This is a genomic window from Arundinibacter roseus (genome assembly GCF_004348825.1).
GTDB classification, from domain to species: Bacteria; Bacteroidota; Bacteroidia; order Cytophagales; family Spirosomataceae; genus Arundinibacter; species Arundinibacter roseus.
Genome location: NZ_SMJU01000008.1, coordinates 288,357 through 346,027, shown reverse-complemented (window position 1 = coordinate 346,027; position 57,671 = coordinate 288,357). Strand labels below are relative to the sequence as shown.

Here is a 57,671-nt window from a genome sequence, read left to right as displayed (position 1 = left end):
GCTCGGCTAACCCTCAAACCGGCTTCGATTGCTCCGGGTACATTCACTATGTTTATACGCACTTTGGAATTGAGGTTCCGCGCTCCTCGGTAGATTTTACGGAGGTTGGTACAGACGTGGAAGTAGAAGAGGCACAGCCCGGAGATTTGGTTTTATTTACGGGTACAAATCCTAAAAACAGAACCGTTGGCCATATCGGAATCGTAGTCAAAAACGATTTGGAAGGCCTGGACTTTATTCATGCAACTTCCGGAAAACAACATGCCGTGACAGTAACTCCCCTGGAAGGCTATTACGAAAACCGATTTGTGAAAGTAATCCGGTTGATTTAACCCACTGATTTAACACAAATAAAAACCCCTGTCGATGGTTTGCATCGACAGGGGTTTTTTAGGTAAAAAAGCGTTTCTTTCAATACAAAATCCGCACCGGTCCCAGCAATCCGGACGGCATCGGCGGCCACTTCGTAGCGTCAAATTTCCCGTAGGTAATGTCTACGATATTTATGTCATAAAATTTCTTCCAGTCAGGGGCCTGCTGATCGCGCAGGCGCATGTAGTTGGCTGATAAATTGGTTACTTCAATTTCCAGAATATTCTCTCCTGTTTTGATTAGTTCAGGGTTTATTTTTAGTCTGAATGGAATACTCCATGCCGTTCCAACGGCTTGTCCGTTTAGTTTTGCTTCGGCCACTTCGCAGACATTTCCCAAATCAAGCCATACCGTATTTGACGTAGCTAACTCCACATTGCCCATGAATTTCAGCGTATAGCGGGCCGTTCCAGAAAAGTAGCGGGCGGTGTCAGAAAGCGTTGTCCAGGATTGCAGCGTTGCCATCGTAGCCGCCTCGGGCAGGGAAGGTTTTCCGGCAAGAAACGTAAGGTCCCAGGTTCCGTTCAGCGCTAACTCGCGGGGAGGTTTATTCGTAAAAGGTTCATTAGCCGTTTCTTTGCTGAATTTCATAAAACAGGATTGTCCCGGTAGCAAGCGGAGAAATACCTGGGTTTTATTGGAAAGTTTTCGGGTTGGTAGCACGGTTTCCTCTTCCGTCAGCGGGTCATACTGCCGGAGTTGTATTCCTGGTCCGACAGTCAGCCAATCGGCTGTGAACGTATTGCTAAGATTCGCCACAAAATACAGCGGATTTCCGTCCTGAGTTTTTCGGATAAACGTCAATCCTTTGGCAGCCATCTCTTCGATCACGACGCCGTTTTTACGTAAAGCATCATCCAGATTTGCAGCCACAGAAACCGTTTTCAGGCTGACTAACTGACGCATATTTTTTTGGAAATCGGTCTGTCTTGTTGCGTGGTTGGCATGACCCGACACCAGTTGAGGAACTTTTCCATCAAAAATCAGCCGTGCGCCAGCCTGCGCCAGCCGCTGTAATTCGAGAAGAGTAGTTTGGGGTAAATAGGTTGTGGACGGAATCAAAATGGTTTTGTAGCGTGCACCTTCCGACAGTATCACACCGTCCTTAGTGACCCGCAGTCGTTCCAACTGACGGTCCGACACAAAATCAAACGCATAGCCTTTGCTGAGCAATTGTTCACCCAAACGCCCAAACGGGAGTTTGAGTAGCCAATTGTCCACGTGGTGTACTTCCAGCAAATGAATGCCCCCTGACGACCGTGGCGGAGTGGCCCACAAATCGTGAATCGGAAAATAGACAAGCACATCCTGATCGGGTTGGCTGTTTTGCAGCAGGTTCTGACAATTTTCTACGTAGCGGTTCAACAAGCCAAAATGACCGGCAAAGTGCGCCTGCGGACCAAAGTTAGTGGAGGCATAAAAAAGCCAGCCGGGAAAGCCCTCCGCCGGAGGAGAGTAGGTGGTGCCGTGGTAAAAAATATGGTTGATGCCGGAAGCAAACAGCTCATCAATTTGCGGTTTTACCTGCGAAAGTGACACTTTAAAATGATTTGCCAGCCAGGTACCGGTTTCGGAACTTACCAGTTTTTTTCCTGAAAAATGCGCTGCCGAAGAGGCAAATTTCATGGCCAGTGGATGCGGTGTCCCAAACTGTTTGACCGAATAGTCAGGATCTACCCGCAGGCCCGGAATGGCGAAGCGGCTTGTACCAAACGACTCCGTTTCGGGAATGTCGGAAGCTTCATACAAATCCAGTAGATTTCCCGGTGAGCCATGCGCCTGATAGCGGGTTACGAAACCATTTTTTCGGCTCCACTGCGTCCACGGAAACGTGTGCCGTTCCAGGAGGAGTTCGGCCAGCGTTTGGTGGTAATCTATACGGACGAGTTCCGAAGCGGTTGTCGTGTCAGCGAGTTGGTTGAGGATTGGGAGCAAATCATACCCCCGTCGCTGTTGAAACTGCTCCGCAAAATCGACGGTCCAGTTGGCACCGTAGGCTTCGTACGAATCCATGTACATCGCTCTTGGCTGCTGCTCAGCCTGCACGAGTGTGGAGTCAAAGCGCGTTAAATAATTTGTCATCGCTTCCGCATGAAAAGGATCGAGCACCCAACCTTCTCCCCCCGGCGCGGCACGTTTTACCTTTTGTTTGGTAGGCTGCACGGCCAGCGTATTTTGTTTGAACGTCATCGTGCGGGCAGCGTGGGTTTCGGCTACATTAGGGCCGCCAAACGGCCAGCCCGTTCCGGTGGTCATGTCTACGCCCAGCCCCAACCGCTTGCCTTCCTGAACGGTGTGCTCCATTGCCGCCAGCCACGGGTCGGACAAAAACGGCAAAAAATCTTTTTCAAAACCTTTTACTCCATAAATCGGAATGATGTGAACGCCCCCCAAACCTGCTTTTCGAAAACCTTCCAACTGCGTAGTGATATCTTCCTGAGACACCGCACTGCCCATCCACCACCAGTACGTCCAGGGCTTGGCCGTAGAAATGGTTTGTGAAAAAGTAGTCGAGCAAAAGAAGAAAAGAGCGGAGAGGGTGAGTAAGAAGGATTTCATTCCGGTATATTAAGTAGCTATTGGTTTTACAGTTGACGTGGTTTCAGCATCATTGCCCTGAACGAAGAAGAGTCAAAGGAGTCTATGGATTGCTCCTTATTTTTGAAATCACTTTAAAATCAATAACCTAAAACACCACCACCAACCCCAAGCCGACATTAAGCACCGTTACAAAGCGTTTGGAATCGATGAAGCCTTCAAATGGGGGGCGGTCGCCTAGTTTTACGTAGGTAGGTACATCTTTTAGTTCGGTGTTTGCGCCAATCCAGTCGCCGGTGATTTGAAACCGCAGGTGCTCCGAAAGACGAAACCGCAACGCCCCGCCCGCCCCATAGCCAAAGGCTTGCGTAGAAGCGCCGGGAAGGCCGGCATCCACCGAGTTCAGGCCCGTAGTAGAGGTGCCCATAAGTGTAACTCCGGGCGATTTGGCAAATACATATCCTGCCTGTACATGGCCTTTCAGCTCTATATTTCCCAACGAAACGTAGGCCATCGGACCCGCAAGAATGGCTCCCAGTCTCCATTGAGTGACGGTACTTTCCCAGGAGTAGGTTTCGGGATCGGGAAGTAAAATGCTGTATTGCTCTATCAGTGGATCTGGGTTGGTTTGGTTTATGTTCAGGTTGCCGCTGAGTCGCAACCCCCACCAACGACCAATTTTGTGCTCGTAGCGAAGCTGTGCAAAAATGCCTGAACCCGCAAGACCAGCCTCCGGATCGCTGAATTGTTCGCTAGCAAACTTACCGAGAGGCAGGCTGTATCCGCCCGAAAATGAAACTGCATTTTTTTCCTGCGCCTGCGTTAGCAGCGGTAGACAAAGAGTCAGACAAAGGGCTTTTAAACAAAAATTAAGGCGCATAAGTAGCTGTTAGCTTTTAGGTTATTAGTAATTAGCTTTTTTATTATTCTGATAATCAGATATTTGTACCATTGTTTGATTATCCATTTATTGAAAACTAAATATATTCAAGTACTTAAAAAAAGCAGGACAAGGTTGATGATCAAAAAACTTCCAGTTGGTTTTCCAGTATTCATTGAAAATTAGACTGAACAATACTACCGTTTTTCACATACAAAAAAAAGAAATCTACTTAAACAAACGAGTTGAATTCGGGAGCTTCGTCGGGGCATGAACAGAATGCAGTATACAAAAATGGACCGAAGGATTTTAAAAAAACGGCATGCGTATATAGGTGCAAAAAAGGGGTTTAATTTCTACACACCCGGCTTAAATTGCCTGTCTGAGTGCATTGGTACAAATTTGGTGCTGAATAGCCTACAATCAATAGCAATCAAAAGTTATGGACAGACAGGAATTGAATGAAGAAACGCGGGCTACCAAAAAAGTCAATAAAACCTGGATATGGATTATTGCCGTAGGTCTGCTACTGATGGTCATCGCTTTTGTCGGTGGCGTGTTTAATCACGATGGAAACGTAGCACCCGGCAGTACGCCAACACCAGGAGCTATGAGCTCCGATACAGTTAATGGCGACGCCTATGCCGATACCCTGGCTACGGATAGCCGAAATTAGAACGCATAGGATCAGGTAATTTTACATCAGCGCTTCCCACAAAATTTCCGCCGGGTGCAGGGCTTTTTTGCCGGTTCCGTCCTTTATTTGATGGCGGCAGCTTGTACCCGGCGCTGCAATTAATACTTCATCGGGTTGCTGGCGAATGGTCGGAAAAAGAACGAGTTCGCCAATCTGCATGGAAACATCGTAATGCTCGGTTTCGTAGCCAAAGCTTCCGGCCATGCCGCAGCATCCACTCGGAATCAAACTTACAGTATAGTTTGCCGGAATTGACAGCGCTTTTTTGACGTAAGTCAGAGACGACAGCGCCTTTTGGTGGCAGTGGCCATGCAGTTTGATTTGTTTTTTTTCGGTAGTAAAAGAAGCCGCCTGAATGCGTTTGGCTTCGATTTCACGGGCTATAAATTCTTCAAACAAAAAGGTGTGTAAAGCTAGTTGACGAGCATTTGTTTGCAATTCAGCCGATACCAGGTCGGGGTATTCGTCCCTAAACGTAAGTATGGCCGAAGGTTCCAGGCCAATCAGCGGGGCCTGCGCATGCACCCGATCTTTCAGCAAACCGACATTTGTAGTGGCAATTGCCTGAGCTTCACGCACCAATCCTTTGGACAGGTACGTTCGGCCCGATTCAAGATGCGCCGGAATCACTACCTGATAACCCAGCTTTTCGAGAAGTAAAATGGCTTTTTGACCAATTTCAACATCATTATAATTGGTAAATTCATCGCAGAAAAAGTATACAAAGGGCGCATCCGCCGGAAGCGTTGGTTTGCTTCTTTTCTCGAACCAGGCATTGAGCGTGGTTTTATGCAGAAGCGGCATGCTGCGATCAGGATGAAAACCTACCAGACGGTTGGCGATTTTGCGAACCGCAGGTGTGCCAAAAACTGCATTATAGGCCCAGGGCGCCCAGGCTGCCAGTTTCATTTGTTTGGTAAAATTGGCTACCAAACGCGACCGAAAGGGTACTCCGTGCGTATCGTAATACTGCTGAGTAAATTCGGCTTTCATTTTACCAACATCCACACTTGATGGACATTCAGCCTTGCAGCCTTTGCAGGAAAGACACAAATCAAGCACTTCTTTGACCATTTCGGGACTGGTTTGAAGTGCAGCTGGAACGCTTTCGGCGGTGTAGAATTGGCGCAGAATATTGGCCCGGGCGCGTGTCGTGTCGCGCTCCCGACGGGTGGCCATGTAGCTGGGGCACATGGTGCCGCCTGTCAGTTCGGTTTTTCGGCAATCGCCTGAGCCACTGCATTTTTCGGTCAGTCGTAAAATTCCTTCATCTTTTGAAAAATCAAACAGCGTAGAAATCACAGGCTTCGGTGCGTCTGGAATGTAGCGCAGCGACTCGTTCATGGGCGGCGTGTCCACAATTTTATTGGCATTGAAAATCCCGTTCGGGTCCCAGATATGCTTCACTTGTCTGAAAAGCTCGTACACTTCCTGCCCCATCATAAACGGAATAAACTCACCCCGAAGCCGACCGTCGCCGTGCTCGCCCGACAGTGCACCCCTGTACTTTTTGACCAGTACGGCCGTGTCAGCCAATACATCCCTAAACTGCTGTTTGCCCGCACTCGTTTTGAGATTAATCATGGGCTCTACGTGCAACTCCCCTGCGCCTGCGTGGGCATAGTACGAAGCATGCAGGCCGTGGCGGGTCAGTAGTTTTTCCAGTTCTTCGATATACTCAGGCAAATCTTCTACGGCTACAGCACAGTCTTCAATCAAATTAACTGGTTGAGTATCTCCCGGTAGATTGCGGATTAACCCGAGCCCGGCCTTACGAATATCCCAGGCTTTATTGGCATCTTCGCCAAACAAAAGTGGCCATGCATAGCCAAGATTTTCCTTCTGCAAATCCAGAATCAGGTTTTGCGCCAATACTTCTACCTCTGCCGGGGTGTGTCCCCAAAACTCAACCAAAAGTAACGCAGCGGGATCGCCTTCCAGAAAAAACCTGTTTTTTGAATATTCGTGATGCAGTTTGGTGAAATCCATGATGTATTTATCCACAAGCTCCGACGCTTTGGGCACGTGGGTCATGGCTGCGCGGTTGACGTGGAGCGCTTCGGCAAGTGTGGATGTATGCACACACACCACCCCAACGGCGGCGGGGGGGACGTCCACAAGATTTAGCTTTGCTTCCGTAATGAAGCAGAGCGTTCCTTCCGAACCCGCAATGAGGCGGGCCAGCGAAAGACTGGTGTCAGGATCAGAAATGTCTTTATTTACAGAATTCTGAGTTGCCGTATCCAGAAGACTGTCGAGCGCATAGCCGGAGTTTCGTCGGGTTACAGATTTCTTTGCAAAGTTTTTTTCGATTAATTCCTGATCCACAGGATTGGAAATAATTCCCCACATGCCCGCATAAATTGCTTGCTCGCGTTTGCCGTTTACTAAATTTCCAGAAACTTTTTCCAAAAACTCTGAGGTTTTCATTTCTGCAAATACCGCCTCTGATCCATCCGAAAGTAAAGTTTTTACTTCCAGCAAATGGTCACGGGTAGTGCCCCAGGTAATGGAATGCAGTCCACAGGAGTTATTTCCAATCATTCCGCCAATCATGGCACGGCTCGCCGTGGAAGTTTCGGGACCGAAAAGTAGTCCGTAAGGAGCAAGGTGTTTGTTAAGATCATCGCGGATTACGCCCGGTTGAACGCGTACCCACTTCTCTTCGGCATTGATTTCCAGGATTTTATTAAAATGTTTGGAGATATCTACCACCAACCCATTTCCAACGACCTGCCCGGCGAGGGAAGTTCCGGCTGCTCTTGGAATAAGCGTAATCCGATGCTTTTCTGCAAATGCAATCAATTTCTTCAAATCGTCGTTGTTTCTGGGTAGAGCAACCGCCACGGGAAGTTCCTGATAGACCGATGCGTCCGTTGCATACAGCCGCCGAATGGCCTGATCACGAGCAGAATCATCGTAGAAAAGTTCGCCTTCAAGGCTTGTGCGTAACGAATTGAATTGGAAAAAGGTAGGTTGGTGCATGATAAGAGTTGGAAAATAGAGTGCTAAATTAGTGGATCAAAGCGGGATGCTAAATTCCTGAGGGGTAATTCACAGGTTAGTCCCAATATTTTTTTGCTTTGAAAGCATAGGAAGCAAGAATCGGTTACTTTTAACAAAATAAAACTATCGGAATCGTATGGTGCTGGTGCGGTTTTGGAGAGTATGCCCACTACCAGGCAATGGTAAAAACAGTGCATTGAAACATTACGTTATGAAAAAAATCCTCTTTTACGTATTAATTTTTGCTTCGGCGATTACCTTCGGACTGACTCCCGGCAAGGCTCAAAATTCTGCGCAAATCACCATTAATTCGGCCACTGAAATAGATTATGTGTATTCACTCATGCTGGAACGGGTGCGCTTTCACGAAACGTTGGGCATTGGTCTCGCCGAAACCGAGTACGAAACAATTGACGTGTTTGACCTGAGTTTTCAAAAAGATGGTTCAACGACTTTTGAGGTAGATAAGCCTTTGCTGGTACGGCTGACTATTGCCTCAAAAAAACCAACCAATAATTTGTCGCCCGGCGAGATGATGCATGAAAGCCGTACGCAGTTGCTGTACATTGTCCCTCAGGAGAGTTTGACAATTACCGTGCAGCCGGGAAATAACCTTACGTTTGAGGGTAAAAATATAGCTCATCAGGAGTTTTTGCAGGAGTATTTTTTAGAAAATCACTATCAATATCTTCCCGCTTTTCGGTTTGATCCCCGGAAAATCGATAATAAAGCAATTATCCAGCAAAGTGACAGTTTAGCGGAAGTCCGGTTAAAAAGCTATGAAGAATTTAAGGCCAAACATTCTCCGGACGCCATTTTTGATACGTACGTACGAGCGACTACTCACGTAGAACCGTACCTCATGGAAATAGTAGTAAAAGACCGTGAGATGCGTCAGAATACACCTGTGAAGCTGACGCCTGAACAGCGTAAAGAACTGAATGCCATATCGTTGACGAAGTTTAAGCTCTTTCCCGACGAGGCTCTTTTTAGCCTTGCCTACCGAAACGAACTGCGCAACTGGATCCTGATTCCGTCCACTGAAAAATTTCCGCAATTGCTATCAAATCAGTACGCTCTTGATCAGGAAGCCTTGTTGGATGTTTATGCACGAAGTGCCGACAAACTCAGCGAATATCCTAAACAGCAGGAATACCTGCTCACGTATTGGCTCAACTATGCGGTCACGGCGATGCAGTCTATGGAGGCTGCCCGAACGATTTTTTCAGATTTTGAAAAGCGCTTTCCGGCATCGGAAGTAAATAAATATTTTTCCACCCTGATTGCCACCAAAGAAAAACTTAACAGCGGAAACCCGGCTCCTGATTTTACGTTACTCAACAAGGATAGCACCGCCGTGTCGCTCAGCAGTTTGAAAGGAAAAAACCTCTGCGTGGCGTTTGCATTTAGTTTGAAACAGCACGAGCCTACGCTAAAACTGCTGGAAGATATTAAAGGTGATAGCGTAACCTTCGTTTATATAAGTGTGGCGTCCGGCATTCCGTTTGGAACCTGGAAAGACTACCTCGAACCTCGTCCTCAGGCCTTGCATTTATGGGCTTCTGACGAAGACATAGACATGTTTAAGGCTTTATATGCCATTGAGCCCCGCTTTCCTTTTATGGTTATAGATGCCGAAGGCCGGATCGTCAATCGGTGGATTCCCCAGGAATTTCCGCATAATAAATCGCTGCAAAGTAGTCTGCGGGTAGCGGCGAGTAAATAGAGAAAGACTTTTGATTAAATAAAGATAAGTGTAATAAAAGTCACTGAACAACAGGAAGATACGGTTTATCTTCGGGCTATAAATAATTAGTTCATCACCCGTATCTATTCAGAAAATTATGAAAACCAACATGGGCGGCACCGACCGCATGATTCGCGTAATTTTGGCGATTGCCGCCGTTACACTTTACTTTTCAAATCTTGTTTCTCCCACGCTCAGCATCATTGCTCTGGTCGTGGCCGGTGTATTTTTACTCACGAGTTTTTTGAGTTTTTGCCCGTTGTACACACTTTTTGGAGTCTCCACCTGCAAAACCAGGAGTTAAATTTCTCTCCGGTATCAAACGAGTAGCATTTATAAGTCTTTCTTTAGTTTTTTGGGGAATTGGCATAAAACATAAACTCCTGCAAATCATTGATTTGCAGGAGTTTAATGTGTAAAAAAGTGACCCCGACGGGAATCGAACCCATATCTAAAGTTTAGGAAACTTCTATTCTATCCGTTGAACTACGGGGTCATGCCTTTTGGGCCTGCGAATTTCGACAATTTTCATTTGCTGAACAAACCTCTACTCGTCAAAATCCGTGTCGTAATAGCCCACGTCCAGCCAATTCGGATAAATCAAAAAATGCTTGTCTTTGACCAACTCGCCCATATGATGCCGCAGTTCGTCCATGTTTTCATTGAACTCGGCCGAGATAAAGACCACATGCTCGGCTTTACGAGCGTGGTAGCTCTTGCTTAGCTGATCAATCAAGGTTTCAATAGGAACCTGCTTAGGGGTTTCTCCGTAACCTACTTCTGAGTCGAAATCTTCTTCTCCCGCGTCCGGATTGTACAAGTCAATCTTATTAAAAACCACAATCGTAGGTTTGTCACCCGCGCCAATGTCGGCCAACGTGCTGCTCACCACTTCCATGTGTTCTTCAAACGACGGGTGCGAAATATCTACAACATGCACCAACAAATCCGCTTCCCGCACTTCATCCAGGGTAGATTTGAACGACTCAATAAGCATCGTGGGCAACTTGCGAATAAACCCAACGGTGTCGGTAAGTAAATACGGGATATTTCCCACAGATACTTTCCGGACGGTAGAATCTACGGTAGCAAACAGCTTATTTTCGGCAAAAACATCGGCTTTGGCCAGGCGGCGCATCAACGTCGATTTTCCTACGTTTGTGTATCCCACCAATGCCACGCGTACGAGACGATTGCGTTCTTTGCGACGAGTCACACTTTGGCGGTCGATTTTGTCGAGTTTTTCTTTCAGAAACGTGATCCGGTCTTTAATAATCCGTCGGTCCGTTTCGAGCTCTTTTTCTCCGGGTCCACGCATCCCGACGCCCCCTTTTTGCTTGCTAAGGTGCGTCCACATGCGTGTCAGTCGCGGGTACATGTACTGATACTGCGCAAGCTCAACCTGGGTTTTGGCCTGAGCCGTTTGGGCGCGCATGGCAAAAATATCCAGAATCAACAAACTGCGATCCAGTACTTTGATGTCCTCAAAAGTAGCTTCCAGGTTACGAACCTGCGATGGGCTCAGGTCGTCATCGAAGATAATCATGTCTACGGGTTCGGCCTGAATAAATGTTTCTATCTCCTGCAATTTGCCGCTTCCTACATAGGTCCGGGAGTCGGGTTTTTCAAGATTTTGGGTAAATGTATGCAGTGTTTTTACCCCGAGGGTAGTGACCAGAAAAGCCAGCTCGTCCAGGTATTCCCGGGTTTTGCCGGGGCTTTGGCGCTGCGGACTGACGGCCACCAACACGGCTGTTTCCTGCTTTTTGGCAGTCGAATTCAGTTCTCTTTTATCAATCATTCAATCGTAAAACTAGGCTTGATTTGAAATTTGAAGAAACGGCTTGTTCCTTCATGTGGTCATTTGTCCGACTTTTTAAGGATAAGTCAGGTCGTGTAAAACGGTAATTTTCACTTAAAAGTTCTGGTTACCGTTTACTAAATGTACGATTAACTTTCTATTAATTCTATTCCACTACTTGCGGGCTATTTTGTCTTTTATGTAGCTTTGTGAAAATTCATACGCCTATGAAGCTCCCCGTTAGGGTTTAGTACAACCCGCCCGCCGTTTACTTTTCGGCTTTCCGATGTTTTCTTTTGTGCTCGTTTCTGAGTACAATCTCTTTCCAATTAGTTTTTTATAACTGCGGTTTTTTTCGATAAAAATATAAGTACCACCTTTGCGGATTTGGGAACGAATCTATTTATCAGGAAAATAACCCAAACTTTCTCTTTTTATCCATGAAAAAGTGGATTACCCTGTTTCGGCTGGCTTTGGATGGCTCCGAACAAAGTTACACGAGTGGCAGCATCAATCGCGCCATTTTCCTGCTTTCTGTTCCCATGATTCTGGAAATGATCATGGAATCACTCTTTGCGGTGGTCGACGTTTTTTTTGTATCAAAAGTAAGTATTGATGCCGTCGCCACGGTGGGCCTCACCGAGTCGGTCATAACCTTAATTTACTCCATCGCCATTGGGCTCAGCACGGCGGCTACGGCCCTTGTTGCCCGCCGGGTAGGAGAGGGCAATGCCGATCAGGCCGGACGGGCAATTGGTCAGATTATCCTCATTTCGCTCGTGATTTCGGTCGTTATGGCGGGATTTGGATTCGTCTATGCAGGCGATATTTTGCAACTCATGGGCGCTGATAGTCAGGTAATTGAATCGGGTACGATGTATGCCCGTATTACTTTTTTAAGTAGCCCGGCCATCGTGTTGCTCTATTCGTTGAGCGGGGCGCTGCGCGGCGCCGGGGCGGCGTCGGCAGCGATGCGCTCACTTTGGGTTGCCAACGGACTAAATATGATTCTGGACCCGTTATTTATTTTCGGAATTGCCTTTTTTCCCGAAATGGGTGTTACAGGCGCAGCCGTTGCTACTACCATCGGGCGGGTCATTGGGGTTGGGTATCAGCTCTATTTTCTATATAATTCCCGGAATGGCGTGTCCATCGAATGGGCTGATTTTGTGCCTGATTTCCAGCTCATCAAAAGTATCCTCAGCCTGGCAGCCGGTGGCACAAGTCAATTTCTGATTTCTTCGGCCAGCTGGATTTTCCTGGCTCGTATGCTGGCAGAATTCGGAACAGATGTAGTGGCGGGCTACACCATTGCCATTCGCGTGATAATTTTTACGTTGCTGCCCGCCTGGGGCATGGCCAATGCAGCGGCAACCCTCGTGGGGCAAAACCTGGGAGCGGGGCATCCCGACCGGGCCGAAACGTCCGTTTGGCGTACAGCCTACTATAACATGTGGTTTTTGTTATCGCTGGCCGTTCTGTTTTTTCTGGCGGCCGAGCCGATTATCAGCTTGTTCAATACCAGCGCGGCGGTGGTGCAAACGGGCGTAACGGCCCTGCGCGTACTGTGCCTGGGCTACGGCTTTTATGCCTACGGCATGGTCATCATCCAGGCAATCAACGGCGCAGGCGACACCCGAACGCCTATTTACCTGAACATCATTTGCTTTTGGCTGATCGAAATTCCGGTCGCATACATTCTTGCGCTGCTGCTGAACTGGGGCCCCATTGGTGTGTTTGCCGCTGTGCCTATTGGCGAGTCAATACTGGCCATTATGGGGATTCTGGTCTTTCGGCGCGGGCGCTGGAAACTTACGCAGGTGTAGTGTGAATCCGATACGTCATTCTCCACGGGAGGTTGACGTATCGCTTTTTAACTTGTCTTTGTAGCCAAGAGATATGCCTGCTCGTCGCCCAGGGCAAAGGGCTCGCCATCGAGGCTGCCAAAGACTTCGGTCAGATGCAGCCCGGCCTGTTGAAATAGTGCGTGTACTTCCGACAACGAATAGACATACTGCTCTACCTGTCGGGTCATCTGCTCACGGCCTTTTACATACGTAAGTTCGGACAAAATCACGCCCTTCATAGCATCGTACTGATTGCTCGTAAGGTACAAAATGTCCTGTCCGACAGGCATCCAGCTGCGTTCCTGAAAATTAGGAAGAATACTTTCCGCCAATAGCTGGGTGTGGGCTACAAAACGACCGCCGGGCTTGATATGCTCTGAAATTTTTTGCAGAAAGTCAATCATAATTTCCCGCGGAAAAAAGCTGAAACTGTTGCCCAGGCAATAGGCAGCATCAAAAGGTGTGTGTGGCAAATCAATTGCCAGAAAATCACTCTGAACAACCGTTACCGGTAAGATTTCAACCTGTGCAACCTGCTCAAATTCTTCACAATATTCCGCCGAAATATCCACACCAGTCATCACAAACCCCCTCCGCGCCAGGGGAAGTGCGTGGCGTCCGTAGCCCGCCATGACGTCAAGTACCTGCTCGCCGGGAGAGATTTCGAGCACATCCTGCAAAAAATCGACTTCCCATTCGGTTTGATCCTCTTCCTGATTTTGCTTCCAGGCAATTTGAGGCAATCCTTCAAAAAATGTATGATACCAGGCCACTACGCAACGATGTTTTTATGAGTTAAAATTTACCTGCGAAGGTAACCAATTTCTTACGGACTGAATGGAAAATTGTCGAGCGAAAGCGAGTTTGACGTTTCTTGATAGATAGAAAAGCAGGAGATTGGTGCTAGTAGATTTGTTAGATTTTTAAATTTGGGCTGTTGCATTCCAGCGAAAGGGATACACATTGTTTTAGAAATCCTCATGCATTTTCTTTAATAAGCGGAACTTTCACCTCAAACATTCCGCCGGTTTCGGTAATTTCCAGCGGTCTTTTTTCCAGAAAATTATACAAAGAAGACAGGTTACTCAGCCCTTGACCATTGGAGGTTTCTACCTGAGCTTTGCGCTGAATAGTGTTAATAACTGAAAGCCAGTTGGTGGTGCTGCTAATGGTAATGAATAGTGGATTTTGGGCGTTAATCTGATTGTGCTTGATGGCATTTTCAAGTAAAATCTGAATCGTCATCGGCACAATTTGAGTGTCCAGCGAATCAGGATCCAGCTTGATAGAAACTACAAGTGAGTCAGAAAACCGGGTGGATAGTAGTGAAATATAATTTTTCACAAAATCAACTTCTGTTTCAAGGCTCACCAGACCTTTTTCCTGACTTTTGAGCACATAACGATAGACCTTGGACAACTGCTGCAAAAATTGCCGGGCAAGTGCGGGGTTTTCGTGAATCAGACTATCGAGGGACGCCAGACTATTGAATAAAAAGTGCGGATTGAGCTGATTTTTCAGATTTTCAAATTGTACCTGAGTTTTTTCTTTTTCAAGATTTACGGCCCGAACCGCATTCTGTCGCCATTGGGTAAAAAAATGGTTGGCAATAAATCCCAGGTTCATGACCGAGCTGCCAAAAAAGGCGGTAAGGCCAATGAATACAAGGTGCAGTTTGTCGAACTGAGTTTGACGCAGCGGCAGAAAACGCTCGACTCCGTACATGCCGAGCGGTATTATGAGACCTTCCACAAGCACCCAGCCCAGAATCAATTGTACAGCAATGCGGAGCGATAGCTTTTTTTCAAACGGCAGATAAATATTCAACTGATCATTCAGCAGATAATAGGCCGTCCAGATCAGATTCAGGATAAGCAATTGTAAAAAAAAGAACGTTATGTGCTGCGTGAGCGTCAGCTCGGGCAGCGCCCAGAAACGCCCGGCAAACCCCAAAGCTGCAAACCCCAAAATCGCCAGTTCGACGTATTTATTGAACCGTTTTTTCATGTCCGTGAGAAATGATGTGGCCGTCCGACATTTCGATGATCCGGTCGCCTCCTTCGGCAAAGTCAGGGTCGTGAGTGACGGTGATGATCGTTTGACCGTTGTTGTGTGAAATATCCCGAAAAATAGAGTACACCATATCCGAATTTGCCTTGTCGAGATTACCCGTAGGTTCATCGCCCATCACAATCGTGGGGTCGTTGATCAGCGCCCGTGCAATCGCCACCCGCTGCTGTTGTCCACCCGAAAGTTTGGACGACGGTTTGAGAGCGTGCTCGTGCATATCCACCAGTTTTAGTTTCTGATAGGCGCGTTCTTCAATTTCCTTAGACGAGAATTTCCCCAGTTTCAAGCCGGGCAGCATGACGTTTTGCAGGGCCGTAAATTCCGGCAATAAAAAGTGAAACTGAAAGACAAATCCAAGATGCTCGTTGCGGAAGGCGGCGAGTTGATTTTGCGTCAATCCGGTAAGACTTTTGCCATTCATTTCCAGTAAGCCATCGTAGGCGGTATCCATCGTGGAAAGAATATAAAGCAAAGTAGATTTTCCGCAGCCGGATTTACCTACAATTGACAGAAATTCTCCTTTTTTTACTTCAAATGAAATATCTTTTAGTACCTGAAATTTTACAGGATCTAAAAAAAACTTGTTTACATTCGTCGCTTTTAATATCGTAGCCCGTTCGGAATAGGGAATATTTTTCATTTTTATTTTAGATTTAAAGGAATCAAAAATAGATACATTTTTTAGTTCCAAAAGTTACCCTCTTAAAATAGCAACGGGATCAATTTTTGCTGCTTTTCTGGAAGGGAAATAACCCGCCAGTAACGTAGTAATAACTCCGAAAATAACACCTAATAAATAGAATTTTGGATCAAATTTGACGGGAAATGTATCAATAGAAAGAAAATCTCCGGCTGCAAAAGGTGTAATTGATAATAAATAACTCAGCGAGAAACCAATAATAACTCCCAGCAAAGCACCCATTAATCCAATAATTACCGATTGAATCATGAAGACTGCTACAACATCCTGCCCATCAAAACCCGTGGCTTTCAAAATGGCGATGTCCTTAATTTTATTCATGACATTCATATTCATAATATTATAAATACCAAAACCCGCCACGACCAGCAACGTAAACGAAACCACGAAGGTCATTACGTTTCGGATTTGCTCTCCGGCCAAAATCGCTGCGTTAGCCATTGCCCAATCTTCCACGCGGTAGTCGTACTGCCGGGCAAGTTCTTTTCCAAAGGCAATTGCTTTCAGCGGGTCCTTCATTTTGATGTGTAAATCGGTGATGTAGTTGGCGTCTTTTTGGATTAATTCCTGCACTTTTGGTGTATTTACATAGCCACGCGCATCGTCGACGGTTTGGATGCCGAAGCTAAAAATGCCTACTACCCGAAGCAAAGAAGTCCCTCCCGTCGAGGAAGTTACGTTTACTTTGTCACCTACGCCCAGGTTTAGCTTTCGGGCCAAAAGTCGACCTAAAATCACGCCATTGGCATTTGCCATCAGGTCTTCGATTTTTCCCGCTTTCATGCGCTGACTGAGGCGATACAATTTTTCTTCGCGCTGCACATCCACGCCTGCCAATGTAGCCGGAATTGGTACGGAACCGGTGTTGAAAAATACCTGCGTGCTTACCTGCGGCGAAACTCCCAGTACTTCGGGCTGCTGCTCAATATGTCGTGCAATGACCAAACCATTTTTAATTTTGGCTAATTCCTGTCGCGGTTTTTGGTGGTAAATCACGTTAAAACCATCCGGATTTTGCTGCTGAATCAGGCTTGGACGATCCGAAGTAATTTGTTTATAAATCCGAACGTGCGGCGACGCATCAAGTGCCGAATCTTCCAAAAACTGATTGACACCCTGCATAAAACTAATCATGACAATAAACATCGCAATGCCGAAGGTAACGCCCATCATCGCCACGAGTGTTTGTTTCTTTTTGGTTAGCAAATGCGTTTTTGCAATATCAAAAGCTATTTTTAATTTCATAAGTAGCAACTGGCAATTAGTTGGTTTGTGTTTTTTGTTCTTCTGATGAAAATATTTTTGGTTCACCTTGGGCTGTGTCTCATAGCCCCTTTTTGTTGTGCTTTTCGGGATATTTTTATTTTTGGAAATGCATATTGATGACATTTTGGTGATGATGAAAAGCGGCATTGGTTTTCAGGGCTGTGAGACACAGCCCACGGAGCTGGTAATTAGTTTGTTTGTATTTTTTATTTTTCTGATAAAACAGCTTCGGAGAAGAGCAATATTACACTTTGGCAATAGCGTCCGAGTTTGAACTAGCTGCAAACATTACGCTTCTCCGAATCTTGTTAACTAACTGATTATGAGATACTACAAATATTCCGCTTCCGCACTGACGGCCCGGTCCGAGGCCGTTAACATGACGGCTATGGTGAGACACAGCCCACGGAGCTTGATCTACGGAATTTAGGGTTTAAAAATGATTGATTTATCAGTCAATCCGCCTTTAACTTCTACTAAATCCAGATTTTCGGCGCCTTTTTGTATTTTAATTTTTTTCTTTTCTCCATTTTCTTCTTTTACCCACACACTATCTGCTCCGTAGAGATATGTTTTCGGAATTGTCAAGGCTTTTGGATTTTGGGAAATAAGTACGTTTGCTTCTACTGTCAGGCCATAATATCCATCGGGCGCATCGCCGGTAAAGTCGGCATCGACCCGAAACGTTTGGTCGAGTTTATTGAGTTTTGGGTATATTTTACTAACCACCGCTTCGTACATTTTCTGGTCAAATGCATCAACTTTAATCATCACTTTTTGTCCTAATTTCATTTTAGTAAAATCGCTTTCATCCACTGCCATCTGCACATATGCTTTGGTGGGACTTCCCACGAGCGCAACGGCTTCGGCGCGCCGTACGAGCTCGCCGGGCTGCTTATAAATCTCATAAATTTTGCCTTCTTCGTAGCTGCGCAGACGGTAATTTTTGGCATCATCCGTGGACGAAGCGTATTGGCTGCGTGCATTTTGCAGCTCCACATACAGCTGATTTTTGGTGCGTATCAGCGCTTGTTGCCGGGCGGCTACGTCGTTGCGGCTACTGCGGTAGGCGAGTTCAGTGCGCTCAAAGTCGGCTTTGGAAGCGGCATTTTTCTCATATAACCCTTTAATTCTGAAAAAATTAACAGAGTCGTTTTCCTGTCGGGTGCGGGCGTTGCGCAACTGCACTTCGAGTTCTTTCAGCACGGGGGAGCTGGCGGCGAGATTCGCCTCCGACTGCCGGTAAATGTTGGTAGCGGCCTGCGAGCGGGCATCGGGCACGTTGCTTTCGAGCTCAAACAACAGCTGACCTTTGGCCACAGTTTCGCCTTCGGTTACCAATTGCCGGATCAGCACGCCGTCGCCCTGTGCAAAAAGCTTGTATTCGTTGCGGGGATACACGTTGCCGGAAGCATACACGGCCTCCGTCAGTTCCATGTAAGTGGGCGAAGTGCCTTCGTTTTCTGACGAACAAGAGACAGAGAAAATGAGGGTTGCCAGGTATAAAGTATTGGTTTTCATTGAATTGAATTTTAACAAATAAAAAGAAAATAGGATACAAAAGCCCTGAAAATCAGGGTCGTGTTTGGAGTAGTCCGCCATAGATCAGGCTGTCGGCCAGTGCTTTCAGGTAGCGGTTTTGGATTTGTAACGACTCATTAAACAGCGTAATGTACTGATCGTAGGTATATAGCCCGGCGCTGTATTTGAGTTGTGCCAGTTCAAGATTCCGTTGGGCAAGCGTCATACTTTGTTTGTTCACGGCCAGCGATTTTTGAGCGTGTGCATAGGAGGCAGTCCACTCGGCGTCCTGCGCCAGCTGACGGTTCTTTTCAGCCACGAATTCTGTATCCGCAATATCGGCTCTGATTTTTGCCCGATCAATAGTCTTCAACCGTTGTCCGCCATTAAAAATGGGTACATCCAATCGGATGCCCACCACACCAATACTAAACCACGGCTGATCAAAATCCAGGAAGTTGAAGGTTTGGCGCTGCGCCTGCGCCGTGTAACGTCCATACAGCGAAAGCTGAGGCAGACGCGTTGCTTTTTCGCGGTCGATTGAGGCCTGATAAAAGGCCTGCTGACTGGCTTTCAGGCGCAGTTGCGGGTAATTTTCTACATCCCCCGAAAGATTTTCGGCTACCACCGGCAATTGTTTTTCTGCAATAGCTTCATCAAGCGTCACTTCCTGACCAACCAGAAGTTGCAGTTGCCGGAGATTATTGGCGTAGGCCAGGCGGTTTTGTTCCAGCTGATCGGCGAGTGTGAGGCGGGTATGTGTGGTTCGGTTCAAATCCAGTTCTTCAATCGTTCCGGCTTCGAGACGTTGCCGGGTCAGGATGAGGAGGGAGTCGGTGCTTACCAGATTTTTGAGTGTCAGTTCTATTGCTTCCTGACTGAGTGCTGTGAGGTAGTAGGCTTTTACTACCTGTGTTTCGAGCGAGTTTTGTTGAGCAGCCAACTGAATATCAGCAGTTTGTCTATTGAGGTCGGCCAGTAGAATATCCTGTTTAAGCGTAGGATTGTACAAGGCGTAGTTGGCTTCAAGACCTGCCGAAAGATTGAACGGAACGCCAAATTGCAATTTCCGGAATTCGCCGGGCTGTCCGCCCAAAAACTCAGCGGGCACGAGCTGTACCGGAAGTGCATAGTTGTATTCGAGGGCCGAGGTCGCTTTGAGCGTAGGCATACGTCCGGCCCGGGCTACCTCCACCCCGGCTGCCTGCCACTGAGCCGTTTGGCGAGTGGCCTTCAAATCGGGGTTGTGCTGACGAGCCAGTTCGATAGCCTCCGTCACATTTTTCAGTGGGGTTTGTGCCTGAACGGATATACCCGAAAAGAAAAGCGTATAGAAGAGAATTTTTTTCATTGGAACATTTAACCTTGATTAGGAGGTCAAATGTCCGTACAATCGGATCTTTTTTCAAATGATCCTGTACGAAACGGAAGGAATCCGTCCCGAAACCGACCAGAAGAATTATTAAAAGCGTGCCATCAATTTTCTTCCTGAAAAATCTATGAATCTGATGGCTGATAATAAAAGAGCCTCCTGATAGCAGGAGGCTCTTTCACTAAGGCGTGAGTATGTATCAATTATTTATGTACTACTTAACGTCCCAGAATAGCTTTTTGGCAAGCTGATCGTTGGCACGAACGGCCTCGTAGTTTTGCAAATTAAACGTAACCTCCGAGTTAGGATACAAGAACCGCGCCGGGGGCAGTTTTTGATTGTTTGATTGGTCTTCCCAGAACGTTAAATTCATATTCTTCAAACGTCGCATATCCGCCCAGTTTTCGTAAGGTTGTACGACATTAAAGTGCAACCAACGCTGCGAAGCAATACGATGCAGCTTTTGTGCCGGAGTGGTTGCTGTGTCCCAGCTGATGTCAGCAGCAGCCAGGTAGCTTTCGATTTCGGCAGCAGTGGCTGCGGCGGGTGCTGCTACGGTATTGTCGTCGCTGATTGAACGCACGTTGTAGTAGAACTCGGTAGAATGTTTGATCGCTGTTTCGTAATGCGTTTTGGCTACGGCATCATTTCCGTTGGTCAGTTGATATTCTGCAAGCATCAAATGTACTTCTGCCGAGTTGATCAACATTCCGGGGAAAAATCTGTTGCGGCTCAACGTAGAGCGATTATACAAACTTACGGTTTGGGCGGCGATAGTTGCATCCTGTACTGCCGCAGTGGCCAATGGATCAAGACCCGAATAAGCGCCGTTTGCATTGAGCCCCGGCTCAAACAGTACCCGCAGGCGAGGATCAGCGTTGGTTTTCATGTGGTCAATCATAGCCTTACCAGCTACATTTCCATTCCAGTCTTCGAGACCTGTTCTGAAACCGCTGGAATTAATATCCGTGCTTACGTTAAAGATAGAAATCTGAATATTGTCTGCATTTGTAGTCACGAGCGGGTACTTGCCTGGATTGGCCAGAATTTCGGCTATTTCAGATTTGGCCCGTGCTGAGAAAGCACTGCTACCGCTCACACGCGTCAACATTCGTACACGCAGGGAGTTAATGTATTTGCGCCATAGCATCAAATCACCTTTATTGACCAGATCCTGCGTACGAAAGCCCGCCAAAACGGCCGCCTTTACGTTGATCGTACTCATTTCATCCGCATAGCTTTTCAGATCATTCAACATTTTTGTGTAGATGTCCTCAGCCTTGTCATACTTAGGATACGATTTGGTGTAGTCACCGCCATTGGTGCTCAGCATGCCAGCTTCACTAAACGGAATGTCGCCGTGCAGGTCTACTACTTTCTGCGTATGATCGTAGAGGTAAACCGTAGAAGCGATGGTATAGATACGGTAGTCCGTTTTGGTGGCTTCTGTCTGACTATTAAATACCTTCTCTAACTCGCGATACTGCGCTAGAAAGTTGTAATAGTTAGCCCAGCGGTCGCCAGTCAGGGATCCACCCGGTACGTACTGATTTTCAGTAGTAACCCAACCTACGGATTGTGTAAAGCGGTTGATGGTTGGGCGTAGCACCACAAAATAATGCCAATAACTTGGAATGACATACTCGCGGTTGGCGTGCATAAATCCGGTAAACTGCTTTTCAACGGACGTTTGGGCAATTTTCGACGGATCGGTATAGGCCTTTTCAAAATCGGATTCCTGGCAGCCTGCGGTGGTCAGCAAAAGTGCCAGAGCTATAAGTGTTAGTTTATTCTTCATCTCTTTTCTTGATTAATTTTAACAATTAGAAGCTTGCACGTAGCATAAAACCAACCGAACGGGTGGCAGGGTTTGTTCCGGCATTGTTGATCGTTTGTGACCAGCGCGAGCCAGCTGTCAGCACTTCCGGATCCATGTCCTTGATAGTACGATAGATGAAGAACAAGTTACGGCCATAGACCGATAAACTCATGCGTGAAGCACCCAGCTTGTTTGCAATGCGGCTCGGAACTGCGTAGGCAAGTGACAATTCGCGCATTTTTACGTACGTGGCATCGTCAATGTATAGGCTATACCGCGAAGAGCTGTATTGTGGACCTCCCCAGTTGTAGGTATTCCAGTAGTAGTAGGCCTGTGAAATAACATTTGTATTGGGCTCGCCATTGGCAAGAACTCCTTCGGTAAGCATCCCGTCATGGAAAACTGTCTCGCCGTTGGGGCCCTGAGCGGCCGTAGTTTGAATCCCTTTTCCGTTAGCCACATAGTACGACAAGCCACCGCTTTCTTTATCCATGTACTTTGTACTTTCCTCTGTAAGACCACGGCTTGTCATCCAGTTGATACCGGTTGGCATAACGCTTCCGCCAACGCGGTAGTCTACAAGCATGTCCAGGGTAAAGTTTTTATAGGAAATGGTATTGGTAATCCCGCCTACTCCTTTTGGCATGGCATTTCCGGCGAACTCAAAGTTATTGGGATCGAGCTTATACAAGCCATTGGGCTGTACAATTGGCTGTCCGTTGGGATGCTTCTCAATTGGGGGGGTGTACAAGTCGCCCATCGGACGGCCCACCACTGACTTCAATATGGCAGCACCGCCATCGTAGTTGTTATGTTGTAGTTCTGTGGCGTTGTTGGCAAGTTTTTCTACTACGTTCTTATTCCAGGCATAGTTGAAAGACACATCCCAGTTCAAATCGTTGGACTTCACAATGCTACCTCTCAGCAATAGTTCAACGCCTTGATTACGAAGCGTTCCGATATTGGTTAATACTTCGGTGGCACCACTGGATTGTGGCAATGTAAGGGGCAAAATCTGATCTCTGATTTGATCGTTGTAGTAGGTTACTTCAAAGCCTACGCGGTCGTTGAACAGACGGTTTTCAAAACCAAACTCCATCCCGTATTTCATTTCCGGGCGAATACCGTCGTTGCCGAAGCTGCTCGAAATATTGGTGAATATAACCGGCTGTCCGCCCTGCGTCTGCACGCCCAGTGTATTTTGGTTGTAGGCGATGTTGGCTCTATAAATATCCGGATAGTTACCTACTATTCCCCATGAACCTCTAATCTTGCTATACGAGACAAAGCGAGGCATATCAAACGCCTGCGAAAGAATAAAGCTGCTGTTTACAGAAGGGTAGGTGAAGGCGTTATTGTTGGGGTTCATCGTTGAAGTTCTGTCACGACGAATGGTACCTTCGACAAACCAAACGTTTTTATAATCGAAGTTTACCGTTCCCAGCATCGCATCAATTACGCGTTCTCTTCTTCTAAGCGTGGCATTGGGCTGATTGAACGAAGCTGATAGGTCAAACATGTTTTCTGTGCTCAGGCCATCTCTTGTACTTAGGCCTGTCAATGAATACATATCCTTATTGGCAGTGTAGCCTGCCATCACCTGCATATTCAGATCGTTGGTGAGTTTTTTGGAGTAGGTCAATAGCAGATCTCCATACAAAATAGTACTCAGTTCATTCTGTGCTGAAAAGCCACCTGAAGGCCTAAAAGCCAGTGGGACCTCGGTAGCCTGACGTTCTTCAAGGCGAGCCGAAGTAAAGTCAGTAGAGATACGGGCACGCAGGCGGAGGTCGTCGGTGATCTGCAAATGATTGGTCAGGTTACCAATGACACGATTGCTGATTTCGCTGGATTGGTGCTTGTTTACACGCCACATATAATCCAGAATATCGCCTCTTACGCCATTCCGAACGAGATTCTCTTCGGGAGTTAGGCTTTGGCCGTTACCGGTTACGAATCGATAGCCCCGGCTTGTTTGGTAGCGGTCTTTATACCATGCGCCATTATCAAATGCTCCCATCATACCCGTAAAGTTATTGATCATACGATCAATAGAATACGGGCGGTTATTGGTGGTTTGATTGACGTAATTTACGATCAAATCGGTTTTCCAGCGCTTCGAGAAATTATACGAAGAATTCAGGTTGGCAATGTTCCGGGCATTTTTTGCATTGAGTGATAGCGCACCATTATCCTGCCGGGTCAACGAGAAACGAACATTTCCTTTTTCGGTCGACTGGGCAATTGCCAGGTTCACCTGTGAACTATGTGCATCCTGAAACAGCGCTCCGTAACGATCTTCCTGCGCTTCATAGGGACGCATCACACCGTCCCATGCCATGATGGGCTGTCCGTCAAACTTAGCTCCAAAGTTAATGGTAGTATTTGGCAGACCGCGCGTTTCGCCTACTCCGTCTCCGTTTGTGTCGTAGAATATAAATCCATCGGCATTTTGTCCGCCATTCCATACGTGCGTGGGTGCACCGGCACCTCTCACAGTTTGAAAGCGAGGCAAATAGGCGATTCTGTCAACGGTATAGTTTGTATTGAAATCCAGTGAAAAGCCCTTCTTTCCTTTTGATCCAGATTTTGTAGTAATAAGTAGAACGCCGTTTACCGCTTCCGAACCATAAAGAGCGGCAGCCGAAGCACCTTTCAAAACCGACATGCTTTCAATATCCTCCGGGTTGATGTCGTTTAGACCATTGCCCCGCATCCGTTGATTGCTCCAATAGTCATTATTGGAAACTTCCTCACTACGAATAGGCACACCATCCAGAATAATCAGGGGTTGGTTACGGCCCGTAATAGAGTTTACACCACGCACCTGAATATTAATCGGACTCGTAGCGCCACCGGGTGTAGCGGCAATACGAACACCGGGCGCGCGACCATACAGGGCGTTCACTACGTTGGTAGCACCTACCTTCGTAATGTCAACTGCTTTTACGGTAGTCGTAGCATATCCTAGTGCCTTTTGATCGCGGGCTACGCCAAGGGCCGTTACAACGACCTCGTTCAGGAGTGAAGCATCTTCTTCCATGGCAATGTCGATCACGCTTCTGGAATTTACAGGAACCTCAACGCCCTTATAACCAATAGATGAGAGTACAAGCGTGCTGCTCGTTCCGGCATTGATCCGAAAATTCCCTTCTGCGTCGGTGCTTGTGCCGGTAGTACTTCCTTTGATCAGGATCGAAACGCCTGGTAATCCCTCATTTGTCACTGCTGAGGTTACCCGTCCGGTGATTGATTGGGCCCTTGCTGTACTGCAAATAAGTAGCAACAGCAGCCATACGTAATTTTTTCTCATACTTTTTGCATGTTTAAGATTAAAAAGGGTGTTTTTAAAAAAAATTATTAAATCAAAGATAACAAGTATTTATTTTAAAAAGTATACCCTATTCTTAATATTTAATTAATATAAAAAATTATTATGGTTGTACACACCGTCAACTTTGAGGGAGGATAATCGGTAGAAAGATGTGAAGATAAGGCAAATACCAGGAGTAGGCGTACTAAAAGTAGCCGGCAGAAACAGAATAAACCTGTATGCAATTTATAGACTACTGCAAATTTTTCAGATCAGTCGTTTTATCGTTTTGAGATACACTGTTTCACGCCCGGCCAGCCAGTTGCGGTCAATACCGGTGGTTTCAAAAACAAGGTCCCAGGTACGTTCGAAGCAATGGGCGGCAAGAGGAAAAGTAGAAGCTGCTTCCAGAGCTTTTTGATAGAATGACTGCGGGCGCTGGTGAACCTGCTCCCGACTTACCACAAACTGCGCACCCAGCACAAAAGGATAAGAATCGGGACCAGCCGCATTAAAAAGTTGTTGATGGAACCGTTCCAGATCAAGGCCTTCGCCCGTCTCATTTTTTGACCATTGTTTGTACAAATCACCATCGGGCGTATCGGTATCAATAATATGTCCTAACCATTGAAACGGCTTTTTATCGGCCTCTGCGTCAATAAGTTGACGCAGGGTTGCGTGAAAATCGTAGGCATGATCGAACGGTTTTCCCTGACAGAAAACTGTATAGTCAGATAAATTGTGGTACTGTGCAACGAGATGCTGCAAATACGTGTGAGCTTCGCGGCCTATATTTGGTAGCTGAATATGCGAGCTAAGCGGAGGAGTTTCGGCTTTGGAATAAATGAATTTTTGATAAACAGCAGGAACACGCCGAAGCCAGTTGAGATTTTCGTGGTAGTGCGCCACGACGAGCGCAAAGGAGGGCTCAGACATACTAAATGCTACACGTCTAGTAGACAATTTTCATCACAAGCCCTGGCAGAACATCCTCTCCGGAAAGTTCGGCAGGCTCGCCTTTCCGGATTTCAGGGGCGCCTTCGGTACGGTAAATATGGACGGCTTTTTCCTGACGGTCGATGAGCCAGCCAAGCCGGCATCCGTTGGCACGGTATTCTTCCATTTTGGCTTTCAGTTCGGGCAAACGATCTGTTTTTGAGCGAACTTCTACCACAAAATCCGGGCAAAGCGGGGCGAATTTATCGCGCTCAGTTTCTGAAATTCTTTCCCAGCGTTCTTTTGCCACCCACGACAAGTCAGGTGAGCGCACTGCACTGTTGGGAAGGGTAAAGCCCGCGGAAGAATCAAACGTATAGCCAAGCTGCGACTCCTCGTTCCATAACCAGATTTTAGCGCTGATTCCTAAATTATAATTTCCTGTATTTGCTCCTGTGGGTGACATAACAATAATGGTTCCGTGTTGATCGCGCTCCATGCGCAGTTCCGAATTAGCCTGGCACAGGTCGAAAAACAGTTCGTCGGTTAATCCTTCTACGGTTTTTATTTTGAATACATTTTCCATACGATTTTCCTGAAAGTCTTTACCAAGATAACGAAAAACACTGAAATCTATTGATGTTCCGTTTGCCGGATCGGTGCGTGCCGGGCCAGTCTCTATTTTTTTTCAATACCAGCCAAAATCCGGCCAATATCGTTGGCTTCCGTCATCAGGCTCAGGCTTTGTTCCAAATCCTGCGTATCAATCGCCTGCTTGAAACGTTTGAGAAGCTCAATGTAGTCGCCCAGCGCACGGGAAACGTTTTGTTTATTTTGGTCAAAAATAGGTGCCCACATGTTTGGAGAGCTTTTGGCCAATCGCACGGTAGACGAAAATCCGGTACTTGCCATATCAAATATAGCTTTCTCATCTTTCTCCTTCACGAGCACCGTCAGGCCCAGTGCAAACGAGCTAATGTGGCTCAGGTGAGAGACATAGGCCAGATGCAGATCGTGTTCGGCGGGAGTCATGTAGTGGATTTTCATGCCAATATCCCGTAAAAAAGCTTCCACGAGCGCTAACGAGTCGGGATGACTTTTTTTGCTATCGCAAATGATGACGTTTTTGCCGGGAAGCAATTCCTGAAAAGCGGCACCGGGGCCGGAGTTTTCGGTACCTGCCATCGGGTGCACTGCCACATACTGCGCGCGATTGGGGTGGTTGTCGGCTATGGCACAGATACTCTCTTTGGTAGAGCCAAGATCCATGAGCGTGCGCCCCGCCGGAATTTGATTGAGCAATACCGGGAGCAGCGTCTGAATACTATCCACGGGCGTAGCCAACACGTTGAGTTCTGCCTTTTGCAGGGCTTCTTCCAGGGGCATCACCTCGTCCACTATACCTTTGGCGAGGGCAATTTTTAAATTTACAGCGGATTGATCTACACCAATAAACTGCAAATGCGGGTATTTTTCGCGGAGGGCCAACGCAAAAGATCCCCCCAGTAATCCAACACCTATGATGCTGATTATCATATTTTTAATAGGCTAAATATTGAAAATAATGACCGGTTTCAGGTCTAAAAATACAGGCAGCCTGGACTCAGGCCATAATTTCGCCCTCGCGATCATAAATAAGTTTTCTGGTTCGGCTTATGACTTCTTTATAAAAGGGATTGCGGATGGATTCCTTCGTCAGAAGATCTATTTTACGACCAAAAAAAGCTTCCAGATCATTCCATAAACTTTCCATCGCTGCTTCCTTTTTGGCGGGGTCTTCCTCCAAAAGTGAAACCAATAAGTCTATATCGCTATATTCCTGATTAAAGCGATTTGTAATAGACGAGCCGAAGGCATAGATGGTGTCTACGCGATGAGCCTCACAAATGCTTTCGAAGGCCTTCCGATTTGAACGGATAAATTTTTCCAGAAACATACTTAGCTCAGTTACGATTTACTTCTAATCCTTTCTACTGCCTCCCAAATCCGCTCTTTTGGCGTGCAGAGCGACACCCGTACATACCGTTGTCCTTTGGGGCCGAAAATAAATCCGGGCGCAATAAATACGTGTTGTTGCACAAGCAGCGTATTTACCAGCTCTTCTGCTGATTGAGTTGATTCAGGCAATTTTCCCCATAAAAACATCCCTTCCTGCGTAGAATCCCACGTACAGCCAAGCGTTTTCAGCAGCGTTTCGGCAGCTTCCAAACGACCTTCGTATACGGCATTCCGTTCTGCGTGCCATTGTTCATTGTTTTGTAATGCAGCTACGGCAGCCTCCTGTAAGCCCAGAAACATGCCGGAGTCAACGTTGCTTTTTATTTTCAAAACGGCCTCCACGTAGGGTTGTGCCGCGGCCATCCATCCCAGCCGCCAGCCCGCCATGTTGTGCGATTTGCTCATAGAATTGAGCTCAATTGCCACGTCTTTGGCACCTGATACAGAAAGAATACTGATCGGCGGTTTTTTATTCAGCACGAGGCTGTATGGGTTATCGTGGCAAAGAAGTACACGGTGCTTAAGAGCAAAAGCGACGGCTTGTTCAAACAATTCTACGGTAGCGGGTGCGCCCGTGGGCATATGCGGGTAGTTGAGCCACAGCAATTTGGTGCGGGGTGTTACCAGCCCGGCAAGGGCTTCCCAATCGGGTTGCCAGCCCTGAGTTTCGAGCAGCGGATATTCTTTCACTACCCCGCCGACCATCTGACTTACGGCCCGGTAGGCCGGGTAGCCAAGTTCGGGTACAAGCACTTCGTCGCCCGGATCAAGAAAGGTGAGCGAAATATGCGTGATGCCTTCTTTGGAACCAATAAGTGGTAAAATTTCTTTGGCGGGATCAAGCGTAACGTTGTAGGTTTTTTGGTAGTAATCCGCAATGCCCTGACGAAAAGCAGGCGTTCCAATATAGGATTGATAGCCGTGGGCCTGAGGCTGTTGTGCGCTGCTTTGCAGGGCATTCAGGGTAGGGGCAGAAGGCATCATGTCGGGATTGCCGATGCCCAGGTTAATCACGTCATGGCCCTGAGCCAGGAGTGCTCGCACTTCGGCCAGCTTCACGGAAAAGTAGTATTCCGAAGTTTGGCGGGTTCGCTGCGCGGGTTCTACAATCATTACGAAGATTTGGGGGTTCCTGTGAAAGAAAAAAGTTAGAAGCCTGGTAATTAACCAGCCTTTTTACTTAAAAAGCTGCAAGTTAATATATTTTAAGTTTTCGGACGGGTTCACTGCCCCAATGCTTTTTAAAGTATCTTTTTTAACCTGATCCCAGGTATTCAGCGATGCTATTTGTGAGTAGCTGCACAGCTACATGCGTATCTGTTTTTTGAAAGAAAAATACATCTTTGGAATGATTTTTTGCGTTAGTATGATGTAAGTTGTTTTACTAACTATTTGAAAAAAAGCTATGAAATACGTAATAAAAAGTGTGTTAATTCTAGTGTCAGGCGTGATTTTCTTCTCCTGTTCACAGGCGTTTCAAGTTCAAAATGATTATGACCGCAGCGTCAACCTGAAACAGTTTAAGACCTTTCGGGTGGAGATGGAAAAAGAGATGACCAACGACCCTATTATTGGAAGTGAGCTCAATAGCCGTCGGATTTTGGGTGCAGTTGCTGAGGTAATGGAACAGAAAGGGTATCGTCAGGTAGAAAATAATCCTGAACTTGTGGTGCGTTATCTGACCGATGTGAAGGACCGTCAGCAGGTGCGTTCCAACGGCGCTATGTCGCCCTATTGGTGGTGGTATGGTCCGCAGAATAACAATATTTCTACCTACAATTACCAGGAAGGCCGTTTGATTGTGAATATTTATCAAAACGGAACGAATAGTCTGATTTGGCAGGGGTGGGCTTCGGGCCGTTTAAAAGCTCCGTCGAAACGTGAAGATCGGGATGCGATGATTAAGGGGGTTATCGGGGATATTCTGCGTACGTTCCCGCAGGCCACGGCCGATACGTATTCCAACGAAATCGGTGAACGGTAATTTGGGTTTCATTTTCAACCCTTTTGGATGGGCTGCACTCTTTTCAATGGGCTGCACCCATTGCTTTTGGACTGCGCCCTTTCAGGGCTCAGAGTGGATTTAAAAAAAACAGCCGTGGGATATGTAACTCAGGAAAAGTATTCCTTTGTTACTCCCACGGATGTTTGCTCACTTCTCACCCTTTATTTATTAGCAATGGTCTTATGTTACAGCAATGTGCTTGGGCACACGTAGTCGGTCAGGGATAATGTTCCGTCCGCTTTGATAGCGGCAAAACCTCCCGCAATATCTACCAGATTTTCAAAACCACGGGCTTTCAAAATCGATATGGCGATCATCGACCGGTATCCTCCGGCACAGTGCAGGTAGTTTATTTTGTCTTTTTTGACCAGTGCCATGTGGTCGTTCAGGAAGTCAAGCGGCATGTTTTCTACGCCTACCACATGCTCCGACACATACTCGCTTTTCTTGCGAACATCCAGCACATGAAGTTCAGGATTAGTACTGAATAGCTCGGCAAATTCCGCTGCCGACAATGACAGTACCGAGTCCATTTCTTTGCCACTTTCTTTCCAGGTTTTTATGCCGCCGCTGAGATAGCCGACGCAGTTGTCATACCCTACACGTGCCAGACGAGTGATCGTTTCTTCTTCGCTGCCGGCCTCTGTTACAAGCAAAATCGGCTGCTTTACATCGGGGATCAGCGTCCCAACCCAGGAAGCGAACTGTCCGTCAAGACCAATGTTGATGGCATTTGGGATAAATCCTTTGGCAAACGTCTGTGCATCACGTACGTCGAGTATCACCGCTTCGGTTTCATTGGCGGCTGCTTCAAAAGCCTCGGGCGATAAAGCCTGACTGCCCCGTTGCATCACGTCTTCCAGACTTTCGTAGCCTTTGATATTCATGAGCACGTTTTGTGGAAAATAGGCCGGTGGAGGTACCAAGCCGGTCAGGATTTCGGTAATAAACTGCTCTTTGGTCAACGACAGATTCAGGGCGTAATTGAATTTTTTCTGATTGCCGAGCGTATCGGTGGTTTCCTTCGACATTTTTTTGCCACAGGCACTTCCCGCACCGTGACCGGGATACACGATCAGATCGTCGGCCAGGGGAATAATTTTTTCGCGCAGAGAATCAAAAAGATGCCCGGCGAGTTTTTGCTCGGTCATATCGCTGATTACGTGCTGAGCCAGATCGGGGCGGCCTACATCGCCAATAAACAGCGTGTCGCCGGTAAAAATAGCGGTCGATTTTCCTGTTTCGTCAATCAACAGAAAACAGGTCGACTCCATCGTATGACCGGGTGTGTGAATAGCTTTGATTTTTATTTTTCCCAACATAAACTCTTCACCATCCGTTGCCGTGTAGGCTTCATAGGCGGGTTTGCCAAGCGGGCCAAACACAATTTTGGCGCCTGTTTGCTTCGCCAGATCTATATGACCAGATACAAAATCAGCGTGGAAGTGCGTTTCAAAAACATATTTTATGGTTGCTCCATCTTTTTGCGCACGCTCTACATAAGGTTTGGTATCACGCAGAGGGTCAATTATTGCGGCTTCGCCTTCTGACTCAATGTAGTAAGCGGCTTCTGCCAGACATCCGGTGTAAATTTGTTCTACTTTCATGATATACAGGAAGTTAATGATGGTTAAAGTAAGAAAAGGTTAGTGTTTTTCTTATGATTAATTTGATAGTACAAATTTACTTCTTCCGGATTTTGACTAGTGTAACAAATGGCACACAGAAAGGCTGATTGTCGTCAGTTTTTGACCCTTTATAAATACCTGCTGTCATCAAGTTTGACTTTTCCACGGAAAGTCCAGAACACAAAAATGGTATAGGTCGCCACCAACTGTATCCGGAAGCCTGGGACAGAAGATGCATGATTTGGTTTCTTAAAGCAAAAAAAGAGGCTTCTGTGTGAAGCCTCTGTAACTGATTATATACTTTTTTTTGCCAGATAAAAATCGACCATTTCGTAATCGCTTGCAAGCCGTTCGTCCAAGGCATCCAGGGTTTTTGGTGGTGGCACAATCACCTTTTCGCCGGGCTGCCAGTTGAGGGGGAGCGCAATTTTATGTTCGTCCACGGTTTGCAGGGCCAACAGTACGCGCTTGATCTCGTCCATGTTGCGGCCTACACTTAGCGGATAGTACATAATCAGGCGGATTCTGCCCGTAGGATCTACAAAAAATACCGCCCGAACGGCAGCTGTTTCACTTTCGCCGGGTTGCAGCATGCCCCACAGTTTAGACACGCTCATGTCGATGTCGGCAATAATCGGGAATTTGAAATATACGCCTGTGTTGCGCCGCACGTTGTCGACCCACGCAATATGCGAGTGAATGCTATCGATGCTTAGCCCCAGAAGTTTACAGTTGTTGGCTTCAAAAAAGGATTCCTGCTCCACCGCAAAGCCACTCATTTCGGTGGTACAGACGGGTGTGAAATCGGCGGGGTGCGAAAAGAAAATAACCCAGCTATCTTTGTTGAATTCAGAAAATTTTAGCTTGCCTGTGGTTGTAGTGGTCTCAAAATCAGGCGCCTGATCGCCGATGCGCGGCATGTTATATGTTTGTTCGGTCATGATAGTTTTATATTTTTTTTATCTGATGTAAAACTACATTCAGCCTCACGAGCGTACTGTGATACTTGTCACGCTGAAAAAAATAACCCCTGAAATGGTTAGAATTTTATTACTGAATAACCCTGAATAAACGAGTCAAGGCGACACAAAAAAATGCACGAAGAAAGCTCTCCGTGCAAGTATTGTTGAAGTGAAGTGTGATGTCAGAAAAAAACAATTGGAATTTAGCACGCAGCGGCTTCCACGAGTTGCGTTTCTACGGGGTTTCCCTGATTGACCCACTCGTTGATGCCCGCTGAGTAATTCTTCAACTTGGTAAAGCCATTTTTCACCAAAATAGAATACCCAATTGCAGCGCGGTCGCCACCCTGACAGTGAATTACGACGGTTTTGTCCCGGCTGATTTTGTCAAGATTTTGCGGAAGCGTACCAATGAACACATTGTCGGCTCCGGCTACGTGGCCGCTGTTATACTCGGCCGCGCCGCGCAGGTCAACCACCTGCACATCGTCCTGATTTAGGTAGGTCTTGAATTCATCCAGACCAATTACCTCGCTTTTTTGAAGCGTCAGACCGGGCATGTTTACATCAGAAATGTAACCCATCACCTGATCCAAACCAATGCGCATCAACTTGCGGGTAAGATCTTCAATCGTAGCGTCGTCGGCCACGAGCATAAAAGGTTCTTCGTAGGTCAAAAACCAGCCCATCCAGGTAGAGAATGAGTTATTTCCCTGAATATTCATGCTTCCTGGAATGAACCCGGCGGCAAACTCGGCTTTGTTGCGGGTGTCAATCAGCTTGATTCCCCGGGCCATTGCTTCGGTAACTTCTTCGGCAGTGAGTTTCTTTTGGTTAGGTACTTCGGTCAGCAACGGGCGGTCTACCTTGTTGAGTTTTTTCATCATAGCAAAATACTTTGGCGGTTCGGGCTGATCGGCCAAAAGATATTTCACAAAACCTTCCTGATCGTCGTCGTACTGAAACGCCCAATTCCGGATTTTTTCGTAACCAACCGTTGAGCTAGGCACCGCGCCCAGCGCTTTGCCACAGGCAGAACCCGCTCCGTGGCCCGGCCAAACCTGCAAAAAGTCGGGAAGACCGGCAAACTTCTGCACAGACTTGTACATTTCGGCTGCTCCGGCGTCCTGTGTGCCTTTCATGCCGGCGGCTTTTTCGAGCAAATCGGGGCGACCAATATCACCGACGAATACAAAATCTCCGGTAAAGAGCATAACCGGCTCTTTGCTTGCGGGTTTGTCGGTCAGCAAAAAGCTAATGCTTTCGGGGGTGTGGCCGGGGGTATGAATCACTTCGAGCGTAAGATTCCCTACCTCAATGATATGGCCATTTTTCAGACCTACATGGTCAAATTCGTATTCCCAGCCTTCGCCGCCTTCATCAGACAGGTACATCGTAGCGCCGGTGAGGGCCGCCAACTCGCGGGAGCCCGACAGAAAATCGGCATGAATATGGGTTTCGGTCACGTGTGTGATCCGCATATTATTTTGCTTGGCAATTTCGAGGTACGTATCTACGTCGCGTTTCGGATCGATCACAATGGCTACGCCTGCTTTTTGGCATCCGATAAAGTAACTTGCCTGAGCCAGGCTTTTGTCATAAACGTGTTGAAAGAACATGGTATCGTACGGTTTTTTAGATTTGTAATGGAATGAAACAAAGATAGTTGGTGTCGGCCCGGCAGTCCGTGACTTTTATTACAGAGTGTATTTTTTCCTGAATTAAAATAAAATTTCCCGGGAGATGATGTACACGCCCATTGCCAGTACAAACCAGCCAAAGGCTACTTTAAGTTTTTCTCCGGCAATAAATTTGGAAAGATACGCTCCCACAAAAATACCAACGATAGAAAGTGCCGTAAATTCCAGCAGGAAAGGCCAATCGACCGTTAGGTTGGAGACGTCGCCCAGAAAACCAATCAGAGATTTGACCGCGATAATCAGCAGGGAAGTTCCTACGGCCATTTTCATAGGTAGTCGCGCCAGCAGCACCAGGGCCGGAATGATGAGAAAACCACCACCGGCGCCCACAATTCCGGTCAGAATTCCGACGGCGGCACCTTCCAGGGCAATGAGTGGATAGTTGAATTGTAACTCGCCTGATTCTCCATCGGTAGCACCTTTTTTGCTTTTGATCATGGAATATGACGCGGCCAACATCACCAAAGCGAAGAAAATCATGACGCCGATGTCTTTGGTAACTTCAAAACCGGCAACCGTGAAGAGCGACTCGGGAATAGCCGGTACCAGAAATTTGCGCGTCAGGAAAACCGTGATGAACGAAGGCACTGCGAACACGGCCGCCGCCCGATAGTTGACCAAATCCTTGCGCATGTAGCTGAAAGAACCTACAAGTGAGGTAGAACCCACCACAAAAAGGGAGTAAGCCGTAGACAAAACCGGATTGATTCCGAGCAGATAAACCAGCACGGGCAGGGTCAGAATGCTGCCGCCGCCCCCGATAAGGCCTAAACTGATGCCGATAAAAATGGAGCCCGAAAAGCCCAGTATTTCTGTTGTGCTCATAAGTAGTACGAAAATAGGTAAACGTTTTCTGAATGATGCAACAAAAGTAGCGGGCCATCACGGGCGATTCCGTGATATATGTTACAAAGTGGTCGTAAGGTACTGACTTTTTACTGCTTCCGGGTGGGGGGATGCAGGTCACAGAGGATGTGAAAATAAGCAGATTATAATCTTCTTATTTGTACGTTTTTGTATGGAATAAGTGAATTTTCTTTGGTAATGGGCCTTATTTTGACATTGCCTTACTCGTAGGATGTGTATCACAGCTTCGAAGATCGAGCGTTAAATCTATGAAGCTTTTTTAGGAAAGGAAAAGGTAGTGGGTTTATTGGTGTGGGGCTTAGCTTAAATTGTATGAAAGGTTGCCTTTTTGAGGCTATGATGAGCCAAAGCCCAAAGAGGAGGTGCTACCACTCCCGTCAGAATATTTCCGTGCAGAAAGCAACAGGTTCAAGGAATTATGTAGCTAAATACTCTCAACCGTTTCTTATGGTGCTACTGCTGCTGCCTTTACGGCAGTAAAATACCGAATATACAGAAGTCAATGCATGCCGCGTACAAGAGCAGAAGTGAAGGTTAAATCCTGCCTTTTTCTTTCACAGCTAGTGAAGTTGGGTATATCTTCATCGAACTTACTTTTAAGGATACGAACCCAAACTCGTCCGAGGCTCGGCTCTAAGGCTCATTAACCGACCTATATTTTGAATAAAAAGTACATTCATCCTGAAAAGAATGCTCATTTTGTGAAGCTTTGGCAGCGTTCCGTTGTTGGCGACAAACATGCGTTTTGTCAGCTCGTGGAGGCGCATTATCAGGTACTTTTTAATTATGGAGCCACGCTTACAACCAATCATGAGCTTCTGAAAGATGTGCTTCAGGAGTTGTTTATTCATCTTTGGGAAAAGAGAGAACGTATTGAAATTCAATATTTTACGATCTATTTACTTCGTGCCTTGCGAAATAATCTCTTCCTTTCTTTTCGGGAAAATCCTACTTCTTCAGTAACTATTGAAGAAACGGCACACGAGCCCACCGACGAGTCGACGATTGAGAATTTATTGATTTTTCAGGAAATTGATTCTGAAAAGAAACAAAAGATTAAGCGAGCGCTTGCCAGCCTTCCCAAGCGTCAAAAAGAAATAGTTTTTCTTAAATATTACGAAGGGCTTACCCACGAGCAAATTGCCGGGGTTATGGAACTCAACCGGCAATCGGTAGCAAATCTTCTTCATAAAGCACTTCTCAGCCTGCGTTCTGGATTTGATCAGCTTCATTATGTCCTTGCCTTTCTTTTTTACTGGTAAAATTTAAATCAGTAAATATCTTATAATCAATTGATTGGTTCTGATTTGGAATATTTCTCAAAAAAATATTTCTAAAAAAGGGTATGCCTGCACCGGTTATGCATCCTTGGATAAAACAAATGCAAGTCCAATTTTTTCTATGTACAATTATATAATCTATCGTCCCGAAGAGCTCGCTGCCGATCCTTCTTTCCGCAATTGGAAGCTGAAAGGTCTGGAAGAAGATACGCACTTCTGGAATGAATGGGTTTCGTTGCATCCCGAAAAGCAATCGGATATCGACAAAGCTACCCTGTTGCTGGAAGCGGTTTTTGAAACGTTTGATCAGATCAGTGAAGCAGATGCCCGATATGAGGTTCGACAAATTGCGGCCCAGTTATCTGAGTCCCAAATGACGCAGGATTCCTCCCATAGATTGGTTTCATTTAGTAATAACCTGTACAAATTAGCAGCAGTGGTTTTACTGCTGTTGCTGTCGGCCGGTGCATTTCTGACCTGGAAAAACGGGCAACTCAAACCCACGCACGCCGATTACATGGCACATACCGAAGCCTTTGAGGGCTTGCTCACGGAGATTGTCAATACCACCACCACCGATACTACGCTGTTGTTTTCGGATAGTAGCCGGGTGATACTCAGGGCCGGCAGTCGGATTAGTTTTCAAGCACTATTTTCTGGTACTAATCGGGAGGTGTTCCTGGAAGGGGAGGCGGAGTTTGAGGTGCAAAAAAATCCTGAAAAACCCTTTTTGGTGTATTCAGGAGACTTGATTACGAGGGTGTTGGGTACCCGTTTTCGTGTGAAACAGAGTGCCGATGGCGGAGAGATTGAAGTAGAAGTCAAAACCGGGCAGGTATCCGTGAGTAGACAGGGCGCAGGATCAGAGGAAGGCAAGAAATATCCGCGTGAAATTATCCTGAAACCCAATCAACAGGTAGTCTATCGGATCAAAGAAAATCAGTTTTTACGAGGGCTTTCAGAAACCCCTCAGCCTCTACCCGAAGCCAACCTGCAGGGACTAATGAACTTTAAAGGCTTGCCCATTGCGCTGGTTTTTGAGCGGCTGCAACAAGCGTATGGAATCGAAATTTTGTACGATAAAGATTTAATGAAAAATTGTTTTTTGACGGCAAGCTTTACCGATGAGCCCCTTCTCGAAAAAATGGATCTCATCACTCGAACCATAGACGCCACATTTGCGGAGGTCGATGGGCAACTTGTTGTGAACAGTCGCGGCTGTCCCTGAACATACAGATATTTTGCCAACCAAACCCATGAGCCTATGACTAATCCTAAACCCAAAATGCCTGCCTAGATATCCACTCCTTTTAAAAAAACGAAATCAGCCATGCGCCAACATGACTGATTTCAAAACCTCCCCTCAGCGAGTTCTGACAACGCTATTCCGCTATGCGGAAACAGGAGTTTTTTTTGCCGAATTTTTCAACTGACAAAATGTAAAACTATGCGAAAACGATTACACAATCAAAAAGCTTTACAGAAAATTATGCGTATAAGTCTGTATCAAGCGATTCTTGCCATCTCCTTTGTCTCTATGGCTCAGGCACACCGGGTTAATGCTCAAAAAGTACTTGACCAACGCCTGACTTTACAGCTGACCCGCATGGAGATTGTGCAGGTACTGGAAAAAATCGAAAAGGCAACTGACGTGAAGTTCATGTACAATCCTCAGATTTTTTCACAGGGGCAGCCCGTAAACTTAAACGTTAGAGACACGCCCCTGTCTGCTATCCTGAATACAATTCTTGATCCTGTTCAGGTATCATACGAAGTAGTGAACAAGCGAATCTTGCTCAAAAGAAGCCCGGCGAACGTAGGCTTTTTGCGGGGTGTGCCCATTGACGTGGTCGCTCCCAAAAGGCTGGTAAAAGGTACTATTGTAGACGAAAAAAGCGCCCCGCTACCGGGTGTAAGCATTGTGATCAAGAATACAACCCGCGGCACAAGCACTGACGGAAACGGTCAGTTTGAACTTGATTTGCCAAATGATGAATCCATTTTGGTAGTTAGTTTTGTGGGCTACGTCAGGCAGGAGATTATGGTTGGTGTGCAAAGTCAGCTTACTATAACCATGCAACCTGACGAAAACGCACTCAATGAAGTGGTGGTAATTGGATACGGAACTGTGGAAAAAACTGACCTGACGGGCGCCGTAGGGTCAATTCAGACACGGGATATTGTACGGGCCAATCCGGTGATGGCCTCCAAGGCGATTCAGGGACAGGTAGCCGGCGCAACTGTTACCCGACAGAACAATCGTCCTGGTACGGGTTACAGCATCACGATTCGGGGTGAAAACACGATCAATAATTCTACCGAACCTTTGGTGGTGATTGATGGGCTAATGGGTGGAAATATCAATAACCTCAATCCTAATGATATTCAGTCGATGGATATTCTGAAAGATGCTTCATCCACGGCAATTTATGGATCAAGAGGGGCCAATGGGGTGATTATTATTACCACTAAAAAAGGACTTTCGGGCAAGCCCCGCGTGAGCTATGATAGCTACGTTGGCGTAAAAATGCCGGCCCATATTCCCCGCATGATGAACAGTCAGGAGTTTTACAAAGCAACCTACACCGACCGGATCCTGGAAGGCGCAACGGGCGCCACTTTCACGGCTGCCGAGCTAGCCAACATTGAAGCAGGCCGCACGGCAGACTGGACCGATCTAATCACAGATCCCGGTGTGCAAACAAGTCAGAATATCAGTGTTACGGGGGGAAATGACAAAACAACCTACCGGTTTTCGGGCGGATTTTTGAACGAAGACGGCAATGTGAAGTATACAAATTTCAAGCGCTATAATCTCAATGCTGGCCTGGACAGTAAACTTGGGGAGCATTTTAAAGTAGGTTTTACGGCTTATCTGACGTACTCCAACCAAAACCTGGGCTCGCGCGAATCGTTGAGAAATGCCTACCGGGCTCGGCCCACGGGCACGGTCTATTACGACGATCTGGCTAATCCTTCCGAAAATTCAGACCTGAATATTGACGGATACGCTTTCTGGATGGGCATCAACGACAAGCAGGTACCCAACCCGATTTCGGACATCAAACCGGAGTATTCCAAGTTACAAACTACGTCCTCCACTGTCATGAGCAATGCCTACGTGGAGTATATTCCGGTAAAAGGACTCAGCATTCGTTCTTCTATTTCGGCCATTTACAATACCGACCGAATTGGTGATTTTAGAGGTGCCTGGACCAAGTCGCAGATTGGCAGAAAACCGCGCGCTCAGTACGACAATCAGATTTTGGGAAGTTATACGCTGGACAATATCCTGAATTATGAAGTAGGAGTGGGCGACCACAAATTTAATTTCACAGGCTTGCAAAGCGCATTTTATCAGCGCAATGAAGCCTATCAAATTGCGGTTACAGATCTGCCCTACGATTCTGACTGGTACGCACTGAAAACCGGGACAATCAACAATGTACAAAGCTCGTTGGTGGAGCGCTCCATTTTATCCTTTATGGGACGGCTCAACTATTCTTACCGCAATAAATACCTGCTCACACTTACCGGTCGGTCGGATGGTGCCTCACAGCTTTCGGAAGGCAACAAATGGGCATTTTTCCCTTCGATAGCCTTTGCATGGCGCCTGATCGAAGAGCCGTTTATCAATGACCTGAATCTATTTTCCAATCTGAAACTACGCGTCAGCTATGGTCAGGTGGGTAATGCTACCGTCAATCCGTACAGTACGCAGGCGGGCTTGCTCAACACGGGTTATGATTTTGACGGAACTGCTGCCTTTGGCTTTGCGCCAGCTAATCTGGCAAACAAAGATTTGCGCTGGGAGCGAAGCAAAGAGCTGAACTTTGGTTTGGATGCGGGTTTTTTACAAAACAGAATTTCGGCTTCTCTCGAAATTTATAACCGTAAAACAGTGGATTTGATTCTAAATCAGAAACTTCCAACGGCTTCGGGTTTCTCTCAGGTAATTTCTAACGTAGGACAGATTGAAAATAAGGGAGTTGAGCTAACCCTGAATACTGTGAATGTTTCAACACCGGACTTTACATGGAATACTGCTCTGACTTTTACCCGAAATCGTAACCAACTGCTTGAATTGTATGGTGATGGACAAACGGTCGATAAAGGAAATAAACTTTTTGTGGGATATCCGATTCGCTCCAATTTCGACTATGAATTTGACGGAATCTGGCAGACGTCTGAAAAAGAACTTGCTACTAAATATAAGCAGGTGCCGGGTTCAGTGAAAGTGGTGGATCAAAACAACGACGGCATTATCTCGTCTACTGATGCTATCGACGACCGCGTGGTGCTGGGCTCGCAGCTACCTAATTTTCTGGTCGGTTTAACCAATCGCCTCAAATACAAAAATTTCGATCTTTCTTTTCTTTTCTATTATCGAAATGGCACGCAGTACTACAACGGTACACTCTCAGGAACTTTCGGAGAAATCGGTTCGACGCGCTACAACAAGCTGGCTGATCTGGACTACTGGCGCAGCGACAACCCCTCCAATACTTATTTTGGGGTAGCGGCTGCCAATCCTTATCGCAACGCAATCAATTATCAGGATGCTACTTTTTTACGACTTTCAGATGTTACCCTTGGCTATACGCTTCCTCGTGGAATAATGGATAAATGGAAACTTTCGAGCGCCCGGGTCTATGCACAGGTGATGAATCCAGTGATCATGACCAAATACATCGGGTTCGATCCGGAGTTTAATTCCAATGTATATCAGGACGACGTGCCGTCGATTACTTGCACGTTGGGTGTCAATATTAGTTTCTGAAAAACGTAACGATTTAAAAATTATGAAAAAGAACCTTTTTACACAATATAGTCCGTGGGTGGCGGCCATTTTTCTTTGCTTCCAAACGAGTTGTAAAGATGATTTTCTGGTAGAAAAACCCGTCACAACGCTTACAACTGATACCTACTACAAAACCGAAGCAGGGTTTGAAGATCTTGTGCGATCATGCTATCCATTGCTTCGGAATATCCATCAGAACCGTGTTCTTGTTTTGAATGGAACCGATATTTTTGCTGCTCAAAATGGCTGGAATCCCGACGCGACCGGGAAGGTCCTGCAACCAAGTGCCTACGATGTGTACGATGCCCGGTTTAACGCTACAATTCCTGAGCTACAAACTCTCTGGCAACAGCTCTATGCAGAAATTGCCCGAACCAATACGGTTGTATCAAGAGCTGAGGACATCACCACGATGACCCAGGCGCTAAAAGACACGCGAGTTTCGGAAGCCAAATTCCTTCGTGCGCTTTGCCTGTTTTATGCGGTACAGCACTGGGGAGATATCCCGATGCCGCTCAGCGAAGTAACTACGCCTGGCAAAGATTTTCCACGGGTACCTTCGGCGGAGGTCTACAAACAAATTATTTCTGACCTGACCGAATGTGAAGCTAAGCTGCCCGTTACGGCTACCAATTACGGGCGTGCGACCAAAGGAGCCGCACAGTTTTTGCTGGCAAGGGTATATTTGACTCGTGGCTGGAATTTTAAAAATGCTTTGGGAGGTTCTCCGGCTGATTTTGACATGGCTTTACAGTATGCCGATAAAATTATTGACACATACCCACTGGCGGCAAATTATGGTGACCTGTTTCCAAAACGTACCAAAAACCCTTTGAAGCAGTATACCGGGGCTCAAAATGATAAAAATCCGGAAATCGTTTTTTCTGTGCAATATGGCTCCGATGTTCTGACCAACAAAACCGACCCGGCCTATACGCAGGATGCCGCCGGAGGAAACGACCTTCACTCAAAGTTTGGTGCAAGTGGTGAAGGCTTGCCTGGCAACAAGGGTCGTACGTCTGACTATAATCGATGCCTCGGCATTCATACGCCTACAGCAGCGGCCTATCGGTTGTTTGATCCAACGAAGGATTTGCGATATGATCACAATTTTGTGGAAGTAGGCTACGCCCTGCAGGCGGTTTCAAATTTCAGACCTCTGCCGCTGACAAATCCCGGCCTAACCATCAGTATTGCCGCGGGTGATACGGTGCTTTACTGTCGTCCGTGGAACCAACCCGCCACGACACTAGCGGAGCGGGGCGTGGATTTAGGCGGTACCAAAAAGTATGCGGTTGTCAATACCTATGAGTTTGGTGGAGGATATCCAATTGTCAATACCGGATTTCAAGCGTCACAACCGTTGATGTGGAAATTTTGGCAGCCAAATATTCCCTATGGCGACGCTTTTGGTACTTTTAACGAATCGCTTTTCAGAGCGGCTGAGGCTTATCTCATTGCAGCTGAGGCAATTATGAAAGGTGCCAAAGGAGGTAAATTGGGCGGCGCTGAGGTATACTACAACAAAGTATTGGATCGTGCGCTTGGTGCAAATCAGGGAACAGAGCCGCTGCGGGCAGCCGCTCCTGAAGACCAGAAATCGCTCGAAACCGCGTCGTATCGAGCCACTGCCGGAACTCTTTCCATTGACATGATTCTGGACGAGCGCGCCCGCGAACTCATGGGAGAATACTGCCGATGGTTTGATCTTAAAAGAACCGGGAAATTGGTAGAACGCATTAAAAAATATAATCCGTGGTCGGCCGGGCAACAGATTAAAGATATACACACACTAAGACCAATACCGCAGGGCGAAATAGATTTGTCCTTTCCTTCAATGACCCAAAACGAAGGATATTAGTGGTATTTTTAGTAGTAAAAAAAGATCTTCTTCTCTTTGGTAAGAAGATCTTTTTTCATTTTTCTGACCCTAACGTTTATCCCATGTTTTCTAAAAAGGCCTGGTTATTTGCCTGGATGGGCTGTCTTTTGTTGTCGGCAGTTCAGCCCGAAACTCCTCCCGCCAAACAGGAAACCCCTGCCGATCTGGTAGAGCCCCTGGTCGATTCGGCCAATTCGCGCTGGTTCTTTTTTAGTTCTGCCTCGCGTCCGTTCGGGATGGTCAATCTGAGTCCCGATATGGTGCTGGATGGTGCCTGGAACTCGGGCTACCGCTACAACGAAACCAAAATCAGGAGTTTCAGTCATGTGCACGCCTGGCAAATCTCCGGCGTGCCGGTTTTTCCTACAACCGGAGATTTTAAAGGCCACCTCGGGCCGAATGTGTACGGCTCCAATTTTTCGCACAAAGGGGAAGTAGCGCAGGCTGGTTACCACAAAATTTATCTTGACGATTACAACATTCAGGCCGAACTGACCTCAACCACCCGCGTAGGATTTCATCGCTATACTTTTCCAAAATCCGACAAAAGCCATATTCTGTTTGACCTCGCCACGGTTCTGGGCAATTCTGAACAGCAAAGCGGGTTTATCCGTCAGGTCAACGACCGTGAGCTGGAAGGCTACGCCGTCATGGCGCCCACATCGAGACGTCCGAAACCCTTCACCGTACATTTTGTAGCGACCTTCGACGCTTCTTTTCAGGAGTTTAGCGGCTGGAAAAACGGAAAACTTCTGGAAAATGCCGGGTCCGAAATTAAGGGCGAAAAAGTGGGCGGCTACGTTTCTTTTTCAACCAAAAAAGGCGAAATCCGGCAGATGAAAGTAGCATTGTCGTATGTTAGTATGGAACAGGCGCGGCTTAATCTGACGACCGAACTTCCGCATTGGGATTTTAATAAAATTGTCCGCGAATCCAAAGCCGACTGGAACCGCTGGCTCAGCCGAATCGAAATTGAAGGCGGAACGCTAACCGAGCGCCGCCGCTTTTATACCGACCTCTGGCACGCACTGCAAGGCCGCCGCATCCTGAACGACGTGGATGGCAAATACTGCGACATGACTGGCGCTGAGCGTCGCATCGGGCAAATTCCACTGGACGAACAGGGCAAGCCGCGCTTCAATCACCACAATTCGGATTCATTTTGGGGAGCTCAGTGGTCGCTCAACACGCTTTGGCACCTGGTCTATCCCGAAGTAACGGAGGCTTTTGTCAACTCCATGCTGCTCATGTACAAAGACGGCGGGCTGATTCCGCGCGGACCGTCGGGCGGCAACTATACCTACGTCATGACGGGCGCATCGTCAACCCCATTTATTGTTAGTGCGTACCTCAAAGGGATACGGGGATTTGATATAAATCTGGCCTATGAAGGTTTGCGAAAGAACCATTTTCCGGGCGGAATGATGGCCAAAGCGGGTTATGAACACTACACAGCAAAGGGCGGCGGCATTGAGCAGTACATCGAAAAAGGCTACGTACCGCACCCGTTGGCGGCCAAAAAATACGGCGGTCATCAGGATGGCGCCGCCCAAACGCTCGAATATGCCTATCAGGATTTTTCGCTGGCGCAACTGGCCAAAACCCTTGGCAAAACCGAAGATCAGGCGCTTTTTACTAAACGGGCCCATAATTATACCAATATATGGAACAAAGATATTGGCTGGATGTGGGTCAAGGATTCTACCGGAAAATGGCGTGAACCTGTGGATATTTTGCGGTATGATAATGGATGGGTAGAAGGTAACGGGGCACAGTATACGTGGTTTGTTCCGCATGATGTCAAAGGTTTGGTGGGGCTCGTGGGCAGTCGGGAGGCTTTTACAGAAAAACTAAACCACTCGTTTGAACTGGCAGAAAAGCATGATTTTGTGTCGGGGAAGTCGCACGATCAGGAAACCCTCGAAGAATTCAGGCGGGTGTATATCAACTACGGCAATCAGCCCTGCATGCAGACGGCCTTTTTGTTTAACTTTTCGGGAGCGCCCTGGCTTACTCAATACTGGACCCGGCAGGTGATTGAAAAAGTATACAGCGGTATCTCGCCACAAATGGGATACAGCGGCGACGAAGATCAGGGATTGATGGGTTCGTTGGCCGTTTTGATTAAAATAGGTTTGTTTTCAACCAATGGCGGCACCTCCGCGCAGCCTTACTATGAGTTGAGCAGCCCGCTGTTCAACCGCGTCACGATTCACCTGAATCCTGCTTACTATCCTGGAAAAACATTTGTTATAGAGGCGCCAAAAAAGAATCACGAGAAAGATTTTTATATCCAAAGCGCCCGCCTCAACGGACAGCCGCTTACCCGGCCTTGGATGCTGCACGAAGTGGTCGCCAAAGGCGGCACCCTGACTTTCGACATGGGGGCAGCTCCCAACAAAACCTGGGGCAGCAGCCCGGCAGACGCGCCCCCTTCGATGACACCTTAACCAACCTGCACGCCACATGAACCGCCGAACTTTTGTCAAACTCAGTACTGCTGCTCTTTGTGCCTGTCCGGCAGTAGGAGCCGTAGCCTTACAACACGCGATTTCCCCCAAACCCGAGTGGCTGCAAAAGCTGATTCAGGTAAACGATCAGCGGCTGAAAGCCTTACAGGCCTACCGGGTTGCCGATGAAAAATCGCCTGCGTTTGGCGGTTTTTTAGATGGGACCGATATTCCAAACCCTCATTCTACGGTAGGTTTTATCCGAACGGCTATTTGTGCGCTGGTAAGCGAGGAAAGTGAGTTTTATAAATCAAAACAAATAAAAACTGAAACCGAACAGGCACTGACGTACCTCCTGAAAATTCAGCATGCAGACGGAACCCTCGATTTACTGTCGACCAATTTTCATTCAACACCTGATACCGGTTTTATTGTCAAATGGACGGCTCCCCTGCATACCTTGCTCCGGCAGGCAGATGCCGTTTTTTTTGAACCAACGCTTGGGCTGCTGCAAACCTTTTTGAAGCGGGCGGGAGAATCACTGATTGTGGGTGGCATTCATACACCCAATCATCGGTGGGTAGTTTCGGCGGCGCTTGGGGCGTTATATCAGCTTTGGCCCGATGTGCGCTATGCCCAACGCGCTGAACAATGGCTGGCCGAACACATTGATATGGACGAAGACGGTCAATACAACGAGCGCAGTACCTACATTTATTCGCCCCTCACCAACCGGGTGCTGATTACGATTGCCCGCACGCTCAACAAACCGGAGTTGTACGAGTATGTGCGTAAAAATCTGGCTATGACGCTTTACTACATACACCCAAATGGTGAAGTCGTAACGGAGGCATCCGGTCGGCAGGACAAGGCTGCTGTGGGCAACATGGACGGCTATTACTACGCTTACCGCTACATGGCCCTGCGAGATTCGGACGGTACATTTGCCGCTATGTGCCGCGAAATTGAACAAACTGTACTTGACAAAGTAGCGGGACATCTTTCGTATTTTCTGGAAGATCAAACCTTGTGGCGTGAATTGCCTGCTGCCAAAAAACTACCCGTCAACTACGTACGAACCTTTCCCCGCTCGGGTCTTGTACGCATCCGGCGAAACGAGTGGGATGCTACCTTGATTTCAAATAATCCCGTTTGGCTAACTTTTCATAAAGGAAATGCCATTTTGCAGGGAATGCGGGTAGCGGCTTCTTTTTTTGGAAAAGGTCAATTTGAAACCGAAACCATTACGCAACAGGGCACCGATTGGCTCATGACCCGCCGCCTGGAAGGTCCGTATTATCAGCCGTTATCCAAAGAAAAAATCAGGGACGATGGCGACTGGGAAAAAATGCCCCGCAGCGGACGTAAGCAAAGCGAGGTGCAGGTCATGACCACCACTATTGTCATTCGGGAAAGAGGCAATGGCCTGGAAATCGACCTGAAGCTGGAAGGAACCGACGGCGTGCCCGTGGCGCTGGAACTCATTTTCAGGGAAGGCACCTTTAAGGGTGTACAATCACTTGGAACCGGGAAAGAAGTCTTTCTGCTTCCTGACAATAGCACCGGAACCTGCACCGTAGGCTCGCACACGCTGACGTTTGGGCCAGGCCGCGCTGCGCACAAAGCCGTTCAGCTACGCGGAGCGCTGCCTGCGATGAATGCCCCCACGGTATATCTGACAGGTTTTACACCTTTTATTCATACACTCAGAATTTCCTGAAAAAGCGCAATCCGGAGTATTAATTTCATGTTTGAATCTTCGTTAAAATTCCTGATGAATAAAGTCATAGACGTATTAGTATCAGCCTTCCGACTGAAAAACAGAGCGCAAATATCTGTTGCGTTACTGGCCACAGGTTTGTGCGCCTCTGCGCTGCTTTTTTTCTCCATGAAGCAAAGTCCTGTGGCCTCCAAACCCAATATCGTGTATATTCTGGCGGATGACCTCGGCTATGGAGATTTGTCGGTGTATAACCCTCAGGGTAAAATAAAGACGCCAAACCTTGACCGTCTGGCTGCGCAAGGTATGCGGTTTACGGATGCGCACTCGCCCTCGTCGGTATGTACGCCTACCCGATACGGCCTCATGACGGGGCGCTACCCCTGGCGCAGTCGCCTGCCCGTAGGGGTCTTGCGCGGGTATAGCCGCAGTTTGATTGAGCAGGACCGCCTGACGGTTCCGGCGATGCTAAAAAAGGCGGGTTACCAGACCGGTATGGTGGGGAAATGGCATTTGGGAGTCGATTGGGTTTCTGTACCCGAACAAAAAAATCTGGAAAAAGAGCCGCTCTATGGCATTACAAACGAAATGAATCCTGAGCATATCGATTTTTACAAAGCCCCAACCAACGGCCCCACCACGCTGGGTTTCGACTACACGTTTTTTCTGCCCGCCTCGCTCGACATGCCCCCGTATTGCTACCTCGAAAACGACCGACTGACCGAAAAACCGACGGCCTACACGCCCGGAAACAGCCTTTCGTCCGGCTATACGGGTCCTTTTTGGAGGGAAGGAAACATGGCGCCTTCGTTTGATTTTTTTCAGGTTTTACCCACATTTATCCAAAAAGCAACTGATTTTTTGCGCCGCCAATCATCCCAAAAACCCTTCTTTTTGTACCTCGCCCTGGCTGCACCGCATACACCCTGGATGCCCACCGAAAACTACCGGGGAAAGTCAGCCGCAGGCGAGTATGGCGATTTTGTGCAAATGGTAGATGCTCAGGTCGGTCGGGTGCTGCATACGCTGGATAGCCTGGGATTGGCCGAAAATACACTCGTGTTTTTCACCAGCGACAACGGGCCTTTCTGGCGTCCTGCGTTTACGCAACAGTTTGGACATGCTGCCGCTGGAAATCTCCGGGGCATGAAAGGCGATGCCTACGAAGGCGGGCATCGGGTGCCATTTATTGTGCGGTGGCCGGGCAAAGTAAAGCCCGGTTCGGTAAGCGAAGCGTCAACAACTCTCACCAATTTACTCGCTACCTGTGCGGAGGTTGTAAATCAGGCCTTTCCTGCTACAATGGTGGAAGACAGTTACAGCATTCTTCCGGTTTTGTTAGGAAAATCGCAGACCGTTCCTCAGCAGCCGGCGATTGTTCACAGCGCTTCCAACGGCTATTTTGCGATTCGTAAAGGTCCGTGGAAGTTAATTGCCGGGTTGGGCTCGGGTGGGTTTACGGAGCCCCAAAAAATAAAACCCGTAGCCGGTGGCCCTACGGCACAGCTGTTCAATCTCGCCAATGATCCCGCCGAAACCCGCGATTTGTTTGCCATGCATCCTGAAAAAGTGCAGGAATTAACCGCATTGCTGAAAACGATTCAGGAAAGTAAAACCCAGATTAAATCTCAGCCTTAGCGGTTTAGTATCTTTTGAGAAAAAGAATATCTGGGAAGGAATAGGGAATGCAGGGATGATAGAGGAGCTCCTGAAAAAGCTGAGGCAATAGAGTTATTGATCGGTGAATAATCCTGTAAAGAAAGGTTAGAGTTTGAGGAATTTGTCAGGCGGCCCTGTTCGCTCACCCTGACATTCAAAATTATTTACATTTTAATTCACTCATCAATATTAGAGTAACAATAGTACTATAAACACCCACGTACCGACTCTTCAATTAATTTATTTCTTCCTCCTTGCTACTCTGCGGCCTATGAGCGATTGTTTGTAGATTTCTATGATCTAAATCGCCCGGATCTTTTTGTAAGTCAGCAATTTAGGTTTTCCGAGAAGTTTTCCGCACGCCCTGCCATCAGCAATCAGCTGTGGGAAGGGTTGGGTCGGCTATACGGCAATGGGACCTGGTAAAAGGCCACTTTTTGCGCCTGGAAATGTAAAAACAATGGATTATATCCTCTTCTTAAAATACAATTTCACCAATAAAATAGGTTTGACCTTCCGGGGACACCACCACGCCAGGGGTAGTACACAATAGCAATTAATTGAACTACATGAAAATGGCGTACTCTCAGATGGCAAAGGCAATGCAGACAACCTGAATCGCAACGTCAACTACTTCAACGCTGATATGGTCTACACCTGGCAGTTTGCACTGGGAATTTTTCTGATTGTAGCATGGAAAAACGCTACATTCCATGATTCTGACATTGTTTCTACGAGTTGTTTCCAAAACCTGAAACTGATCTTACAGTCTGATCAGAACAATAATCTGTCGCTGAAATCCCTCTATTTTCCGGACTATCTGAAACTTAAATATCTGGCTCGCCGAGGAGAAAAAGGAAGGGCCGTTTAAAAAAAATTTACGTGAAACGGACTTGTCTCAATAGGCGGGATAACTCCGTTTTTCTTGTGTGTAAAAAACTTATTTATTCGATTAGTCAACAAAAAAATATTAAAATAGTACTATTAAAATAAAACATTTAATAAAAATAATTCAGTCTGATTTTTATTTTTCGTAAGGTTTTCAGAACTTACTGATTCTAAGGAAAAAGCAAGCAACAGTACAAAAGGAGGGATTTTAGAAAAAAGATTAAAAATATTTTTAATGAAAGAGTAGGAAATTTGAAACAGACCCTTTGTTTTGTACTTTTAAGGGATTAAATATCACTATGGGTAAGCATATAACACTAAAAAAAGGGTATAATATAAAGTTGATCGGTGTGGCCGAGCAGCGTGTTACGGAGGTCGCAATGGCAGAAGTAATCGCCGTTAAACCACCCGATTTTCCGAACCTTACACCCCGCCTCCTCGTAGAGGCAGGAGACGAACTGCAAGCCGGGCAGCCGATTTTTTTTGATAAGGATAACCCCGAGATTATGTTCGTTTCGCCTGTTAGCGGAGAGGTGGCAGAAGTGGTTCGCGGTGCCAAAAGACGGATTATGGAAGTGAAAATTATTCCCGACCGCACCGAACAATCCTACCTGCAACGGGAAATTCAGGATCCTCTTTCACTATCCCGGGAGCAACTCATTGCGCAGCTGCTGGAAAGTGGTTGCTGGGGCTACATCCGACAGAGGCCGTTCTCTCTGATTGCCAATCCCAAAGATACGCCCAAGGCGATTTTTGTCTCGTGTTTTGACACGGCACCCTTAGCTCCCGATTTAGGATTTATCATTGATTCTGACCCCGAAAATTTTCAAACGGGACTTGCTGCACTCAAACAGCTTGCCAATGGAAATCTTCATGTAAGCGTACCCGATGAGGCACGGGCAAAATCCGAAGAGGCTTTATTCAAAAATGTATCTTCTGACCATATTCATGTAGTGCGTGGGCCGCATCCGGCAGGCAACGTTGGCGTGCAGATTCACCATATTGACCCCATCCGCAAAGGGGATGTTGTATGGTATGTGCATCCACAGGATGTGCAGATTATCGGCAGGCTATTTCGCGAAGGCCGTTACCGGGCCGAGCGCATTGTGGCGCTCACGGGCAGTCTTGTGGAGGCACCGCAGTACTATAAGGTAATTGCCGGCCAAACCCTGTCGTCAATTCTTACGCAGAAAATAAAACCGGACAAAGCGCGCATCATTCAGGGCAACGTCCTGACTGGCCTTACGTCCGGGGCAGATGATTTTGTCTCACATTATACGAATCAGATCACGGTTATTCCCGAGGGCGACGAACCGGAGTTTTTAGGATGGCTTACGCCGGGTTTAGAAAAACTCAGTTTGTCCAAAGCTTATTTTTCATGGTTGTTTCCAAAAAAATCCTACGCCCTCGATACCAATATGCACGGCGAAGAGCGGGCGTTTGTTATGACTGGTCAATACGATAAACTATTGCCCATGAACATTTTGCCGGTTGTGCTGCTCAAAGCTATTCTGGCGCAGGATATTGAGCGAATGGAGCAGTTGGGGATTTATGAAATTGCAGAAGAAGATTTTGCCCTGTGTGAGTTTGCCTGTACGTCCAAAATCGAGGTCCAGCGGATTATTTCCGAAGGGCTTGATTATGTGCGGCGTGAGGGGTAACCTCCGGCATCGTTGCACCAAACCCTGCCGTTGCTTCGTGACGGTACCTATTGTCCTATTCCTGAACCCAATTGTAGAGAGTCTGTGAAACCCATTCAGCGCGTAATTGATTCTGTAAAGCCTCATTTTAAGAAAGGCGGAAAGCTCGAAAAATTCCATCCGGCGTTTGATGCCCTCGAAACTTTCCTTTTTGTACCGGGCCACACCACCGAGCAGGGCGTCCATATCCGGGATGCCATGGATCTCAAACGGACCATGTTTCTGGTGATCGTGGCACTTATACCCACGCTGCTTTTCGGCATGTGGAACGTTGGTTATCAGCATTACCTCGCCTACGGTATGCAAACAACCTTGATGGAAAACTTCCTTTTTGGTTTTCAGAAAGTAATGCCAATCGTCATTGTTTCCTACGCAGTGGGCCTTGGCGTAGAGTTTATTTTCGCCATTTTGCGCGGGCATCAGGTTAGTGAAGGCTATCTCGTCACGGGAATGCTGATTCCGCTGACGCTGCCCGTCACGATTCCGCTTTGGATGGTGGCTCTTTCGGCTATTTTCTGTACGGTTTTGGGGAAAGAAATATTTGGCGGCACGGGCATGAACTTCATGAACCCGGCGCTTTTGGCCCGCGCCTTTCTCTTTTTCGCATTTCCGGCTTATATGTCCGGCGATATCTGGACCGACCTTTCGCCTGAGCCGGGGCATGCGCTCGTAGATGCCTACTCGGGTGCCACAAACCTGGTCGCTTTTGATGTCGATTATACTCAAATGTCCTCTGTGTCCGACATGTTCTGGGGTTTTGAACAGGGGTCAATTGGCGAAACAAGCGTTTTTGCATGCCTTATCGGGGCGCTGATCCTGATACTTTCGGGAGTAGGAAGTTGGAAAATCATCGTTTCTTCCTGCCTCGGAGTCGTTGGCATGGGATTACTTATGAATGTACTTGCTCCCGCCGACATCCCGACGCACGCGATGCATACACCGGCTTACTATCATTTATTAGTGGGAAGTTTTGCTTTTGGCGCTGTGTACATGGCCACCGACCCTGTCAGTGCGGCGCATACCGAAACCGGCAAGTGGATCTACGGAATTCTGATTGGAGTGTTTACGGTCATACTGAGAATTTTCAATCCGGCTTATCCGGAGGCGGTTATGCTCAGCATTTTGCTAATGAATGTATTTGCTCCGCTCATCGATCATTTGGTTATTGAACAACACATTAAAAAACGGATAAAACGTGCATAGCAATCAATATACCCTTATTTACGCCGCCGTGCTGTCCATTCTGACAGCCGTGATTCTGGCCGTAACTGCCGAAGGTTTAAGGCCGGCGCAGGAAGCCAATGTGGCGCTTGATACCAAGTCCAATATTCTCAGAGCGGTGCGACTTGACCTGGACGATCCGGTCGAAATTGAGGAAACCTACGACGGGTCCATTGAAGAAAAGGTACTCAATGGGTCTGGTGAAGATATGGCAGGAATGAACGCTGAGTCCATTGCGCTGAAAAATGAAATTACCAAAGCTCCGGCTGAACGCAACCTGCCGCTGTACATTTTTACGGCAAAGGGCGATAAAAAATACTACATCATTCCCGTGAGGGGTGTTGGGCTTTGGGGGCCGATTTGGGGCTTTGTGTCGCTGGAAGATGACTTCAATACCGTGTATGGGGCCAACTTCGACCATAAAGGCGAAACCCCCGGCCTGGGTGCGGAAATTTCCGAAGAACCTTTTCAGAATCAGTTTCAGGGAAAGAAAATTATGTCGGATGGAAAATTTATATCCGTAAATGTGGTCAAAAGTACGGAGAAAACTTCCTACGGCGCTGAGCACCGCGTGGACGCTATTTCGGGCGGAACGATTACCTCCAACGGAACGGACGAAATGCTGAAAAACTGCCTGGCACCCTACATTCCTTACTTTGAAAAATTAAAGAAAGAATAACGATTTACGGGAGAAACTCAGGAAGTTCTTTCGATAACAAACGAGTTTAGTACGGTTAATTTTTTTTATTACCCAAAACAGCAACGAGTGATGAGTACAGAAGACACCCCCGCCGCTGACCTTGTAAAAGAGAAAAAAAGAGAAGCGATTTTTTCTAAAAAAAATATACAAACCCTGCGTGACCCGCTCGACGACACCAATCCGATTACGGTACAGGTACTCGGGATATGCTCGGCCCTTGCCGTTACGGTGCAGGTTATGCCCGCACTGATTATGTCGTTGGGGGTGATTTTTGTAATCGCTTTTTCAAACCTGATTATTTCCCTGCTTCGTCACACAATCCCGAACCGCATCCGCATCATTGTGCAGCTGATTGTGGTTGCGTTGCTGGTAACGCTCGTGGATCAGTTTCTCAAAGCGTTCATGTTTGACGTGAGTAAAAAACTATCGGTCTTCGTGGGGCTAATTATCACCAATTGCATTGTAATGGGGCGTTTGGAAGCCTTTGCGCTTTCCCAAAAACCCTGGCCGGCTTTTCTGGATGGCATCGGCAATGGCGTTGGATATGGCCTGATACTTATCGTTGTGGCCATTTTTCGTGAGTTTTTTGGAGCAGGAGCTATTCTTGGCTATCAGATTGTTCCGCAAGCTGCCTACGACATGGGCTACGTGAACAACGGCCTGATGGTTCTGCCTCCTGCGGCTTTGTTTGTAATTGGTATTTACATTTGGTGGCAGCGTAGCCGTAATAAAAAACTGGTGAATGTTTCCTGAAAAATCTTTTGACGCACTGAAACCTACCTGCTCATGCAAGATCTGCTCAATCTTTTCATAAAATCTATTTTTGTCGAAAACGTAGTCTTTGCGTTTTTCCTCGGCATGTGTTCCTACCTGGCTGTTTCCAAAAAAATCAATACGGCTTTTGGGTTGGGATTGGCGGTTATTTTTGTGATGGTTCTTACCACGCCGCTCAACTATTTTATCCTGACCTACATGCTGAAAGACGGAGCATTGGCCTGGATACATCCGTCACTCGCCACGGTGGATCTCACTTTCCTTGCCTTTATACTTTTCATTTCTACGATTGCCGGAGCCGTGCAGCTCGTTGAAATGATCGTTGAAAAATCGTTGCCTGCACTTTATGCGGCTTTGGGTATTTTTCTGCCGCTGATTACCGTAAACTGCGCCATATTAGGTACTTCCCTTTTCATGCAGGAGCGGGAATATAACTTTGCCGAAACGGCCGTATTTTCATTTGGTGCGGGTATTGGCTTTTTTCTGGCCATTGTATTGCTTGCTGCCATTCGGGAGCGGCTGCGCTATTCCAATATCCCGGCTCCTTTGCAAGGCCTCGGCATCGCCATGATTATCACGGCCCTGATGGGCATGGCTTTCCTGAGTTTTTCCGGCATCAAACTGTGACCCTACAAATCTAATTTGCTTATGCTACCCGTTCTGACATCCAGTGTTGTAGTTTTTATCCTGATCGTTCTGTTCCTGGCTTTCCTTATTCTGAAAGCCAAGGATTTGCTCATTCCACAAAAAGATGTATCCATCATAATCAACGGAAATCAGGACGAGCCGCTGATCGTGAAGCCGGGCTCTTCGCTGCTGTCAACGCTTGCTTCCCGCGACTTGTTTCTGGCTTCAGCCTGCGGCGGTGGTGGTACCTGCGCCATGTGTACCTGCCGCGTGCACGAAGGTGGCGGGCAGGTGCTGCCTACCGAAACCAACCACCTCAACCGTCGGCAGGTCAAGGATAATCTGCGGTTGGCGTGTCAGGTTAAGGTAAAAGAGGATATGAAAATTACGATTCCGGATGAAGTTTTTGGGATTAAAAAACTGGAATGTACCGTCATGTCCAATTATAATGTAGCCACATTTATCAAAGAATTTGAAGTAAAATTGCCCGAGGGCGAAACCCTCGATTTTCACGCCGGTGGATATATTCAAATTGATATTCCGGAAACCGTGGTTGACTATAAAAATATGGACATCACGGCCCACCCGCTCTACCACGACCGGCCCGATAAGTTTCAGGAAGATTGGGATAAGTTTGGACTTTGGCCACTCAAAATGGTTAATGAAGAACCCATATTTCGGGCATACTCCATGGCCAATCACCCGGCCGAAGGGAATATCGTGAAGCTAACGGTCCGCATTGCGACACCCCCTTTTGATAGAGATCGCAACGGATGGATGGATGTCAATCCGGGTATTGCCTCTTCGTATATTTTTAATCTAAAAAAGGGCGATAAAGTCACGATTTCGGGGCCTTATGGAGAATTTTTTATCAAAGAAACTGATCGTGAAATGCTCTATGTAGGAGGTGGCGCCGGAATGGCTCCCATGCGTTCGCACCTTTTCCACTTGTTTCACACCCTAAAAACCGACCGGAAAGTTACGTTTTTCTATGGCGGACGAACCAAAAAGGAGCTGTTTTATATTGACGAATTCCGGGAAATAGAAAAGAAATTTCCCAACTTTAAGTTTGTAGTGGCGCTTGATAACCCACTGCCCGAAGACAACTGGACGCTCAAAAAAGACATCGACGATCCCGAAGGGGATGGCTTCAAAGGCTTTGTGCATCAGGTGGTTATTAAAGAGTACCTGGAAAAACATCCGGCCCCCGAAGACCTGGAAGTATACTTTTGCGGACCGCCCATGATGAATCAGTCGGTCCTCAAAATGGCCGATGACTGGGGCATTCCTTCCGAAAATGTAGCCTTTGATGACTTTGGTGGATGAGCAGATTTTCGGGGCTAATTTTTCTGGTATTTTTTTCGGGTATTGGTTGTCAGGCACCTCGGCAAGGCTACACGCAGTTGGAAGGCAATGCACAGGGTACAACTTTCCGAATCGTGTATGACGATGCCGAATCACGGGATTTTTCGACAGCCGTCGATAGTATTTTTCACGTCATGGATCGCAGCATGTCCCTGTGGGACAGCACCTCCGTAATTTCTTCTTTCAATGCCAACCGCCCGGCAGCCCGTGCCGATGCGCATTTTACTCAGGTATTCAGCAAAGCAACCGAAGTATCTGAGCAAACAGACGGATATTTTGATTGTACCGTAGGGCCGTTGGTAAAAGCCTGGGGTTTTAGTTTTAAAAAAGGCCTTCCTGAACCTGATTCTCAACAGGTCATGCAGCTTCAACAGCAAATAGGGTATAAAAAAATGACTCTGACGGAAGGTAAACTAGTGAAGGAGTCTCCCGAAATGCAGGTTGATTTTAATGCCATAGCTCAGGGCTATACCGTAGATGTGCTCGCTGATTTTCTCAAAGCCAAAGGTGTTCAGAATTACCTGGTAGAAGTTGGTGGTGAAGTGCGGGCCGAAGGCAAAAACGAACGGGGTGAAGTGTGGCGCGTCGGGATTGACAAACCTATTGAGTCTAACGAACAAAACCGCTCATTACAAGGAGTGGTAGCATTGAACGGTCGGGCGCTTGCGACATCGGGCAGTTACCGGAAATTTGTGGAGCGCGACGGCCACAAGTACAGCCACGCAATTGATCCGCACACGGGTTTCCCAATTACGCATTCACTACTCAGTATTTCGGTAATAGCCAACGACTGCATGACCGCCGACGCCTACGCCACGGCTTTTTTGGTGATGGGACTGGAAAAAGCGATTCCTTTGGCCAAACAAAACGGACTGGAACTGTACGGAATTCTGACCGAAAAAGACGGGACTTTCCGTATATATCAGTCAGAAGGCTTTGGTGCTGAGGAAGTAAAGTGAAAACCAGGCTATCTTTTTTAATCCGAAGACTGTTGCGAAAAACCAATGAGCAAGGCACCACCAATCATAAGAACAGCTCCTGCAACGAGTTGCCAGCTAAGTCGCTCTTTCAAGAATACAACTGAAAAAAATACGGCGAATACCAAAGAAACCCGTTCGACCGAAGTAACAAGAGAAGCCTCTCCCAATTTTAAAGCCCGAAAAGTTAGTAACGAAGAAAGCGTCGTTGCCACGCCGGCACCAAGCAGAAACAGCCACGTTCGCCGGTCGATTTCCTGTAAAGATAGAGGAGCTTTTTGCGTAACTACGGCTGTCCACGTAATCAGAACGATCATAACGGACTGAATGGCAAAGGCAACGGTCGAATCCAGATTTTTTAGGCCTGCTTTGGACAAAACGACCGACGCGCCTGCACACAAAGCAGCCAATAGAGCAAAAACAATCCACATGAAATTTGGGAATTTTAGTGAGAAATGAAGCAGGCAGTCTGCTACTTTTTTGTATTTCTCTAAAACTACCATACCAGCTAAAAAGGATATGACTTAAACTAAAAAGCGATAAATTGGTCAGACCTTTGCAAAAACTAACCTACCGCTCCAT

At 47.1% G+C, this 57,671-nt stretch carries 44 protein-coding genes and 1 tRNA gene (2 of these 45 cut by a window edge); 22 read left to right on the top strand and 23 right to left on the bottom strand.

The window, feature by feature from the left end; translation table 11 throughout:
• Positions 1-332 carry the 3' portion of a C40 family peptidase gene (locus EZE20_RS14855; RefSeq protein ID WP_132118998.1) on the top strand. It extends 175 nt beyond the left edge of the window, so 332 of the gene's 507 nt are visible here — the last part of the coding sequence; its start codon lies beyond the left edge, outside the window; the stop codon is at positions 330-332.
• A 79-nt stretch (positions 333-411) separates the two neighbouring features.
• Here the strand turns inward: EZE20_RS14855 and EZE20_RS14850 are convergent, their stop codons facing one another.
• Together EZE20_RS14850 and EZE20_RS14845 are read right to left on the bottom strand one after the other, a co-directional pair.
• A complete protein-coding gene (locus EZE20_RS14850) occupies positions 412-2,931 on the bottom strand; it encodes a glycosyl hydrolase (RefSeq protein ID WP_132118996.1) in 2,520 nt (839 codons plus the stop codon).
• A gap of 127 nt (positions 2,932-3,058) precedes the next feature.
• Entirely contained in the window at positions 3,059-3,790 is a 732-nt protein-coding gene (locus EZE20_RS14845) for a hypothetical protein (protein WP_132118994.1), read from the bottom strand.
• Between the two features lie 442 nt (positions 3,791-4,232).
• Here EZE20_RS14845 and EZE20_RS14840 point away from each other — a divergent pair, with 442 nt between their 5' ends.
• On the top strand, positions 4,233-4,466 hold the full coding sequence (locus EZE20_RS14840; protein WP_132118992.1) for a hypothetical protein: 234 nt from the start codon (positions 4,233-4,235) through the stop codon (positions 4,464-4,466).
• A gap of 21 nt (positions 4,467-4,487) precedes the next feature.
• Here the strand turns inward: EZE20_RS14840 and EZE20_RS14835 are convergent, their stop codons facing one another.
• Positions 4,488-7,472 carry an FAD-binding and (Fe-S)-binding domain-containing protein gene (locus EZE20_RS14835; protein WP_132118990.1) on the bottom strand — a complete coding sequence of 995 codons (2,985 nt, stop codon included), beginning with the start codon at positions 7,470-7,472 and terminating at the stop codon, positions 4,488-4,490.
• A gap of 232 nt (positions 7,473-7,704) precedes the next feature.
• Between EZE20_RS14835 and EZE20_RS14830 the strand changes: the two genes are divergently transcribed.
• The gene (locus tag EZE20_RS14830; protein WP_132118988.1) at positions 7,705-9,219 is read left to right on the top strand and encodes a peroxiredoxin family protein; all 1,515 of its coding nucleotides are present in this window, start codon (positions 7,705-7,707) and stop codon (positions 9,217-9,219) included.
• Positions 9,220-9,337: 118 nt separating this feature from the next.
• Entirely contained in the window at positions 9,338-9,544 is a 207-nt protein-coding gene (locus tag EZE20_RS14825; protein ID WP_132118986.1) for a YgaP family membrane protein, read from the top strand.
• Between the two features lie 120 nt (positions 9,545-9,664).
• Here the strand turns inward: EZE20_RS14825 and EZE20_RS14820 are convergent.
• Positions 9,665-9,736: transfer RNA gene (locus EZE20_RS14820), tRNA-Arg, on the bottom strand.
• Between the two features lie 51 nt (positions 9,737-9,787).
• Entirely contained in the window at positions 9,788-11,041 is a 1,254-nt protein-coding gene (hflX, locus tag EZE20_RS14815; RefSeq protein WP_132118984.1) for a GTPase HflX, read from the bottom strand.
• 440 nt (positions 11,042-11,481) lie between these two features.
• On the opposite strand from hflX, the gene EZE20_RS14810 reads away from it, so the two are divergent.
• Positions 11,482-12,867 carry an MATE family efflux transporter gene (locus EZE20_RS14810; RefSeq protein ID WP_132118982.1) on the top strand — a complete coding sequence of 462 codons (1,386 nt, stop codon included), beginning with the start codon at positions 11,482-11,484 and terminating at the stop codon, positions 12,865-12,867.
• A 47-nt stretch (positions 12,868-12,914) separates the two neighbouring features.
• On the opposite strand, the gene EZE20_RS14805 is transcribed toward EZE20_RS14810, so the two are convergent.
• From EZE20_RS14805 to EZE20_RS14745, 13 genes are all read right to left on the bottom strand, one after another.
• Entirely contained in the window at positions 12,915-13,661 is a 747-nt protein-coding gene (locus tag EZE20_RS14805; protein ID WP_132118980.1) for a class I SAM-dependent methyltransferase, read from the bottom strand.
• A 205-nt stretch (positions 13,662-13,866) separates the two neighbouring features.
• Positions 13,867-14,895 carry a sensor histidine kinase gene (locus EZE20_RS14800; RefSeq protein ID WP_132118978.1) on the bottom strand — a complete coding sequence of 343 codons (1,029 nt, stop codon included), beginning with the start codon at positions 14,893-14,895 and terminating at the stop codon, positions 13,867-13,869.
• Positions 14,876-15,598, bottom strand: coding sequence for an ABC transporter ATP-binding protein (locus tag EZE20_RS14795; protein WP_132118976.1), 723 nt, complete (start codon positions 15,596-15,598; stop codon positions 14,876-14,878). Before EZE20_RS14795 ends, EZE20_RS14800 begins: the two co-directional genes overlap by 20 nt.
• A 54-nt stretch (positions 15,599-15,652) precedes the next feature.
• Positions 15,653-16,903, bottom strand: a complete 1,251-nt coding sequence (locus EZE20_RS14790; RefSeq protein WP_132118974.1) for an ABC transporter permease — start codon at positions 16,901-16,903, stop codon at positions 15,653-15,655.
• A 447-nt stretch (positions 16,904-17,350) separates the two neighbouring features.
• Positions 17,351-18,445 (bottom strand): efflux RND transporter periplasmic adaptor subunit, encoded by a 1,095-nt coding sequence (locus tag EZE20_RS14785; protein ID WP_132118972.1) that lies wholly within the window; start codon positions 18,443-18,445, stop codon positions 17,351-17,353.
• 52 nt (positions 18,446-18,497) lie between these two features.
• Entirely contained in the window at positions 18,498-19,796 is a 1,299-nt protein-coding gene (locus tag EZE20_RS14780) for a TolC family protein (protein ID WP_132118970.1), read from the bottom strand.
• 235 nt (positions 19,797-20,031) lie between these two features.
• Entirely contained in the window at positions 20,032-21,615 is a 1,584-nt protein-coding gene (locus EZE20_RS14775) for a SusD/RagB family nutrient-binding outer membrane lipoprotein (protein WP_132118968.1), read from the bottom strand.
• Positions 21,616-21,640: 25 nt separating this feature from the next.
• Positions 21,641-24,949, bottom strand: coding sequence for a SusC/RagA family TonB-linked outer membrane protein (locus tag EZE20_RS14770; RefSeq protein WP_132118966.1), 3,309 nt, complete (start codon positions 24,947-24,949; stop codon positions 21,641-21,643).
• Positions 24,950-25,216: 267 nt separating this feature from the next.
• Positions 25,217-25,885, bottom strand: a complete 669-nt coding sequence (locus tag EZE20_RS14765; protein WP_132118964.1) for a DUF3431 domain-containing protein — start codon at positions 25,883-25,885, stop codon at positions 25,217-25,219.
• A 16-nt stretch (positions 25,886-25,901) separates the two neighbouring features.
• Positions 25,902-26,471, bottom strand: coding sequence for a Uma2 family endonuclease (locus EZE20_RS14760; RefSeq protein WP_132118962.1), 570 nt, complete (start codon positions 26,469-26,471; stop codon positions 25,902-25,904).
• A 92-nt stretch (positions 26,472-26,563) separates the two neighbouring features.
• Positions 26,564-27,421: a prephenate dehydrogenase gene (locus EZE20_RS14755; RefSeq protein WP_132118960.1), complete on the bottom strand. Its 858-nt coding sequence runs from the start codon at positions 27,419-27,421 to the stop codon at positions 26,564-26,566.
• A gap of 67 nt (positions 27,422-27,488) precedes the next feature.
• Positions 27,489-27,821: a nucleotidyltransferase family protein gene (locus tag EZE20_RS14750; RefSeq protein WP_132118958.1), complete on the bottom strand. Its 333-nt coding sequence runs from the start codon at positions 27,819-27,821 to the stop codon at positions 27,489-27,491.
• An 11-nt stretch (positions 27,822-27,832) separates the two neighbouring features.
• Positions 27,833-28,996, bottom strand: a complete 1,164-nt coding sequence (locus tag EZE20_RS14745; protein ID WP_132118956.1) for a pyridoxal phosphate-dependent aminotransferase — start codon at positions 28,994-28,996, stop codon at positions 27,833-27,835.
• Positions 28,997-29,288: 292 nt separating this feature from the next.
• On the opposite strand from EZE20_RS14745, the gene EZE20_RS14740 reads away from it, so the two are divergent.
• On the top strand, positions 29,289-29,867 hold the full coding sequence (locus tag EZE20_RS14740) for a DUF4136 domain-containing protein (RefSeq protein ID WP_132118954.1): 579 nt from the start codon (positions 29,289-29,291) through the stop codon (positions 29,865-29,867).
• Between the two features lie 206 nt (positions 29,868-30,073).
• Here the strand turns inward: EZE20_RS14740 and EZE20_RS14735 are convergent, their stop codons facing one another.
• The 4 genes from EZE20_RS14735 to EZE20_RS14720 form a co-directional block, all read right to left on the bottom strand.
• Positions 30,074-31,495 (bottom strand): MBL fold metallo-hydrolase, encoded by a 1,422-nt coding sequence (locus tag EZE20_RS14735; protein WP_132118952.1) that lies wholly within the window; start codon positions 31,493-31,495, stop codon positions 30,074-30,076.
• 314 nt (positions 31,496-31,809) lie between these two features.
• Complete coding sequence (locus EZE20_RS14730; protein WP_132118950.1) at positions 31,810-32,457, bottom strand: peroxiredoxin; 648 nt, start codon at positions 32,455-32,457, stop codon at positions 31,810-31,812.
• A gap of 224 nt (positions 32,458-32,681) precedes the next feature.
• Positions 32,682-34,097, bottom strand: coding sequence for an MBL fold metallo-hydrolase (locus EZE20_RS14725; RefSeq protein ID WP_132118948.1), 1,416 nt, complete (start codon positions 34,095-34,097; stop codon positions 32,682-32,684).
• A 102-nt stretch (positions 34,098-34,199) separates the two neighbouring features.
• Positions 34,200-35,003 carry a sulfite exporter TauE/SafE family protein gene (locus EZE20_RS14720; RefSeq protein ID WP_132118947.1) on the bottom strand — a complete coding sequence of 268 codons (804 nt, stop codon included), beginning with the start codon at positions 35,001-35,003 and terminating at the stop codon, positions 34,200-34,202.
• A gap of 701 nt (positions 35,004-35,704) precedes the next feature.
• Between EZE20_RS14720 and EZE20_RS14715 the strand changes: the two genes are divergently transcribed.
• The 15 genes from EZE20_RS14715 (at position 35,705) to EZE20_RS14645 (ending at position 57,071) form a co-directional block, all read left to right on the top strand.
• Positions 35,705-36,307 (top strand): RNA polymerase sigma factor, encoded by a 603-nt coding sequence (locus tag EZE20_RS14715; RefSeq protein WP_165933485.1) that lies wholly within the window; start codon positions 35,705-35,707, stop codon positions 36,305-36,307.
• 139 nt (positions 36,308-36,446) lie between these two features.
• On the top strand, positions 36,447-37,553 hold the full coding sequence (locus EZE20_RS14710) for a FecR family protein (RefSeq protein WP_132118943.1): 1,107 nt from the start codon (positions 36,447-36,449) through the stop codon (positions 37,551-37,553).
• A gap of 219 nt (positions 37,554-37,772) precedes the next feature.
• A complete protein-coding gene (locus EZE20_RS14705; RefSeq protein ID WP_228713767.1) occupies positions 37,773-41,105 on the top strand; it encodes a TonB-dependent receptor in 3,333 nt (1,110 codons plus the stop codon).
• A gap of 22 nt (positions 41,106-41,127) precedes the next feature.
• Entirely contained in the window at positions 41,128-42,987 is a 1,860-nt protein-coding gene (locus EZE20_RS14700) for a RagB/SusD family nutrient uptake outer membrane protein (protein ID WP_132118941.1), read from the top strand.
• A gap of 83 nt (positions 42,988-43,070) precedes the next feature.
• Positions 43,071-45,458, top strand: coding sequence for a GH92 family glycosyl hydrolase (locus EZE20_RS14695; protein ID WP_132118939.1), 2,388 nt, complete (start codon positions 43,071-43,073; stop codon positions 45,456-45,458).
• Between the two features lie 16 nt (positions 45,459-45,474).
• Positions 45,475-47,178 carry a hypothetical protein gene (locus EZE20_RS14690; protein WP_132118937.1) on the top strand — a complete coding sequence of 568 codons (1,704 nt, stop codon included), beginning with the start codon at positions 45,475-45,477 and terminating at the stop codon, positions 47,176-47,178.
• Between the two features lie 54 nt (positions 47,179-47,232).
• The gene (locus EZE20_RS14685) at positions 47,233-48,816 is read left to right on the top strand and encodes a sulfatase family protein (RefSeq protein WP_132118935.1); all 1,584 of its coding nucleotides are present in this window, start codon (positions 47,233-47,235) and stop codon (positions 48,814-48,816) included.
• Positions 48,817-49,396: 580 nt separating this feature from the next.
• Positions 49,397-49,708: a DUF5916 domain-containing protein gene (locus EZE20_RS14680; RefSeq protein ID WP_228713771.1), complete on the top strand. Its 312-nt coding sequence runs from the start codon at positions 49,397-49,399 to the stop codon at positions 49,706-49,708.
• A 316-nt stretch (positions 49,709-50,024) separates the two neighbouring features.
• Positions 50,025-51,386 (top strand): Na(+)-translocating NADH-quinone reductase subunit A, encoded by a 1,362-nt coding sequence (locus tag EZE20_RS14675; RefSeq protein WP_132118931.1) that lies wholly within the window; start codon positions 50,025-50,027, stop codon positions 51,384-51,386.
• A gap of 84 nt (positions 51,387-51,470) precedes the next feature.
• Complete coding sequence (locus EZE20_RS14670; RefSeq protein WP_132119063.1) at positions 51,471-52,628, top strand: NADH:ubiquinone reductase (Na(+)-transporting) subunit B; 1,158 nt, start codon at positions 51,471-51,473, stop codon at positions 52,626-52,628.
• The gene (gene nqrC / locus EZE20_RS14665; RefSeq protein WP_132118929.1) at positions 52,621-53,325 is read left to right on the top strand and encodes an NADH:ubiquinone reductase (Na(+)-transporting) subunit C; all 705 of its coding nucleotides are present in this window, start codon (positions 52,621-52,623) and stop codon (positions 53,323-53,325) included. Before EZE20_RS14670 ends, nqrC begins: the two co-directional genes overlap by 8 nt.
• A 90-nt stretch (positions 53,326-53,415) precedes the next feature.
• A complete protein-coding gene (locus EZE20_RS14660; RefSeq protein ID WP_132118927.1) occupies positions 53,416-54,099 on the top strand; it encodes an NADH:ubiquinone reductase (Na(+)-transporting) subunit D in 684 nt (227 codons plus the stop codon).
• Positions 54,100-54,132: 33 nt separating this feature from the next.
• Positions 54,133-54,747 (top strand): NADH:ubiquinone reductase (Na(+)-transporting) subunit E, encoded by a 615-nt coding sequence (gene nqrE, locus EZE20_RS14655; RefSeq protein ID WP_132118925.1) that lies wholly within the window; start codon positions 54,133-54,135, stop codon positions 54,745-54,747.
• 21 nt (positions 54,748-54,768) lie between these two features.
• Positions 54,769-56,073 carry an NADH:ubiquinone reductase (Na(+)-transporting) subunit F gene (gene nqrF, locus EZE20_RS14650; RefSeq protein ID WP_132118923.1) on the top strand — a complete coding sequence of 435 codons (1,305 nt, stop codon included), beginning with the start codon at positions 54,769-54,771 and terminating at the stop codon, positions 56,071-56,073.
• Positions 56,070-57,071 (top strand): FAD:protein FMN transferase, encoded by a 1,002-nt coding sequence (locus EZE20_RS14645; protein WP_132118921.1) that lies wholly within the window; start codon positions 56,070-56,072, stop codon positions 57,069-57,071. Before nqrF ends, EZE20_RS14645 begins: the two co-directional genes overlap by 4 nt.
• Positions 57,072-57,088: 17 nt before the next feature.
• Here EZE20_RS14645 and EZE20_RS14640 read toward each other — a convergent pair whose 3' ends face one another.
• Positions 57,089-57,520 (bottom strand): EamA family transporter, encoded by a 432-nt coding sequence (locus tag EZE20_RS14640; RefSeq protein ID WP_132118919.1) that lies wholly within the window; start codon positions 57,518-57,520, stop codon positions 57,089-57,091.
• 149 nt (positions 57,521-57,669) lie between these two features.
• On the opposite strand from EZE20_RS14640, the gene EZE20_RS14635 reads away from it, so the two are divergent.
• Positions 57,670-57,671, top strand: partial view of a GNAT family N-acetyltransferase gene (locus EZE20_RS14635; RefSeq protein ID WP_132118917.1) — a 2-nt sliver only. The gene runs 517 nt beyond the window's last position; a 2-nt sliver of its 519-nt coding sequence is all that appears in the window; only part of the start codon is in view: it crosses the right edge, with 2 bases visible at positions 57,670-57,671; the stop codon falls past the right edge of the window.

What these genes read in the sequence shown, in the direction of transcription:
- EZE20_RS14850 (WP_132118996.1), bottom strand. Translation starts at nt 2,931, where the DNA reads ATGAAATCCTTCTTACTCACCCTCTCCGCTCTTTTCTTCTTTTGCTCG.
- EZE20_RS14845 (WP_132118994.1), bottom strand. Translation starts at nt 3,790, where the DNA reads ATGCGCCTTAATTTTTGTTTAAAAGCCCTTTGTCTGACTCTTTGTCTA.
- EZE20_RS14840 (WP_132118992.1), top strand. Translation starts at nt 4,233, where the DNA reads ATGGACAGACAGGAATTGAATGAAGAAACGCGGGCTACCAAAAAAGTC.
- EZE20_RS14835 (WP_132118990.1), bottom strand. Translation starts at nt 7,472, where the DNA reads ATGCACCAACCTACCTTTTTCCAATTCAATTCGTTACGCACAAGCCTT.
- EZE20_RS14830 (WP_132118988.1), top strand. Translation starts at nt 7,705, where the DNA reads ATGAAAAAAATCCTCTTTTACGTATTAATTTTTGCTTCGGCGATTACC.
- EZE20_RS14825 (WP_132118986.1), top strand. Translation starts at nt 9,338, where the DNA reads ATGAAAACCAACATGGGCGGCACCGACCGCATGATTCGCGTAATTTTG.
- hflX (WP_132118984.1), bottom strand. Translation starts at nt 11,041, where the DNA reads ATGATTGATAAAAGAGAACTGAATTCGACTGCCAAAAAGCAGGAAACA.
- EZE20_RS14810 (WP_132118982.1), top strand. Translation starts at nt 11,482, where the DNA reads ATGAAAAAGTGGATTACCCTGTTTCGGCTGGCTTTGGATGGCTCCGAA.
- EZE20_RS14800 (WP_132118978.1), bottom strand. Translation starts at nt 14,895, where the DNA reads ATGAAAAAACGGTTCAATAAATACGTCGAACTGGCGATTTTGGGGTTT.
- EZE20_RS14795 (WP_132118976.1), bottom strand. Translation starts at nt 15,598, where the DNA reads ATGAAAAATATTCCCTATTCCGAACGGGCTACGATATTAAAAGCGACG.
- EZE20_RS14790 (WP_132118974.1), bottom strand. Translation starts at nt 16,903, where the DNA reads ATGAAATTAAAAATAGCTTTTGATATTGCAAAAACGCATTTGCTAACC.
- EZE20_RS14785 (WP_132118972.1), bottom strand. Translation starts at nt 18,445, where the DNA reads ATGAAAACCAATACTTTATACCTGGCAACCCTCATTTTCTCTGTCTCT.
- EZE20_RS14780 (WP_132118970.1), bottom strand. Translation starts at nt 19,796, where the DNA reads ATGAAAAAAATTCTCTTCTATACGCTTTTCTTTTCGGGTATATCCGTT.
- EZE20_RS14775 (WP_132118968.1), bottom strand. Translation starts at nt 21,615, where the DNA reads ATGAAGAATAAACTAACACTTATAGCTCTGGCACTTTTGCTGACCACC.
- EZE20_RS14770 (WP_132118966.1), bottom strand. Translation starts at nt 24,949, where the DNA reads ATGAGAAAAAATTACGTATGGCTGCTGTTGCTACTTATTTGCAGTACA.
- EZE20_RS14765 (WP_132118964.1), bottom strand. Translation starts at nt 25,885, where the DNA reads ATGTCTGAGCCCTCCTTTGCGCTCGTCGTGGCGCACTACCACGAAAAT.
- EZE20_RS14760 (WP_132118962.1), bottom strand. Translation starts at nt 26,471, where the DNA reads ATGGAAAATGTATTCAAAATAAAAACCGTAGAAGGATTAACCGACGAA.
- EZE20_RS14755 (WP_132118960.1), bottom strand. Translation starts at nt 27,421, where the DNA reads ATGATAATCAGCATCATAGGTGTTGGATTACTGGGGGGATCTTTTGCG.
- EZE20_RS14750 (WP_132118958.1), bottom strand. Translation starts at nt 27,821, where the DNA reads ATGTTTCTGGAAAAATTTATCCGTTCAAATCGGAAGGCCTTCGAAAGC.
- EZE20_RS14745 (WP_132118956.1), bottom strand. Translation starts at nt 28,996, where the DNA reads ATGATTGTAGAACCCGCGCAGCGAACCCGCCAAACTTCGGAATACTAC.
- EZE20_RS14740 (WP_132118954.1), top strand. Translation starts at nt 29,289, where the DNA reads ATGAAATACGTAATAAAAAGTGTGTTAATTCTAGTGTCAGGCGTGATT.
- EZE20_RS14735 (WP_132118952.1), bottom strand. Translation starts at nt 31,495, where the DNA reads ATGAAAGTAGAACAAATTTACACCGGATGTCTGGCAGAAGCCGCTTAC.
- EZE20_RS14730 (WP_132118950.1), bottom strand. Translation starts at nt 32,457, where the DNA reads ATGACCGAACAAACATATAACATGCCGCGCATCGGCGATCAGGCGCCT.
- EZE20_RS14725 (WP_132118948.1), bottom strand. Translation starts at nt 34,097, where the DNA reads ATGTTCTTTCAACACGTTTATGACAAAAGCCTGGCTCAGGCAAGTTAC.
- EZE20_RS14720 (WP_132118947.1), bottom strand. Translation starts at nt 35,003, where the DNA reads ATGAGCACAACAGAAATACTGGGCTTTTCGGGCTCCATTTTTATCGGC.
- EZE20_RS14710 (WP_132118943.1), top strand. Translation starts at nt 36,447, where the DNA reads ATGTACAATTATATAATCTATCGTCCCGAAGAGCTCGCTGCCGATCCT.
- EZE20_RS14705 (WP_228713767.1), top strand. Translation starts at nt 37,773, where the DNA reads ATGCGAAAACGATTACACAATCAAAAAGCTTTACAGAAAATTATGCGT.
- EZE20_RS14700 (WP_132118941.1), top strand. Translation starts at nt 41,128, where the DNA reads ATGAAAAAGAACCTTTTTACACAATATAGTCCGTGGGTGGCGGCCATT.
- EZE20_RS14695 (WP_132118939.1), top strand. Translation starts at nt 43,071, where the DNA reads ATGTTTTCTAAAAAGGCCTGGTTATTTGCCTGGATGGGCTGTCTTTTG.
- EZE20_RS14690 (WP_132118937.1), top strand. Translation starts at nt 45,475, where the DNA reads ATGAACCGCCGAACTTTTGTCAAACTCAGTACTGCTGCTCTTTGTGCC.
- EZE20_RS14685 (WP_132118935.1), top strand. Translation starts at nt 47,233, where the DNA reads ATGAATAAAGTCATAGACGTATTAGTATCAGCCTTCCGACTGAAAAAC.
- EZE20_RS14675 (WP_132118931.1), top strand. Translation starts at nt 50,025, where the DNA reads ATGGGTAAGCATATAACACTAAAAAAAGGGTATAATATAAAGTTGATC.
- EZE20_RS14660 (WP_132118927.1), top strand. Translation starts at nt 53,416, where the DNA reads ATGAGTACAGAAGACACCCCCGCCGCTGACCTTGTAAAAGAGAAAAAA.
- nqrE (WP_132118925.1), top strand. Translation starts at nt 54,133, where the DNA reads ATGCAAGATCTGCTCAATCTTTTCATAAAATCTATTTTTGTCGAAAAC.
- nqrF (WP_132118923.1), top strand. Translation starts at nt 54,769, where the DNA reads ATGCTACCCGTTCTGACATCCAGTGTTGTAGTTTTTATCCTGATCGTT.
- EZE20_RS14645 (WP_132118921.1), top strand. Translation starts at nt 56,070, where the DNA reads ATGAGCAGATTTTCGGGGCTAATTTTTCTGGTATTTTTTTCGGGTATT.
- EZE20_RS14640 (WP_132118919.1), bottom strand. Translation starts at nt 57,520, where the DNA reads ATGTGGATTGTTTTTGCTCTATTGGCTGCTTTGTGTGCAGGCGCGTCG.